Raw genomic sequence first — 57671 nt, forward strand, 5'->3', positions numbered from 1 at the left:
ACTCGTGCGGAAGCGAGCGCGCCAATTCATAGAGCAGGATAGGCAGGTAGCTGCTGATGATCTTTCCGGAAAAGACTTTCGGGAAGAAATATTCGTCGGCCATGTTGTTGATGATCTGTTTGATGTGCTCGTTCTGGTCGTTGCGGAACAGGATGAAATTGGCGGCGTTCGTGTCCAGCGGATTGTTCGTCAGCAGGATTTTGTAGAGGATGCTGTCGTTGTGGTTCATGTTCATCAGCCAGTTGATCGAGATGCTCTTGTTGTTGAAAAGGATGTTCAAAAGCAGATCGTCCTTGCCGAGCGCCTCGATGGAATGCTCGCTGCCGGTGTCCATCAGCAGGATGTCGCCTTCCTTCAACAAGTAAGGGACGCCGTTGATGATTTGGCTACATTCCCCCTTCACGATGTAGTTAAGCTCCAGGAATTGGTGCGAGTGCTCCGGATAGGCGGCGTAACGGTTGTGTTTGCTCATGTAGATATCCTTGTTTTCGAAAAACAGATGCTCCTTGATCTTTGGAGCCCGGGTCGCCTCCCCCTCCAGTTCCGGCAGATCGGGCACGAATTTATGTCGCTTTTTCTGTTCCTTTTCGATGACAGACTCCCGCGATAACAGCGCTATCAGATCCATTTGGACACCTCCTGTATATTTGGTACTCACAACTCATTCAGTGACATTGTAGCATAAATCCAGAAGTTGTTTAATAGTAATGTAAACAATTACAAGGTGGAGGTGTGAAACAAGTATATGAAGTACTATGTGATGATAGATATCGGCGCCTCCAGCGGGCGGATCATGCTGGCGGAAATAGATAATAAACAATTGGCGTTGCAGGAAGTGCACCGTTTCAAAAATGGCTTCAGCCGCATCGACGGATCCGACAGATGGGATATCGAAACCATTTTCGAAGAAATTCTGACTGGGTTATCCAAACTGAAGGCGCTCGGCGTGACGGAATGCCATCTCGGGATCGATACATGGGCGGTCGACTACTGCCTGATCGGAACGGACGGCCAATTGCTGCAGCTGCCGATCAGTTACCGGGACGAACGCACGAAAGATACGATGGAAAAAGTGGCAAAAGTGATCGGAAAAGAGACGATCTACGCCAAAACGGGCATCCAATTCCTGAACTTCAATACTTTGTATCAACTGTATGAAGAGGACAAGGACTTGTTGGCCAAGACGGACAAAATACTGATGATACCGGATTATCTGGCATACCGGTTGACCGGTGAGATGGTCGGCGAAGTGACGAACGTGTCCTCTTCGCAGATGCTGAATCTCGAAACCGGCGAGTTCGATAACGACTTGCTTGAACTTGTCGGCATCCCGAGAGCGAAGTTTCCGGAACTGGTTGTGCCAGGAACGAAAATCGGCGATGTGAAGGCTGATCTGACGGAAAGCTATGATTTGCCCAAAATCGAAGTGATCGCTGCGGCGACGCATGATACGGCATCCGCCATCGTCGGCGTGCCGGCGCTGGGCGGGAAATGGGCCTACCTCAGCAGCGGAACCTGGTCATTGATCGGTGTCGAAAACGACGCACCGATAAATGACCGTCCCGCCTACGAAGCGAACTTCACTAATGAGTGGGGCGCTTATGGGACCTATCGTTTCCTGAAGAACATCACCGGCATGTGGTTCGTGCAGGAAATCGCGCGCAACCTGGATTACCGCCACTCCTACGGCGAAATGGCGCAGATGGCTTATGCAGTCGAACCATTCCTGCAGTATGTCGATCTGAACGATCCGCGCTTCCTCAATCCGGCAAACATGATTGAGGAAATCCAAGCCTACTGCCGCGAACGGGGCGAAATCATTCCGGAAACAACCGGTGAATTGGTGATGTGCGTGTACAGCAATCTGGCCTTGGCCTATGCGCATGAACTGAAGAAAGTCGAAGCATTAACGAAGGAAACGATTGATGTGTTGCACATCGTCGGCGGCGGAGCGAACGTCAAACTCCTGAATCAGCTGACAGCCGATGTCACCGGGAAGTTGGTCGTTGCCGGACCTACCGAAGGCACCGCAATCGGAAACCTGCTCGTGCAGATGATCGCAGCTGGAGAATTTGCTGACCTGGCGGAAGCCAGAACATGGCTGAGAAGTCAGATCCACGTTGAAGAATACCCACCAAACCCGATCGCAGATCGGGAGCACTTAAAAAAATACGAAGAAAAGATTGGAGTATAGACAGATGACAAAACCTATTGAAGAAGCATACACTTTAGCAAAACAAAAATACGCCGCCATCGGTGTGGATACAGATGCAGTACTTGAAAAACTGAGCCAAATCAAGGTTTCATTGCAATGCTGGCAAGGGGACGATGTATTGGGATTCATGTTCCCTGATCAAGCCTTGACCGGCGGGATTTCCGTCAGCGGCAACTACCCAGGAAAAGCGACAACACCAACGCAACTGCGTGCTGATTTGGATAAAGCCTTGAGCCTGATCCCAGGCAACCACAAAGTGAATCTGCATGCCATCTATGTGGATACGGACGAAAAAATCGACTTGGATCAAATCGAACCGAAGCACTACGAAAAATGGGTGCAATGGGCAAAAGAAAAAGGTCTTGGACTGGACTTCAACCCTACTTGCTTCTCCCATCCGAAATCAACAGACGGCACCTTGTCCAGCAGCGACCCTGAAACACAAGCATTCTGGATCGAGCACGTGAAACGTAGCCGCAAAGTGGCCGCTTACTTCGGTGAAGAACTGAACCAAACTTGCGTGAACAACATTTGGATCCCGGATGGCTACAAAGATAACCCAATCGATAAAATGTCGCCGCGTGTCCGTCTGCGCGATGCGTTGGATCAATGTTTGGAAGAAAAATTCGATGATGCGCACATGCTGGACGCAGTCGAAGGCAAACTCTTCGGCATCGGCGCAGAAAGCTTCACGACCGGTTCCAATGATTTCTACCTGTCCTACGCTTTGACAAGAGATATCCTGTGGACAATCGACGCTGGACATTTCCATCCGACCGAGGATGTTTCCGATAAATTCACGGCCTTCCTGCCGTTTGGTAAAGGCTTGATGCTGCACGTGAGCCGTCCGATTCGTTGGGATTCCGATCACGTTGTCATCTTGGATGAAGCGACTACCCGCATCGGCGAAACATTGGTGCGCAACGAATTGTTGGACAAAACATTCATCGGCATGGACTTCTTCGATGCAACGATCAACCGTGTCGCAGCCATGGTCATCGGCGCGCGCAGCACATTGAAATCCTTGTTGTTGGGTATGTTGAGCCCAATCGAAACATTGAAGGATGCCGAAAGCACTGGCGACTTCACAACCCGTTTAGCTGTCACGGAAGAAATGAAATCTTATCCATTCGGCGCTGTCTGGGAATTCTATTGCCAACAACAAAATGTTCCGGCTGGTACGGAATGGCTGACTGAAGTAAAAAACTACGAACAAAAAATTCTGACGGAACGCAAATAAGGGGGAAACCATCAAAATGAAAAACATTTTAGAAGCACCATTCATCAAAGAAGTCATGCTGTTGACGGACGTCATGTACAAATTCGGCTGGCACGAAAGAAACAGCGGCAACTTGTCCTACTTGCTGAAAGAAGAGGAAATTACGGAATATCTGGATCTGAACGAAGTGAAACGCAACATTCCGATCGCTTTCGACGGAAAAGCCTTGGCCGGGAAATATTTCCTGGTCACCGGAACAGGTAAATTCTTCAAAAACGTCATCCATGACCCGGCTGATGTTTTGGGAATCCTGAAAGTAACTGCGGAAGGCAACAGCGTAGACCTATTATGGGGATACGAAAATGGAGCGGCTCCTACAAGCGAATTGCCGGCTCATTTGATGTCACACATTTCGCGCTTGTCGGTCGATCCTGAAAACCGTGTCGTTTACCACTGCCACGCAACCAACTTGTTGGCGATGTCATTCTCTTGCGAGTTGGATGAAAGAAGCTTCACGCGAATCCTTTGGAAAATGTGTACTGAGTCATTGGTCGTGTTCCCTGAAGGCGTGGGCATCCTGCCTTGGTTGATGCCTGGAACGAACGAAATTGGCGAAGCAACTGCTGAGAAAATGAAGGAGTACCTTCTGATCGTATGGCCGCACCACGGTTTGTACGCAGCCGGAAAAGACTTGGAAGAGTGCTTCGGTTTGGTCGAAACGGCTGAAAAATCAGCGACCGTCTACACACTAGTACAATCTCAAGGCGGCATCAGACAGGAAATCACTGATGAGCAATTAAGCAATCTGGGCAAACGTTTCTCTGTAACCCCAAGAGCGGGCTACTTGAACATCTAATCTTATCAAAAGGGGATAATGCAAAATGGCAACTTTTTATGTACCAGCAACAAACCTTATCGGAATAGGCTGCATCAAGGAATTAGGCAGCAATGTGAAGGAACTTGGCTACAAGAAAGCTTTGTTCGTAACGGATAACTTCTTGGCTAAAAGCGAAATGATCGACGTTGTCTTGGCAGAATTGGACAACGCGGCTATCGACTATGTGGTCTATGCGGATGTCGATCCGAACCCGACTTGCAAAAACGTCAACGAAGGCGTGGCTATGGCCCAGGCTGAAAACTGCGACTTCATCATTTCCTTCGGCGGCGGTTCTCCGCAGGATGCAGCGAGCGCAATCAGCATCATCCTGACGAACGGCGGCAAACCGCAGGATTACGAAGGTTTGCACAAATCCGCTAAAGCCGGCTTGCCGGTTGTGGCGATCAACACAACTGCCGGAACATCCGCTGAAATCACGATCAACTACGTCATCACTGATGAAGACCGCAAAGTGAAGATGGTTATGGTCGACAAAAACAGCTTGGCGAAAATTTCCGTGAACGATCCTGAATTGATGCTGACGATGCCAAAATCATTGACTGCAGCTACCGGGATGGATGCTTTGACGCATGCGATCGAATCGATGGTAACGCCTGGCGCTTACCCTGTGACCGAAGTCTTGGCTTCCGGAGCGATCGAATTGATCCGCGAATACTTGCCGAAAGCTGTAGAAAACGGAACTGACTTGGATGCGCGCGACAAAATGGTCAATGCCATCTTCTTGGGCGGAATGGCCTTCAACAATGCCGGCCTGGGCTATGTGCATTCGATGGCTCACCAATTGGGTGCCGTCTACCACTTGCCGCACGGCGTCTGCTGCGCGATGCTGTTGCCGATCGTGGAAGCTGAAAATGCTAAATTTGCACCTGAACGTTTCCGCAAAGTAGCGAAAGCATTAGGATTAGCAGTGACAGCTGACGTATCCGATCAAGCTTGCGCGGATTACACGGTCGAAGAAATCAAACGTTTGTCCAAAGTTGTCGGTATTCCAACATCATTGAATGAGCTGGGCATCAAGGAAGAGGAATTCGATTACGACTACTTGTCGAAAAATGCCATGATCGATGCCTGCGCTCCAGGGAATCCGTTCACTCCGACACTGGAAGAAACGATTGCAATGTACAAGCAATTGTTCCAATAATCCACACCTGAGCCAAAAAAACTTTTTCAAAAAATTCAGATAATCCGAATTTGTCCAAAATAAGGTTATCCAAAACAAAGAAGAGCCATCTCGATTTTTGAGGCGGCTCTTCTTTGCTGTGCCAAAAGACGGTTATAGAACTGGATGTCGGTTGTTGAGGATGCCAGGAATACCGAACAGTCGACAGAAAATCGAACTCTCGGCTGTTCGTACCACGAAGCGCTCGAAACAGCCGACAAAAGTCGGATCTCTCGACATTTCGCGAAGTGAAACGCTCGAAACAGCCGACAAAACCTGGCTCAACTCCGACCAACCTGGATTGGCCTACCTGATCGTATAGCATTAAACTATAACTGCGTATATTTATTAAGTGTTATCCTATATCCGATTTCCGTGGCATACTGGAGCAACCTTCTGATAGCAGCTGATTAGCAACTATCGGGACAGTGGTAAGACATCCTGTTCGCAGTGTTCCCTGATGACGAGGGAAGGAACTTGAAATAGCAGGAACCAAAAAAATGAGATGGAGGAAATCAAAATGAACAGTTCACTAATCGGTTTTCCAAGAGTAGGCAAAGGACGCGAGTTGAAATTCGCATCCGAAAAATATTTCAGGAAAGAAATTTCAGTAGAAGAGTTGGAGAAAGTCGCAAAGGGTCTTAAGATAATGCACTGGAATCTGCAGCAAGCAGCCGGCATCAGCCACATCCCTTCGAATGATTTTTCATATTACGACAACTTGTTGGATCTGACGGTCTTGTTGAATGCTCTGCCAAACGGCTACAAACAGCTGGGGCTGAACGAGCGCGACACCTATTTTGCGGCTGCGCGCGGTTATCAGGGCGAAGCGGGCGACGTCAAAGCGTTGGCGATGAAGAAATGGTTCAACACCAATTACCATTACTTGGTTCCGGAACTGTTCGACGATTCCGAAATCAAAGTGGCGGGCGACAAGCCTTTTGCCGAGTATGAAGAAGCCAAAGAAATCGGAGTGCTGACGAAACCGGTCCTCATCGGCGGCTTCACTTTCCTGAAACTGGCCAAATATAAAGGTTCAAAAACAATACATGATTTTGCTGAACAAGTGGCAGATGCCTACATCGCAATATTGGATCGGTTCAATGAACAAGGTGTGGCGTGGGTGCAGTTCGATGAACCGAGTCTCGTCACCGATTTGTCCGATGAAGATGTCGCGTTGTTTGCTTCCCTGTACAAAAAAGTGTTGGCGCATAAAGGCAACGTAAAAGTATTGCTGCAGACATACTTCGGGGATATCCGGGACAGCTACGAAGAAGTGATTGGGCTCGATTTCGATGGCATCGGCCTAGACTTCATCGAAGGCAAGCAAACGGTGGAACTTTTGGAAAGACATGGCTTTCCGGCTAATAAAACGTTGTTTGCCGGCGTCCTGAACGGAAAAAACATCTGGAAGAGCGACTACAAAAAGGTTGTCGAATTGGTCAAAGGGCTGGAAGAGTACAGCAACGACATCGTCATCAGCACTTCCTGTTCGTTGCTGCATGTTCCCTACACGCTGGAAAATGAAACAAGCTTGCCGGAGGAAGTTTCCCAGTATTTCGCTTTCGCGAAGGAAAGGCTGCAGGAAATCAAGGAACTGACGGAACTGATCGGCACTTCCGGATATGAAGGGCAGGAAGCCTATCTTGCAAATCAACAAGTCTTTTCAGCGGACCGGGTGTACGAAGACAAGCATGTTCAAGCATCCGTGGCGAGCTTGACGGAAAGGGATTTTGTCAGAAACGTTCCGAGAAAAGAACGGAGAGCGATCCAAAAGGAGAAGCTGCAACTGGGGCTGTTGCCGACGACGACAATCGGTTCCTTCCCGCAGACGAGGGAAGTGAAGCAAAACCGCAGCAAATACCGTAAAGGCGACATCGACAGAGCCGAATACGATGAAAACATCAAAGGCTTCATCAAAGAATGCATCGATCTGCAGGAGGAACTGGGGTTGGATGTGCTAGTCCACGGCGAATCCGAGCGCAACGACATGGTTGAGTTCTTCGGCGAAAACCTGGCGGGGTACGTATTTACCGAAAAAGCTTGGGTGCAGTCCTACGGAACAAGATGCGTCAAGCCGCCGATCATCTTCGGCGATATCCGACGCGAAAACCCGATCACCGTGTTCTATTCGGAATATGCGCAGAGTCTTTCCGACAAACCGGTCAAAGGGATGCTGACGGGTCCAGTGACGATCCTGAATTGGTCGTTTCCGCGTGAGGACATTTCGTTGAGGGAGATGGCTTTCCAGATCGGTCTGGCAATCCGCGAAGAGGTTCTGGATTTGGAGGAAGCGGGCATCAAGATTATCCAGATCGATGAAGCGGCTTTGAAAGAGAAGTTGCCGATCCGCAGGGAAGAATGGGCGAGCGAGTATCTTGATTGGGCAATCCCAGCATTCCGCCTTTGCCACAGCGGCGTGCGGCCGGAGACGCAGGTGCATACGCATATGTGCTACAGCGAATTCGAGGAGATTGTACAGGATATCGACAACATGGATGCGGACGTCATTTCATTCGAAGCTTCCCGTTCCAAACTGACCATCATCGATGCCTTGAAGGCGAACCAATTCGAAACGGAAGTTGGACCGGGCGTATACGATATCCACTCCCCGCGCGTGCCGAGTGTCGAAGAGATGGTGGCGGTATTGAAGAACGCGTTGACGAAGATAGACGAAGAAAATCTATGGATCAATCCGGACTGCGGACTGAAAACCAGAGGCATCAAAGAAACGAAAGAAAGCCTGGCCAATCTTGTGGCGGCGGCGAAGATCATCAAAGACGCAGTTTCGGTCTAAAAAAAGAGGTGAAGGCTGATGAAAATAGAATCCAAATTCCAAAAGAAAAAACCGGTGCTTTCCTTCGAAATCTTTCCGCCGAAGCGGGATAAAGCGATCCAGAACATCGATGAGACACTGGCGATCCTGAGCGAACTGAACCCTGATTTCATCAGCGTCACTTTTGGCGCCGGCGGAAGTCACACGAATAACCAAACTGTGGAATTGGCAAAACGGATCAAACATCAATACGGGATCGATCCGCTGGTGCATCTGACTTGCCTGAATCATTCGAAATTCGAAATCTGCGAATTGCTGGAGGAACTGAAGGATGCCGACATCGACAGCATCCTTGCCTTGCGCGGGGATGCAAACCCGGCAGTGGAAGCGAAAAAAGATTTCCGGTATGCCAGCGACCTGGTCAAATTCATCAGGCAATACGGTGATTTTTCCATCAGCGGCGCCTGTTACCCGGAATGTCACACGGAGTCCAAGAACAAAGTCGAGGACATTGCCCATCTGAAGGAAAAGGTGGACAGCGGGGTGCAGCATCTGATTTCCCAGCTCTTTTTCGACAATAATGCCTTCTATTCCTTCCAGGAACATATCCAGATCGCAGGCATGCATGTGCCGGTTGAGGCGGGCATCATGCCTGTCATCAACAAAGCCCAGATCGAAAGGATGGTGACGCTCTGCGGTGCCTCCTTGCCGGAAAAGTTTTCCAGAGTGATGCACAAATACGAAGACAACAAAGAGGCACTTTTCGATGCTGGTATGGCCTACGCGATCAATCAAATTGTCGATCTACTGGCGCACGATGTCGACGGCATCCACATCTATACGATGAACAATCCAATCGTCGCAAAAAGGATCTGCGACGGGATCAAGAATCTGATTTGAATGCGAATTCGTCGGGGCGTCGCTTATCGGAGCAGGGCGAAGCCAACCTTTGTCGGAGTTGGTGCTTTCCTCCGGTGAGCGTCGTTCTCAACGGAGTTGCGGTTCCCGGTAATAGCTCTCCTCCTGCGAGCGAATGCTGGCCGGAGCTGAGTGCGCGGCCGGAGACTGTCCTCCGTCGAACGAGGGCTCGTCGGAGGAGCGGATTTTACGCACGCGTCAGCTCCGGTGAAGCCACCCCTGATCGAAGCTGGTGCTTTCCTCCAGCGAGCGCCCCTCTCAACGGAGTAGCGGTTCCCGGTAATAGCTCTCCTCCCGCGGGCGAATGTTGGCCGGAGCTGAGTGGGCGGACGGAGGCTGTCCTCCGTCGAACGAGGGCTCGTCGGAGGAGCGGCTTTTGCGCACGCGTCAACTCCGGCGAAGCCTCCGTTCACCGGAGGAAAACCGCTCATTCCGCTTCTCTCATCAGATTTTTTCAGAAAAAAGAGCTCCAGCCAAAAAATGGCGGGAGCTCTTTTGTGTGTTATCAGTTACTTTGTGTATTTTTTTTGGTCTGGAAACGCGGTCTTTGTGCGGCTTTTTGGCCGCCTCTTGGACCTTGTTGGTTTTTGACGCGGGTTCCGTTACTGCGCGCGGCAACCGGTTTTTTCGGTTGCGGTGCAGCTGCCTTCGTGCCTTCTTTCAACATAAAAGGCTGATCTGTTACGACCGGAACTTTTCTCTGGATAAGTTTTTCGATGTCACGCAACAAGGATGCTTCTGTTTCATCACAGAAAGAGATGGCTTTTCCGCCGCGTCCTGCGCGTCCTGTACGGCCGATACGGTGAACATAGGTTTCCGGAACTTCAGGCAGATCAAACAGAATGACATGCGAAAGTTCAGGCACATCGATGCCACGGGCTGCGATATCTGTCGCTACAAGAACGCTGGTTTTTTTGGTCTTGAAGTTTTCCAAAGCTCGTTGACGCGCGGTCTGGGATTTGTTTCCGTGGATCGCTTCGGCTGAAAGGCCTGCTTGCAAAAGCTTTTTGACGATCTTGTTGGCGCCATGCTTCGTTCTTGAGAAGACAAGGGATCGCTCCATTGAATCTTCCTTCAACAGGTGGATAAGCAGGTCGGTTTTGTCGGTCTTGGCTACAGGGTAAACGCTCTGGTGGATGATTTCCACAGTCGAGGAAACCGGAGTGACTTCAACCTTCACCGGATTTGACAAAATAGTGCCCGCAAGTTTTTCGATCTCATTCGGCATAGTGGCCGAGAAGAACATGCTTTGGCGTTTCTTAGGCAATTCGCGGATTATGCGGCGTACATCATGCAGCATCCCCATGTCCAACATCATATCCGCTTCATCCAAGACAAAGAAATCTACCTGGTTCAGTTTGATGTATCCTTGTCCGATCAGGTCCAACAATCTACCTGGTGTCGCGACAAGGATATCCGTTCCGCGTTTCAGCGCAGCTGTCTGAGGATTCTGGGAAACACCACCAAAAATGACTTGGATCTTCAATGGAAGGTATTTAGCATAAATTTGGAAGCTTTCCCCGATTTGCAGGGCAAGTTCACGGGTAGGAGCAAGGATCAGCGCTTTGATGGCGCCTTTTCCAGCGGTTTCTTGGTCCGTTAAGTTCTGAAGAATCGGTAGAGCAAAGGCAGCGGTCTTACCGGTACCGGTTTGAGCACAACCCAACAAATCCTTGTTGTTCATCAGATGCGGAATAGCATCTTCTTGGATGGGCGTAGCTTTCGTGTAGCCAGCTTCTTTCAGTGCGCGCAACAGGTGTTGGTTCAATTCTAGTTCTTTAAATAACAAATGGTTCTCCTTCAGCATGTTCTACATGCATTTGATTTTAGTAAATATGTTTCGGGTCAGGCCAATTTGGGAAAGAGAATCGGACTCTCGGTTTGCCAAATTCCTCACCGCGAAACGTTATATAGGTTCTCTGAGCAACAGCGTGACTGGTCTACTATATCACAAATGGAGGCAAAAGTCATAGAATTCCGCTTTTGGGTGGAATAATAAGGGTGCAAACAAGGCAAGGAAGCGTTGAGGAATCCGAAATAACCCGCAAAAAAAACCGCGCCGAAATGGATTCGTTCTTCCATTTCGATGCGGCCTTGTTTTTGTGGAATTTGTACTTTGAATAGCGTACCGCCAGTTCATAAATGACTAGTCCTGGATTTCATCCAATCTCTTCAGATGCTTCTCGGCAATCTTCTTCACTTTGTCGACGCGGTTGGTGTATCTTTCGATATCGCTGAGGTAGTCAGTCGTCATCCAAGCCGTCACGATTTCAAGCGCCAATGCCGAACCAATGATTTTTCCGCCAAGGCAGAGTACATTCGTGTCGGAGTGGGAACGCGCCAGTTTCGCGCAGAAAGGGTCTTGGCAAACCGCCGCATAGACGCCGTAGATTTTGTTGGCGATCATAGCGCTGCCGTAACCGACGCCATCGACAAAAATACCGCGGTCGGCTTTTCCTTCCGCCACAGCCAGTGAGGCAGGGTAAACATAATCGGACAGGTCACAAGGTTCTTCGTTGTAAGGTCCGAAGTCGAGCACTTCATGACCTTCCTTTTCGAGTAAAGCTTTGACTTCTTCTTTCAATGCGAAGCCGGCATGGTCGCTGGAAACGGCAATTTTCATTTAAATCCCTCCATTATCTGTCATCATTCAACCAAAGTATAAGCCAAATGGCGGGAGTAGTACAGACTGAGTTTACAGATCAAGGCACCACCAAATTTTGAATAAATACATAATATGCATTTAGAGCATTTTTGTATATGTTTTTGATGTAGTTTTACAGATTTATTTTGATTATAGTAAGCGTATACTGAAAAACAAGGCGGGGAAACGCATGGAAATCATGGATATAAAATTTAATGGCATTGTGGAACCTATCGGATATCATTTTGAGCCATTGATTGTCAGTTGGGCGGTCGACAACGGGTTAGGGAAAATGCAAAAAGAGGCAAGCCTCCAGGTAGCTGCCGATCACGAATTCAAGGATATTGTGCTTGAGAAAAATGGTGATCTGGACAGTTCAGGGGAAACGTTGACGCTTCAGTTGAAGCCCAGAACACGCTATTATGTGCAGATTCGTGCAACTGCTGAAGATGGTGAATTGGCTGAATCGACAAGCTTTTTTGAGACAGGAAAAATGGATGAAGCCTGGGACGCTGAGTGGATCGGGCCGAAGGTGCAGGAAGAAATCCATCCGATTCTGTTCAAGGATTTCGAACTGAGCCATCAAGTGAAGGAAGCCCGCCTGTATATCAGTGGGGTTGGGCTTTACGAAGCAAGTTTGAACGGAGAGAAGATCGGAAATGATGTTCTGGCGCCGTTCGTCAACAACTACGAAGCTTTCATCCAAATCCAAACGTATGATGTCACCAATCAATTAAAACAAAGCAATCAGCTGGCGATCATGTTGGGAAACGGCTGGTACAAAGGGAGATTCGGCCTAAGCGGTGAAAATGCTTATTTCGGGGACAAATTTGCGGCAATCGCTGAACTGGTGGTGCGCTACGAAAACGGGACGGAAGAGCGGATCGTGACGGATCTCAGCTGGAAAGCGACGCTGAGCGATATCACGAACAGCGGCATCTACGATGGCGAAACAATCGACCGGACACTTGATAAAGCGGGTCGAAGCGACGAGGTGGCGATCAATGGCATTCCAAAAGAAAAATTGAAGGACCGCGTAAGCCCGGGGTTGAGCATTCATGAAGTAGTGCCTTTAAAGGAGGTCATCAAGACCCCGAATGGCGAGACGGTCCTTGATTTCGGGCAGAACTTCGCAGGTTGGCTGGCGTTTGATGCCGATTTTCCGGAAGGGACCGAGGTGCACTTTGAGTTCGGGGAAATACTGCAGCAAGGCAATTTTTATAATGAGAATTACGGCACCGCCACAGCAGGCTTCCGTTACATTTCCAATGGAGAACCCGAAACGGTTCACCCGTATTTCACTTACTTTGGTTTCCGATATGCGCGTGTGACGGGCTGGCCGGCAGACAAGCAAATAGCCGTGCGCGGGTTGGCCATCTATTCCGATATGACAAGAACAGGCATCATCGAAACGGGCAATGCTAAAGTGAATCAACTGTATTCAAACTCGCTTTGGGGGCTCAAATCAAACTTCCTCGATATGCCGACCGATTGTCCGCAAAGGGCTGAGCGTTTGGGCTGGACCGGGGACGCGCAAGTATTTGCTCCGACAGCAAGTTATCATATGGACACGCGCGCTTTTTACCGTAAATATCTGATTGATATGCGGACGGAACAGGAAAAACTGTCGGGAAGCATCCCCAATTATATGCCGGCGATGGCTACGCAAGGCGGCGCAGCCGTATGGGGAGATGCAGCGACGTTCATTCCTAAGGCTTTATGGACTGCTTACGGGAATAAGGAAGAGGTCGGGCAGTACTACCCGCTGATGAAAGACTGGGTGGATTGGACCGGTGCTAAAATCGAAAAGGCGCATGGCTCGAAAACGGAGCTCAATGCCGGTGGATTCCAGTTCGGGGATTGGCTGGCTTTGGATGGCGCGACGCCTTCATCATTCAAAGGAAGCACTGACGATACGTTTATTGCTTCGGCTTATTATTATGAAAGTCTGTGCATCGTCGCGGAAGTCGCAGCTTTGATTGGGAATGAGTCTGACGCGGCCTATTATCGCGGACTCAGCGAACAAGTCCGGGAGCGGATTTTGTTCGAGTACGTGACGCCGTCTGGACGCTTGTCCATCGACACCCAATCGGGGTACATCATTGCTTTGAAGTTCAAACTATTCTGTGAGCGCGAAGTGGTCATTGAGCAGCTGAAAACCCGTTTGAAAAAAGATCTGTACAAAATAAAATCCGGTTTTGTGGGGACGCCGATTTTTTGCCAAGTGTTGTCGGAGAATGGCATGGTCGATCTGGCTTATGAGTTCTTGCTCAATGAAGGCTTCCCGGGCTGGTTGTATGCGGTGAATCTTGGCGCGACGACAATCTGGGAGCGCTGGAACAGCGTAATGCCGGATGGCACCATGAATCCTGCAGGCATGAATTCCCTGAACCACTACAGTTACGGATCCGTCATCGAGTTTGTCTATAAATACGTAGTGGGCATCCAACCGTTGGAAGCTGGTTTCCGTACCGCAAGATTAGCGCCCAATCCAAATGTAAAATTGGGATACGCCCGCGGAAGCTATCAGTCAGCTGCCGGCAAATTCGTCAGCGAATGGAAGATACTTAAAAATGGCGAACTGAGCTGCTATTTCGAAGTGCCTTTTGGCGCGCAGGCTGAAATCGTGTTGCCGTACTCCGATCGGGAGCCGATCAAAGTGGCATCAGGCATTTACGAGTACACTTACCAACCGACAAAGGATCTGAGCGTGCTTTATGATTCGGATACACGCCTTTCGACCATCAAGAACGAGAACAAGGAGCTGTTCGAAGAAATTTTGGGCATCCATGAACGCATCAGAGGCTTCATGGCATTTGCCGATGAAGAACAGCAGAACCTCTCATTGAAGCAACTTTCAAAATTATTCTACACTGGCATAACTGCAGAGATGGTAGCCGAGGCCGAAGGTATAATGAAAAAATCAAATCGCATCTGACACAAAAAGCAAAGGCCCAAAAGCCTTTGCTTTTTTGGAGGGAGTTGATAAAATGGGCATGAAGAACAGAGGAGTGAAAAAAATGTCCGCAGCACAAGATGTTCTGGAAAACTTGCTGAAAGAAACACCGCTTGAAGTTGAAATGAAAACAATGACGGCGGAACAAATAACCGCTAAATTCCAAAATCAAGCGGCAACAGCCGGCTATCTGCTTGATTTCCATTTGTCTGATGAGGATTTTTTTGTGGACCATCAAATCTTCATGAACCGGCATGCCCGCTATTTTGCCATGCCCACCCATTCGCATGCATTTCTCGAGCTGAATTACCTTCTGCAAGGGCAATGCACCCAGTGGATCGGTCAGGAAAAAATCCAGATGAAGCAGGGCGATTTGCTGATGATCGATCCGGGAACCGGCCATTCCATCGACAAACTCGGCGAACAGGACATCCTAATCAATATCTTGATCAAGTCCGATGCCATCAACACGAAGGTGCTCCAAAGGATGGCCCAGCGGCACAGTTTGATCACTGATTTTTTATTGACCGTAGGCAAAAAAAATAGCCGTCACCGACCGTATCTACATTTCAGTACCGCCGATAATCAACGGATCAGCACGTGTTTGTCCTATTTGCTTGCCGATTATTTTGGAGGAGAATCGCCTAAATTTGAGAAAGTGGAACTTTGGTTATTGGTTATTCTGGCTGAACTGGAGGATATCATGTCAAGCGAAGCCGGGGAACTCCCTTTCAACAAGAAGGTGATCGATGCGCTGGCGATCATCGACAGTGAATACGCCAGCATCACACTGGAAGGCCTGGGGAAAAAGTTGAATTTCAACAAAAATTACCTCAGTAATCTGCTGAAGCAAGAGACGGGTCTGACCTTCAAAGAGTGGGTCACGAAACGAAGACTGCAAAAGGCCTATGATCTGCTGATCGGGACCGACAAGCCGATCGAAAAAATCGTTGCAGAGCTTGGCATCACCAGCCCGAGTTATTTCTTCAAGATATTCAAGAATGAGTACGGAGAGACACCAAATCAGTTAAGGAAAAAAATGCACCGAAACAAAAAGCTATGAAAATTCATAGCTTTTTTTGATTGCCTAAATTCGTCGGGAGATTTTTTAATAGGCAATCAGGTACACACCTGTGATTTGGACAGTAGCCGCTTTAGTTCTGCCATTGTTCGGAATGCTCCGATTCGGTAGGATGAAGGTGTAAACTAGGATTCTTCGAATGGAGCAGACAAATGAGCGAAATAAAAGGATTGGTATTTGATTTGGACGGTGTCATCACCGATACAGCGGAACGGCATTACTTGGCATGGAAAAGGATAGCGGATCGATTGGGGATCGCAATCGACCGTGAATGGAACGAGCGCCTCAAAGGCATCAGCAGAAAGGAATCCTTGGAACTGATATTGGCTGAAAAGCCAGGCCGTCTCCTTAATGCGGAAGAAAAAGAACAGCTTTTGAAAGAAAAAAATGCGCATTACCTGGAGTTGATCGCTGAGATTACGGCAGCGGACATCCTGCCCGGGATTCCGGAACTTCTGGGAGAGGCAAAAAGCGGAGGGTACCGCATGGCGATTGCCTCCGCCAGTAAAAATGCGCCCCTCATTCTGGAAAGACTGGGTCTCTCGGCTGCGTTCGATGCAGTCGTCGACCCGGAATCTTTGACCTACAACAAGCCACATCCGGAGATTTTCGAAAGGGCGACGCAGGCTTTGGGGCTGGAAACCCACGCATGCATCGGCTTCGAAGATTCGTTGGCGGGCATTGAAGGGATCAAACGTGCTGGTATGCCTGCCGTCGCCATCGGCATCCCAGCTTTTGGCGAGTGGCTCCCCGACATTGAAGTGACGGCTACAAAAGAATTAAACCTGAAAGAAATTGTGCGCGAAGTGACGATGAAGGAGCGTGTTGAAGGATGATCGATTTGAAGGGGAATCCTTTTTATCTGAAGGATGAACAAATAGCATGGGTGAACCGGACGTTGGCAAGCTTGACGTTGGATGAAAAAGTGGGGCAGCTGTTCTGCCCAATCGGCATGTTCACGGATGAAAAGGCGCTGTTTGACTTGGCTGTGAACAAAAAAATCGGCGGCTTGCTGTTCCGTCCTGGAAAAGGCGAAGAAGTGCAGGAAGCGCACCGCTATCTGCAACAACAGGCCAAGATTCCTTTGCTGATTGCAGCCAACTTGGAAGCGGGGGGTACAGGAAGCGCCGTTGACGGTACGCGCATCGGCAATCCGATGTTGTTGGCGGCTGGTCAGGATGCCGAATTTGGGCACCATCTCGGTGAAGTCTGCGCCAAGGAAGGTTCGGCGGTGGGCGTGAACTGGGCCTTCGCGCCGGTCGTGGACATCGATTACAATTTCCACAACCCGATCACGAATATACGCACGTACGGCAGCGATCCCGATACCGTCCTGAACTATGCGCAAGGATTCGTTGAAGGCGTGCAGAAAAACGGGGTGGCGGCTTCAATCAAGCACTTCCCCGGTGACGGCATCGACTTCCGCGATCAGCATCTGGTGACTACTGTCAACTCTTTGCCGCTTAAGGAATGGCGGAATACATACGGGAAAGTCTACTCGGGCCTGATTGAAGCAGGTGCTCTTTCGGTTATGATCGGCCATATCGCCTTGCCTGCTGTACAGAAATCAGAAGAAGATGCTTTTCTGCCGGCCACCTTGTCTCCAGCCATTATGCAGGAGTTGTTGCGCAAAGAACTCGGATTCAATGGCCTTATCACAAGCGATGCAACGCCGATGGTCGGATTTTGCGCGGCGATGGAGCGGCGTTTGGCCGTCCCGACGGCGATTGCTGCCGGGTGCGATATCTTCTTGTTCAACAAAGACTTGGAGGAGGACATCCGTTTCATGAAGGAAGGGATTGCGAACGGCATCCTGACATCAGAACGCATCGATGAAGCCGTCACCCGCATTCTGGCGATGAAGGCAGCCTTGCGCTTGCCAGAAAAACAAGCGGAAGCAAGGTTGGTTCCGGAAAAAGAGGAACTGGCTGTCCTGCAGGCGGAACAACACGTCCAGTGGGCTACAGAATCCGCCGACAAAGGCATCACCCTAGTTAAGGATACAGCCGGCAACCTGCCATTGCGCCCAGAAGCGACACCGCGTCTGTTGCTGCAACTGATCGGTCCATATGAAGAGTCGAACCGCCAGATCTTTTTAAAAGTGCTGCCACTTTTGGAAAAAGAAGGCTTCATTGTGACGCTTTATCAGCCGGAAGATTTCACGACCGGATTCGAGACCGTTTCCCAGTTCCGTTCAAAATATGATGCTGTCCTCTATCTGGCCAATGTCGAAAACCGCAGCAACGCCACAACGACAAGAATCAACTGGTACACCTTCTTCGGTCTGGGAAACAATATCCCGTGGTTTGTCGATGAAGTACCGACCATATTCGCTAGCCTGGCCAATCCCTACCATCTGATGGATGTGCCGATGGTGAAGACCTACATCAATGCCTACGACAATCACCAGGTGGTCATCGAAGCGCTCGTAGCCAAGCTTCTGGGCAAGAGCGATTTCAAGGGTGTGAGTCCGATCGATCCTTATTGCGGGCTGATGGATGCCCGCAGATAGATTTTTTAGCGCCCAACCAGATGAGTCCGGTTGGGTTTTTCTGTATAATGGTGGGTGAGATAATATTAGAGAGGAGCGACAAAATGTTTGAACTGGACCGTTTTTTAAGGGAAGAAACCAAAGTCGAAAAAGAGCAGCGGAAGTCCGGGTTCAATGTGACCGATCCGGATATCCTCGACGAACTGATTTTGAGTGGGAGTAAGTTCCGCTTGGATGGCGATTTCCTTCTGAGTGAGGAAATGTTCTTCAAAAAAGGCGACGTCAATATCCGTAAGCATAATCGCTATTCCGATATGCCCTTGCACCACCATCAGTTCTTGGAATTGAACTATATGTATTCCGGATCTTGCACCCAGGAAGTCAGCGGTGAAAAAATCGTCCTCAACGAAGGGGACATCATCATGCTGGATCGGGGCAGTTCGCACTCCTTCCAAGCGTTGGGAGAAAACGACATCCTCATCAATGTCCTGTTGAAAGTGGAGACGATCAATACAAAAATCCTTCAGCAACTCGTGCGTAAACGCGGTGTATTGACTGAGTTTCTGGTGTTGGCAAGCCAACGCACCCATGAAGAGAATCAGTTTTTGGTCTTCCGGACGGGAGAAAATACAAAAGTCCAAACCTTCATGCATTACATCCTGGAGGAATACTACGGCGGAGCTGAACCGAAGATAGAAGTGATCCACCTCTATCTTCCGTTGCTGTTCATGGAACTGGCGCGCACGTTCGAAGAAGAGACAAAAGGGCAGCAACGCCACCAGAATCAGGTTGTAACGGAAGCACTGGCGATCATCGAAAAGGATTATCGCACGCTTTCTTTGGAAATGCTGGCGCAACAATTGGGATTCAACAAAAATTATCTGGGGAATCTAATCAAAAAAGAGACGGGGGACACTTTCAAGCAATTGCTGCAGCGCCAACGCATGCTGCACGCGCATCATCTGCTGGTCTTTTCAAATTATTCGATGGAGGAAATATCCGAGGAAATCGGCTACCTGGACACGAGCTATTTCTTCCGGTCCTTCAAAAAAACGCACGGCAAGACGCCGGGGCAGGTCCGCGAGGAAGCGTTGCATCGGGACCTGTAGTTTGACCACTTTGTTCTGTTCATGCGACATTGTAAGCCTTTGCCGAAAGCGGTTTAATAAGAGTGTAAACAAAGCAGAACAAAGGAGAGAATAATTATGGCAACTGAAACAAGAATTTTGGACCAAGCAGATGAAAATAAGCTGCCGCTGAGCGAGAAGCTGACGTTCGGTTTTGGGAATCTGGCGGCCAATCTGATGCTTACGACGGCCAGTTCCTTCATCACTTATTACTATACCGATGTGGTCGGCCTGAGCGCAGTCATCGTCGGGAACATCCTCTTGTGGGCGCGAATTTTTGATGGCGCTTCTGATTTGGCGATGGGTGCGATCGTCGACAAGACGCGTTCGAAACACGGAAAAGCCAGGCCTTGGATTTTATGGATGGCGATCCCTTATGCGTTTGCAATGATACTCTTATTCACTTCTCCGGATTTCCTGGGATCGACTGGTAAAGCCATCTATGCTTTTGTTACTTATGTGATTGCTTTGGCCGGTGTCTACACGGCGACGATGGTTCCCTATAACGCAATGATCGGTACTACGACCTCGAACCCTGTCGATCGCGGCAACCTATCGACATCCCGGACCCTGGCTGGATTTGTGGGGGCGATGGGAGTGACTGCAGTAGTTCTTCCGGTCGTCAACTTCTTTGGTGGTGATAAGCAGGCTTGGACGTGGATGGCAGCTGTTTTCGGTGTGATCTCGACAGTGCTGTTGCTGATCCTGTTCAAAAATTCGAAGGAACGCGTCATCGAGTCTACTGTAGCTTTCGAAAAGGTGCCGTTGAAAACAAACATCCAGGCGTTGTTGCAGAATAAATACTGGATAATCATGATCTTGTATATGCTGTTCAGTTTCATCAGTTCCGGTTTGCAAGGCATCAACATTTTCTATGCCCAATGGATTTTGGGGGATCCTGCGAAGGTGGCGGTGATCGGAATTCTGTCCTTCATGCCAATTGCGGTAGGGGCAGTATTCATGCCGATACTGCTGAGCAAATTCAGCAAAAAGACGATTACTTTGGCCGGAGGCATCGTGATGATGGTTGGCTTACTGATTATCGCGGCGTTCCCGGAAAACTTTACGATGATCATGGTTGGTTTGATTATCCGCGGACTCGGCATCGCGCCGGGAGCTGTTGCAGGCTTCGCCATGCTGGGTGACGTTGCCGATTACGGCGAATGGAAAACGGGCATCCGCAGTGAAGGCTTGATTTTCTCGGCAGGAACGTTTGCCGAAAAAGTCGGCTCCGGAGTGGGCGGTCTGATTCTGGGTGTCGTTCTGGGACTTGGCGGTTATGTGTCACAAGGGGCAATGCAATCCGCGGAAGCTTTATTCGCAATCAAGGCGATCTTCGCATACATACCGATCGCGTTCACAGCAATCTGCATTTTGTTGATCCTGTTCTATGACTTGGACAAAAAACTTCCTGAAATTGCGGAAGACTTGAAAGCGAAACGAGTGAACGGATAATGTTACAGGCTGCCGTATCATAGGCAGCCTATTTTTTAAGACAGGAGCACACACAATGAATATATATAATCTGAAAACCAATCACATCCTGAATCCCATCGGCTTTTTGATGGACACAGTGACATTATCGTGGATAATTGACGCACCGTTTGAGGAAGAACTGCAGGGGACCCGTGTCCTCATCGCGCTGGATGAGAACTTTGGAGGAGTCATCCATGACAGTGGGACACAAACCGATTTGGATCCGCTATGCTATCAACCGAAAATCAATCTTCTGCCGCGCACACGCTACTTCTGGAAAGTGACCGTGAAGAACGCTGTCGGAGCTGAACATTCTTCTGCAGTCCAGTACTTCGAGACAGCGAAGGAAGAGGAACAATGGACCGGGAAATGGATCGAACCTGCCCGTCAGTTGGAACGGATGCCGCTTGTGCGGAAACTGTTCCGCCTGCCTGCAAAACCGATCCGCAAGGCGCGCATTTATGCGACAGGATTGGGCATTTATGAACTGTACCTGAACGGAGAAAAAATCGGCGACGAATATTTGGCTCCCGGCTTCCATTCCTATGATTTTTGGCAGCAATACCAGACGTACGATGTGACTGCTGCCCTCCAAGCGGACGGCAACGCCATCGGCTTCATGCTAGGTGACGGATGGTACAAAGGCCGCTTCGGTTTCGACGGCGGATACGAAGATCTTTACGGGGACCAGTTCCGTTTGATTGCGGAATGCATCGTCACCTACGAGGACGGAACGGAAGAAATCATTGCCAGCGATGATACCTGGGAAGTCGCGGAGGGACCGCTCGTTTCCAGCAGCATCTACGACGGGGAAGTCTATGATGCGAATCTGAAAATCGAAGGATGGAACAAATGCATTGAAGCAGAATCAGACGCCCGTTGGGAAGCGATGCAACTGAGCGACGCAAACACGGAAAAACTTCAGGCACGCCTGAGTGTCCCTGTCAAAATCGTGGATGCCTTCGTTCCGGAACTGATCCTGACGCCGGCAGGGGAACAGGTCCTGGACTTCAAACAGAACATGACCGGTTGGATCACTTTCACCGCGGATGTGCCAAAAGGGACTGTCATTACCTATGAGGTCGGCGAAGTGCTGCAGGAAGATAACTTCTACCGCGATAATCTGCGCACAGCGGAAGCGAAATTCACCTATATCAGCAACGGAAAGACGGCAGAAGTGCGTCCGTATTTCACTTTCTACGGCTTCCGTTACGCCAAAATAACCGGTATTGATCTTTTGAAACAGGATTTCGGCTTCAAAGGATACGTGCTGCAGAGCGAACTGGAAGAGACGAGCGGCATGATCACAGCCAATCCGGATGTGAACCAATTGCTGAAGAATGCGCTTTGGGGGCAAAAAGGCAATTTCCTGGATGTGCCGACGGATTGCCCGCAACGGGATGAGCGCATGGGCTGGACAGGCGATGCGCAGATTTTTGCCCGCACAGCCAGCTATAATATGTACACTCCGGCTTTCTACAAAAAATTCATGCACGATCTGCGTCTAGAGCAAAAAGCGCTCAATGGATCCGTTCCATTTGTGGTTCCGCAGATCAAACCGAAAGATGATGCCGGTTTTGTGACCGGTGCCGGAGCCGCGGCCTGGTCGGATGCGGCGACGGTCATTCCATGGGTACTCTATGAGCAGTACGGGGATCGTTCCTTGCTGAAGGAACAATATCAAACCATGAAGGATTGGGTGGACTATATCGTTCGCGAAGATATGAAATCCGGAGGCAAACGCCTTTGGACGACCGGCTTCCAGTTCGGCGACTGGTTGGCGTTGGACGGGGACAATCCGCACTCGCCGATGGGGGGCACTGATACGTCGCTGGTTGCATCCGTGTACTACTATCATTCGGCTTCCTTGCTGGCACGGGCCGCTGAGGTTTTGGGAAATGCGCATGATGCGTTGGCGTACACCAAATTGGCCTTGGAAGTGAAACAAGCCATCCAAAACGAATACTTGACCACGACGGGACGCTTGGCGGTAACGACCCAGACTGCCTACATCCTGTTCCACTATTTTGATCTCTGCCCTGAGACGTTCAAAGAGCGGATGACGAAAGACTTCTATGATAAAGTCATTTCCAGCGGCGTCCACCTGCAGACCGGGTTCGTCGGGACGCCGTATTTTGCGGAAGCCTTGAGCAAGAACGGGATGAACGAATTGGCGTATGGGTTGTTGCTGAATGAGGACTATCCGAGCTGGTTGTTCGCGGTGAAAATGGGTGCGACTACCATCTGGGAACGCTGGAATTCGATACTGCCGGACGGGAAAATCTCCGGAACGGACATGAATTCTTTGAACCACTATGCTTATGGATCGATTGTTGAGTGGTTGTACCGTTGTGTCCTGGGCATCCAGGCGGACAGTGAGCGGCCAGGATACAAACATTTCTTCCTGACGCCGCAACCAAGTGCGCAGTTGGGCAAAGCGGAAGGCTATTACCACTCCGTTTCCGGCCGTATCGAAAGCGCGTGGGAACTATTGGCGGACGGACAATTGGATTTAGTTTTCCGCGTGCCTTTCGGAACGACCGCAACCATCACCCTGCCGGAACTATCGCTTGCAGAAGCGCAGAAAACGAAGTGGCTCGAAGCTGCGAACGTTGCTGAGGATGGTGTAACAGTAACTGTCATAGCAGGTGAATACCGCGTCACGTACATGCCGACCCGGAACTATCGCCCTGAAGTCACAACCGAGTTGTCTTTCCGCGAGTTGCTGGAGTACACACCGGCCCGAAAAGTGATCTTCGAACAGTTGCCGATGATGCGCAACAACGATATCGCCTTGCAGTATCTGGATGTGCCGTTGGAGACATTTAAGGAGTTGCCGATCCTTTCCAATTTTGTCAGCGAACAAGCGTTGGAACGGATGAATGCGTCTTTTGCCTGAATGCTCGGATAGTTTGGAAGCACAAAATTTTTACTGATTATAGATGATTTGCAGGGTGTTTAATTGAAAAGAAGAGGCCATCTGATTAAACCGAGGTGGCCTCTTTTGTCGCGTACATAAGCGTGAGTAAATCTGACATGAACATTCAATCGAAGACAAAGGTGATTAACATGTGTGAGGTTTCCTTACTCAAAAGGATAGGAGAAGTTTGAATTTCTGGAAAAACTGCTCTAATATTCATTTATAGCAAATTTAATGTTAGAAGTTTTCACAAAAAGTTATTCAAGTGTGGAACTTTATCAATAAAGGAGGAAAACAAATGAAGGCAGTCATACTTCAAAACTGGCGTCCGGATTCTTCGAACTATAATTTCCAAAATCTTTTGAATGCGTGGGAAGGGATAACCGATATACCGGAGATAACCAGCTATCGGGTCGAAATCGTCCATGATTCTTCCTTCGAGTCGTATGACCAGGCCATCGGCGATGCCGAAATCGTCATCGGCTTTTTCATCACCGAAGAGAATTTCAATGAGGAATTATTCGTCCGCCATCCAAATATCCGCTACTTGGCTACGTTGTCCCACGGCTATGCCGAGATGGATAAGGCTTTGACGCAGAAGTATGGTGTGACCGTGACGAATACCATCTATGGTGCGGAAGCGATAGCCGAATTCACGTTAGGGCTATTGTTCGATATCTGCAAAAATGTTCAAACGAACAGCGACATCGTTAAAAATTCAGATTGGACGGATCCGCAGCCCGGCAGTTGGTTCATTCCCGCCACAAGGCAACTGGAAATCAGCGGCAAAACGATCGGCATTATCGGATTGGGGAACATCGGCTTCCAGTTGGCCCGCAAGTCCGATGCTTTGGGGATGCATGTCCTCGGCTACAGCCGCACTTATAAAGAAGGTCTGGCGTATCAGTTCATTGAGCAAGTTTCCCTGGAACAGTTGTTGGAGGAGTCGGACATCATATCGATCAACACGCCTTTGACAGGCCAAACCTATCATTTGATCGATTCTGCGGCTATCGATCAGATGAAGCATGGTGTGATCCTTTTGAACACGGCCCGCGGAGAGATCATCGACGAGTTGGCGTTGACCGAAGCGTTGAAATCAGGAAAAATCTATGCGGCCGGCTTGGATGTCCTCTCGGAAGAACCGCCCACAAAAAATATCGAACTGTTCCAGTTGGATAACGTCAAGATCACCCAACATATCGCATGGGGTTCGCAGGAAACCAACTTGCGTGCCATCGAGATTGCCTTGGAAAATCTGGTCAACTACCTTGAGGATCAACCGACGAGCGTCATCAGCTGAATCGGTAAAATTTTGGAAAAAGTTCTTTCCGGCAGGATTTGGAAAGAACTTTTTTTGCAATTCAAAGCTATCTTGTGATTTGATTCTGGTTAAAGAATTGGATACTATTAAGTTGGGGACGCACTGACTAAATGCTAGCGCCGACCAAAAGAGGAGGCTAAAAAATATATGGATATATTTGATGCGCATTTTCATATTATCGATCCTAGATTCCCATTATTTGCAAATGAAGGCTTTTTGCCGGATCCTTATCGTTTTTCTGATTATGAAGCCAGCCTGACTTCGTTAGACATCAACTGCGTAGGCGGCGCCATTGTTTCCGGATCTTTCCAAGGCTATGATCAAAGCTATCTGATTGAGACACTGAAGAATATCCCAGACAGCTTTGTAGGCGTTGCACAAGTCCCAGCAGTCATTTCTGACATGGAACTGGATTATCTAAATGAACAAAGAGTGCGTGCTGTTCGCTTTAATCTCTTTAGAGGAATGGCGGGTCAAAACTTCGATGAAATGTTGGTGCTTTCGAAGCGGGTTTTCGAGAACTTTGGCTGGCATACAGAAATTTATATGGATGCCAGAAATATTGAAGACCTTTACCCATTCCTAAGCAGAATTCCCAAGCTCGTAATCGATCATCTAGGAATGAACCAGGTTGAAAGCGATAAAATTCGATTACTGGTCGAGACCGGGACAATTTTTAAGGCAACCGGCTTTGGCAGAATCAATATGGACCCTATTCCTGTCATGAAAGAAATGCTTGCAATCAATCCGGGAAGTGTCATCTTTGGGACCGACCTTCCAGGAACGCGGGCAAGAAGGCCTATTTTGCGTTCGGATATTGAGTTGATTGAATCCAATTTTACAGAAAAAGAGAGCCAGCTGATTTTTAAGGAAACTGCTGAAAAACTTTACCTTCATCACTGAATGTCAAAACATAACAAAAGGCCTTGTGCTGATATAATGGAACTGTAGAGAAATTCGTTGCTGACGCGCTGGAATGCTTTTTCTGAACGGATGGGGGATGCGATATGCAAGTCGATTGGGCCACAATGAGCGGCAACTATGCGAATTTTGCCGGGATACTTGCCGGGTTTGTGTTCAGCGGCATTTTCTTGCTTCTTGAGGACGAGAAAAGGGACGCATCCGAGGTCATCAGCATCCTTTTTGTCGGATTTTTTGGGCTGGTGCTCACAGCCTTTTTGTTTTCGAACATCAGCGGGATGGAAGCGGAGGCGCTTGATCAAGACCGAATACGGATGGTGAGCTTTCATATGGTGATAGCCAGCATCATCTTCTCGATCGCGATCATGCAAATGTTCCTGAGCCTTGTTTTCATATTCATCCTTTATCAACTGCCGGAGCAGGTCATCAGTCTGGGGAAAACGATCTATTACGGCTCTTCCCTTATCGCAACGATGTTTGTGATCAGAACGATCCCGGCTCTGTATACTGACGAGACTATCTTGTCAACGCTACCCCGAAATTTGTATCTTGCGGTAGCTATTACAGCGGTATTTTCGTTTATCCTCAGCAGACTTTTCAGGAGGAAACTGGATGCCCTGTTCGAACGCTACTTCATCATGATCATTACCGCCACTTTTCTGTTCATGCTGCTGCTCGTTGTCCTTTATAATACGCAAATCCATCTGAGGGACATTCCTATTATCGTTGATCAGGTTATCATGGGGATGTTCACCGTCAATATGATGATCAACAACTTCAGCATCGACCATGAATACCGGATGATGCAGTTGCACAACAAAAAATGAGCGTTTTATGTCCGTTTTGTGAATTTTATTTTGATTTTCCGATTGTTTCAAGTACAATATAAGGAAAGGAACGGGGTGAATGCATGAAGTCTAGTCAAGGGATCGTTTACAAGAGAAGGCAGCACATCCTGAAGGCCCTTCAGGAAAAGAAAGTTGTATTAGTGGAAGATTTGGCGAAAGAACTGGCTGTCTCGGAAATCACCGTCAGACGTGATCTGCAGAGTTTCGACGACCAGCATCTGATTGAGCGTTTTTATGGAGGCGCCCGTTTGTTGGAGGGATCTTTTCAAAAAGAAGAGTACCCGGCTGTCAAGCCGCATCGTTCGAAAAAGCAAGAAATCGCGAAGTTGGCTGCTACTCTGGTCAACGATCATGATATGATCTTCATCAATTCGGGATCTACAGCATTCCTCTTGCTCAACTATTTATCGGACCGGAATGTCACCATCATAACGAACAACGGCCGGGCCATTTTCAGGAATCCGTCCTCGAAAGCGGAAATTGTGCTTTCGGGCGGGGAAATATACGAAAAGAAAAAATCGCTCGTTGGGGATTTCGCCTTGTACACTTTCTCCAAAGTGACGGCGAATATCTGCTTTCTGGGTGTCGGCGGCATCAGTGAAAAAGGGATCACGACCTATGCCTTGCCAGAAACAGCTGTCAATCGGCTGATTCTGGAACGGACGAACGGGCCGCGCATCGTAGTGGCGGAAGGCAGCAAAGTGGGACGGGAACAAAATTTTTCCACCGCCAGCATCAGCCTCATCACGCATCTGGTCACTGACCGCTCTGCGGATCAGGAAGAAATCCAGAAGATTGAAGCCAAGGGTGTCAAGGTACTTTACGTTACCGACGTCAATGACGAAGATGAGATCATAATAGAAGATTAAATAAATAATAACAGAATACAGATCAAAGCGACAAAGCGCGACGGGTGACCCGTCAGTGTTTTGCCGCTTTTTTGTTGGAATCAGGCTGACCGATGTTCTTAAAGCAATCATAAAGAAGAATATTGGCTTGCGAATCGTTCATAACCAGTGAAACGATCATAAAAATAAGCTAAAGATTGTTTGTTTTGGACCTATTGCGACTGAAAGCGTTTTATTGTATGATTAATTCATCGAAAGAAATGTTCATTATATGAACGTTTTAAGATCGGTGTGCAAATAATAAGAAAAAGTGATCATAACGATTACGCAGAAGGAGAATGACGAATGGCTAATGTTAATGAGATTACAAAAGAATCTTGGGTATTGAGCACCTTTCCTGAATGGGGCACTTGGCTGAATGAAGAAATCGAAGACACAATGGTTGCTGAAAATACATTCGCAATGTGGTGGCTAGGCTGTACAGGCATTTGGTTGAAATCACATGAATCGACTAACATCCTTTGTGATTTGTGGTGTGGTACAGGCAAACAATCACACGGTAGCGGCAAGATGAAGGACGGCCACCAAATGCAGCGCATGAGCGGCGTTCAAAATATGCAACCTAACCTTAGAGCACAGCCTTTTGTCATTGATCCTTTCGCAGTGAAGAACGTGGATGCATTGGTCGTTACGCATATCCATTCCGATCACTTGGACATCAACACAGCAGCGGCTGTTCTGAAAAACTCGAGCGACGCGGTTAAATTCGTAGGCCCGCAAGCGGTTGTGGATACTTGGATCGGCTGGGGAGTTCCTGAAGAGAAATGCGTAGTCGTGAAACCGGGAGACAGCGTAAAAATCAAAGACATCGAGATTGTCGCGCTGGAAGCATTCGACCGCACAGCTTTGGTTACGGCTTCTGAAGGAGAAGTTTTAAGAGGGAAGATGCCACAGGACATGGATTTGATTGCAGTGAACTACTTGTTCAAAACTTCAGGCGGGAACTTGTATCACGCAGGCGATTCTCATTACTGCAACTATTTCGCAAAACACGGAAACGATCACCAAGTGGATGTTTGCTTAGGGGCATTCGGCGAAAACCCACGCGGAATCACCGATAAGGTCACTTCAGTGGATATGCTGAGAATGGCGGAATCTTTGAATGCGAAAGTAGTCATCCCGGTCCACTACGACATCTGGTCGAACTTCCAGGCGGATCCTAAAGAACTGATCGAACTGTGGAAATTCAAAAAAGATCGTCTTCAATACGGATTCAAGCCATACATCTGGCAAGTCGGCGGCAAATTCGTCTATCCGAATGACAAAGACAAAATGGAGTTCAATTTCAACCGCGGATTTGACGATGTGTTCAGCGTCGAAAATGATTTGCCTTTCACTTCATTCCTATAAGAACAAGCACCTAAGAGGAGAGATCATATGTTAGATGAAGTCATCAAAAATCAAAGGTATTCTTTCCACGAGGGATTCGATAGTTGGCAAGACAGCATCCGTGCTGCTTGTCAACCACTTATCGAAGAAGGCGCCATCGAGAGCGCTTATCCCGAGTACATCATCGAAAACGTAAACGAATTCGGACCTTACATCGTCATCGCGCCGGATATCTGCATCCCGCATGCACAAGAAGGCAAGGGCGTAAATGAAACCGCTATCTGCTTCATGCGGACGAAAGTGCCAGTGAACTTCGGGCCGGCAGCCGAGTACGAAGCGCGCATCTTCTTCGTACTGGCATCGACAGACAACGAGAAACATCTGGCCAACCTATCCACACTTGTGACATTGCTGTCCGACGAAAGTGTCGTGGACGCCTTTATACAAGCCAACTCAGTCGCTGATTTAGAAAAAATTATGGAAATCGAGGGTGAATATCTTGGAACTACTAATTAGTGTATGGACATTCTTTCAAGTTAATATCTTAACGCAACCTGCTTTTTTCCTCGGTATTATCGTATTCGTCGGCTATCTATTGCTGGGCAGACCCATATATGACGCTCTTGCCGGATTCATCAAGGCTACTGTCGGATATCTGGTACTGAATGTAGCGGCTGGCGGTTTGGTCGGAAATTTCCGTCCGATCCTGGCAGGGTTGAAAGAAAGATTCAACCTTTCGGCAGTCGTAATCGATCCATATTTTGGACAAACAGCTGCACAACAAGCAATCGAAGGTGCAGGACGTTCCTTCAGCCTTATGGTTATCGTTTTGCTTATCGCTTTCATGGTGAATATTGTTTTAGTCATTTTCCGTAAATATACTAAAGTCCGGACCGTGTTCATCACCGGCCACATCATGGTGCAACAGTCTTCCACTGCTTTATGGCTTGTCTTGTTCGCTTTTCCTGAATTGCAGGATGCGGGCGTCATCATCATGTTGGGCCTTTTGTTGGGAACGTATTGGTCAGTCTTCTCTAATCTGACAGTTGAAGCAACGCAAGACTTGACTGAAGGCGGCGGATTTGCCATCGGCCATCAACAAATGTTCGGTGTCTGGTTGACCGATAAATTTGCAGGTAAATTCAGCAAAAATAGCAAAAAATTGGAAGACGTCACGCTGCCAGGGTTCCTTTCCATCTTCAAAGAAAGCGTCGTTTCTACAAGTATTCTGATGTTCCTGTTCTTCGGAATCATCATGGGTATCCTCGGGAAAGATCTGATGATGACCATTGACCTAGCCTATACAGGTGAGCGTAACTACATATTCTACATCCTTGAAAAATCGTTGTACTTCGCAGTCTATCTGCAAATTTTACAACTGGGTGTCCGCATGTTCGTATCAGAATTAACAGAATCCTTCCAAGGGATCTCCAACAAACTGTTACCTGGTTCTATGCCGGCAATCGACTGTGCAGCAACTTATGGATTCGGTCCAGGAAATGCCGTAACATTCGGATTCTTGTTCGGAGCTTTGGGTCAATTCTTGGCGATCATCGGCTTGGTTGTATTCAAGAGCCCTGTGTTGGTCATCACCGGATTCGTTCCAGTATTCTTTGATAATGCAACCTTCGCTGTATATGCAAACCATAAAGGCGGCATGAAAGCAGCGATGATCATCCCATTCATTTCAGGTGTCATTCAAGTAATCGGCGGCGGCTTGGCTGCCTACATCTTCCAGCTTTCCCAATTCGGCGGCTGGCATGGTAACTTCGACTGGGATACTCTGTGGTTAGGATATGGAGTCATCATGAAATACGGCGGTTATGCCGGTGTCGCTGCACTTGTAATCGGGATGCTGTTGATACCACAGATTCAATACCGCAAAAACAAAAAACACTACTTCATGATCGCGGAAGATTATGAACAATACAAAGAAGAAATCGAAGCTGAAAACCAAACTGAATTCAGCACTGAAGTAGCCTAAACGAAAAACCAAGATCAGGATAGATAACTAGGAGGAATTAATTATGAAAGTACTAGCTGCATGTGGAAGTGGAATGGGTTCAAGCCAAATCATCAAAATGAAAATTACGAATGTCTTCAAAAAATTGGACATTCCTTTGGAAATCCACCATTGCGCGGTTTCTGAAGCAAAAACACTGGCTCCGAGCTATGATGTGGTCGTTTGCTCGAATTCTCTCTTGGATGTATTCAAAAATGTGGACCAAAGCAAAACGAAAATCATCGGGTTGAAGAATCTCTTGTCCGAAAAAGAGATCGAAGAAAAAGTCCGCGAAATCGTCTTGGGCGAATAGGCGGTGCTCCCATGACATACACTGAATTGAAAAAAAGGGTGCTGGAAGCTAACCTGCAGTTACCCGAATACGGGTTGGTGAAATTCACCTGGGGCAATGTTTCCGAAATAGACCGTGAAAAGCAAATCATCGCAATCAAGCCATCCGGGGTCGAGTATGCGGATATGACTGTTGAAGACATCGTTATCGTCGATATGGACGGGAAGGTAGTGGAAGGCAGCCTGAAACCATCTTCGGATTTGGATACGCATCTTGAACTCTACAGGAACTTCAAGAATATCGGCGGTGTGGTCCATACGCATTCACCATGGGCAACCACTTTGGCGCAAGGGGGAGCAGAGATTCCGGCCTACGGGACGACGCAAGGGGATTACTTCTACGGGACGATCCCTTGCACCCGCCGGATGACGAGCGAAGAAATCGCGGGATCCTATGAACTGGAAACCGGAAAAGTAATCGTCGAGACATTTGAAGCTATCGATGAAGACCAAGTTCCGGGCGTGTTGGTCCACAGCCATGGCCCTTTTGCTTGGGGAAAGGATGCCTTCGAAGCGGTCCACAATATGGTCGTCATGGAAGAAGTTGCAATGATGTCCTGGCGCAACCGCGTTATGAATCCAGGGATCGAAAGCATGCAGCAAGAACTGTTGGACAAACATTTTCTTCGAAAACACGGTCCGGGAGCCTATTATGGACAGGTCAAGGAGGAGAAAGATGACTTACACGTTAGGAATCTATGAAAAATCGATGCCGGGCAATCTGAGTTGGAAAGAAAAACTGTCGATTGCGAAAAATACCGGCTATGATTTTTTGGAAATGAGTGTCGATGAAACAGACGAGAAGCTGGCACGCATCGAATGGAGCAAGCAAGAGCGGAAAGAACTGCTGGACGCCATGTACGAAGTCGGGCTGCCGATCCGCTCCATGTGCCTCAGCGGACATCGCAAATATCCACTAGGTTCGCATGATCCGCTCATCCGTGAAAAAAGCTTGGAGATCATGGAAAAAGCCATCGATCTGGCGGATGATCTGGGAATCCGCATCATCCAATTGGCAGGCTACGATGTCTATTATGAAGACGGTGATCAGCAGACTAAGGAATACTTTATCGAAAATCTGCAGAAAGCCGTAGATATGGCAAGCAAAAAAGGCATTCTGTTGGGGTTCGAGACGATGGAAACGCCGTTCATGAACACCGTTGAGAAGGCGATGGAATATGTACATATCATCCAATCGCCGTATCTGCAAGTCTATCCGGATACAGGGAACTTGAAGAACGCTTCCTTGTCCTGCACGAACTCCGTTTATGAAGATATCCAAACGGGCAGGGGACATATGGTTGCAGCGCATCTGAAGGAAACGATTCCGGGGCATTTCCGTGAAATCCCCTTCGGTACGGGACACGTATCTTTCGAAGAAACGATCAAAACGATGTGGAAAGAAGGCGTCCGCCGTTTTGTTGCCGAATTCTGGTATACCGGTCAGGAAAATTGGCTGGAAGACATCCAGTTCGCCCACACTTTCTTAAGAGGGAAATTTCAAAAAGTTGGCCATTAATTGAGTTTGGTTGAAGGTCAAAAGACCTTCAACCATTTTTTAGGAAGAGAGGATAAATGGAAATATGCAAAATACATTTGATCAAATCGACGAGCTGGCGGTAAATACCGTCCGCACATTAAGCATTGAGGCTGTACAGAAAGCCAATTCAGGGCACCCCGGGTTACCGATGGGAGCGGCGCCAATGGCTTATGCTTTATGGACAAAGCATCTGAAAGTCAACCCTAAGAACAGTTTGTGGGCAGACCGTGATCGTTTCGTATTATCGGCTGGACACGGGTCCTCATTGTTGTACAGCTTGTTGCATTTATCCGGCTTCAATGTAAGTCTGGACGACGTGAAAAACTTCCGTCAATTCGGCAGCAAAACACCTGGACACCCGGAAGTGCATGATACGGACGGCGTGGAAGCGACAACCGGTCCTTTGGGACAAGGGATTGCGAATGCGGTCGGTTTCGCGATGGCGGAAGCGCATTTAGCTGCTACCTACAACAAAGAAAACTTCCCGGTTGTGGATCACTATACCTACTTCCTGAATGGCGACGGCGATTTGATGGAAGGTATCTCCCATGAAGCAGCCAGCTTGGCAGGGCACCTGAAATTGGGCAAACTGATTGGTTTGTATGACTCCAACGACATTTCCCTTGACGGCCCGACATCCAAATCCTTTACGGAAGATGTAGCTGCCCGTTTCGAAGCGTACGGCTGGCAACATATCTTGGTGAAGGATGGCAATGATCTGGAAGCCATCTCGAAAGCCATTGAAGAAGCGAAAGCAGAAACTGAAAAACCGACTTTGATCGAAATCAAAACCATCATCGGCTTTGGTGCTCCTGACGCTGGAACGCACAAAGTGCATGGCGCTCCATTAGGAGCGGAAGGCGTTGCTTTTGCTAAAGCGGCATACGGATGTGTGGATGAAGCTTTCTGCGTACCGGCTGAAGTCACAGCGCGATTCAATGAAAAAATGGTTACTGAAGGCCAACAGTCTGAAGCAGCATGGACAGCCATGTTCAACGACTACAAAGCGGCTTATCCGGAATTGGCGCAACAATTTGAAGCTGCCATCGCCGGTAAATTGCCTGAAGGCTGGCAAGACAAGTTACCTACTTATGAAGTGGGCAGCGCAGCCAAAGCAAGCCGTGTGACCAGCGCAGAATCCATCCAAGCATTGGGTGAAGCTGTACCATACTTCTGGGGCGGTTCTGCGGACCTATCGTCATCAAACAACACAATGATCAAAGCAGCATCCGACTTTGAGCCGGGCAACTATGCCGGCCGCAATATCTGGTACGGCGTGCGCGAATTCGCGATGGCCGCTATCATGAACGGCATCGTATTGCATGGCGGAACCAGAACGTATGTAGGGACATTCTTCGTCTTCACAGATTATCTGCGTCCAGCGATGCGTTTGGCTGCCATTTCGCACTTGCCTGGCACTTACGTGATGACGCATGACTCGATCGCAGTCGGCGAAGACGGCCCGACACACGAGCCGGTTGAACACTTGTCCAGCTACCGCGGAATGCCAAACTTGACGGTTCTGCGTCCGGCTGACGGCAACGAAGTCAGCGCAGCATGGGAAATCGCCGTGTCTTCAACAGACAAACCAACGATGTTGGTGCTGACGCGCCAAAACTTGCCTGTCCTTGAAGGAACGCCAACGTTGGCACGCGAAGGCGTGAAGAAAGGTGCTTACGTACTTTCTCCACAACAAGGCGAAACGCCTGCCGGCATCCTGATTGCAACCGGTTCGGAAGTGAGCCTGGCTATGGAAGCGCAGCAACAATTGCGTGAAGCCGGAGTGGACGTCTCTGTCGTCTCCATGCCGAGTTTCGATCTGTTCGAAGCGCAGGATGCAGCCTACAAAGAAACAGTCTTGCCTGGCGCAGTCCGCAACCGCATGTCCATCGAAATGGGCGCGACCTTCGGTTGGGAACGTTATGTCGGCCTGGATGGCCTAGCTTACGGCATCGATACTTACGGCGCAAGCGGTAACGGCCACGTGGTGATGGATGAGTTCGGCTTTACGACCGAAAAAGTGGTTGCGGCCTATCAAGCGAAGTTCGGAAAGTAAGCCGAGTAAAGCGATACGTATGCGAGGCTAATGATGAAGGGAGCACATTAATGATGAAAATAACCAAGAAGAAATTGGATGATATGTACCGAAGCTATTGCGCCAGCTACATCACGATCGGTGGCGAAACGTGCGCGCTAATCGCTAGCGAAGAGGAAGGCTACCCTTGCTATATGTATTCGGGCAAGAACTTCGAAAAAAAAGAAACCGTTTGGGAAAAGGGTGGTGGCTGCATGTCCATCATCCCTATTCCGAATAAAAGCAATGAATTTCTGGCCATCGTCGATTTTTATCTGAAGGTCAGCCCAAGCAAATCGAAAGTTGTCTGGGGCAAGTATGATGCCGAGACCGGCTGGGAAATCAAGGATGTGCTTTACCTGCCTTATCTGCACCGTTTCGACATCTATGATGTGGATGGCGTGAATTACTTTGTCGGCGCCACGATAGCGGATGACAAAAATTTCAAGGATGATTGGTCGAGATCAGGCAGCATCTATTATGGTGAACTGCCGGAGGACCCTACCGAAGGCGTCGAGCTTAAGGTTTTAGGGAATGGCTATTTCCGCAACCACGGTTACTACAAGGATTATGAAGGCGACAAACCGGTCGGCTATTTCACCAGCGACCAAGGCATCATAAAAGTGACGCCTTTTGCTGATAAAGCATGGGAAATCGAGCAGATTTTAGACACCCCAATAGGCGAAGTTGCTCTTTTCGACATCGACTCGGATGGCACGAAAGAAATGATCACAATCGAACCTTTCCATGGCGACAGCATCAAAATCTACAAAAAGACGGCATCCGGATACGAAGCGGTCTATGAATATCCGCATAAAATCGATTTCGCCCATACATTGGTGGGCACCACGCTCAGGGGTGTACCGAGCTTTGTCGGCGGCATCCGCCGCGAAAACTGCGACCTGTTCTACATTCAATATGTGGACGGCGAATTCAAGACGGAAATCGTCGACAAAGGCTGCGGCCCATCCAATATCATGGTTGTGAACGAGGCGGATCGGGACATCATCGTAGCCGCCAACCATACAGGCAACGAAGCGGCTATCTACATAGTGGAAGATTGATGCGACGAAAAATTTCCGTTTGGAGGGCGACTGACTGTGGTGTTCTCCTCCGGTGAACGGAGGCTTCGCCGAAGTTCGGCACATTCTTGGTTGTGATCTCCGGCGAGTTCGGCTTCGCAGGAGGTGCGGTCGGTTCCGAACAGTGTCCTCCGTCCGGCAGCCACCTCGCCGGAGCTGAGGACCAGTAACCAGTATTTCCCCCGACTAACGGACACCGCAAATCTCTTTCACTAATAAAATACAATCACAAAAAGAATGTCCGGCCCCTTTTTCAAGGCCGGACATTCTTTTTTGTGCACTTATTGATGAAGCGCCTCATAAAACTCATCGGAAACAGCTTCCAGCCATTCCGGCTTTCCTGCAGTGATGGCGATGTGCTCGAACCAGCTGTCCTTGGCGGCACCGTGCCAATGTTTCACGCCGTCATGCGTAACGATGACATCCCCAGGCTTCAATGATTGGGCGGGTTTTCCGTCTTCCTGATACCAACCCTCTCCGCCGGTGACCAACAGGATTTGGTAGCCGTCGTGATGGATATGCCAGTTGTTGCGGCAACCCGGTTCAAAGGTCACATTGCCGACGCCGACAGCCACTTCGGGATCGGCAACCAGTGCATTAAAATAGCTTTGACCGACAAAGTACTGCGCGTAAGCTGTGTTTTCATCCCCGATCGGGAAAATGACGCCTTTTTTTACTTCTTCGTTTTTTGACATAAATTATTCCTCCTCTAAATCAGTCTTTGTATATTTCTTTTGAGATATTGAATGCGGACCATGCTTTTGGCCAGCCGACATAGAAGGCGAGCTGGGTGATGATTTCTACTATCTCCTCTTTTGTAATGCCGTTGTCCTTCGCTTTGTTCAAGTGGAACGGAAGCTGCTCGAAGTTTCCGCCCGTGATCAATGCGGTGACGGTGACGATGGAACGATCTCGCGGCGCGAATTCCTTTTCCCGCGACCAGACTTGCCCGAACAGGACATCGTCATTCAATTCAGCAAATTTCGGTGCAAAATCGCCTAATAAATCTCTTCCTGCTGTAACTTTTGCCATAAAATCATCTCCTTAGGAATGTTAGACTCAGCATACTACCTAGAGTGCACTTTAAGTCAAGGGCGAGTCCAACATTTTTGGTCCGTTCTCAAAATAGCGTGCTATAGTAACTGTTGAAAATGGAGGTGGACGTGCGGCCTATTTAATTGGAGAGGTCTCAGAAATGGTAGGCATCTCTACGTCTGCGCTTCATTACTAGGAGAATCACCTAAAAGGGGAAAAATAAGCCTTTATCCTCAAATCGAATCAACACCATTTGACAGGAAGCCGAGTTGCTCATTAGTTATCTAAAATTAGGATATAATGTATTTATTGAGGAGGGGATATATGTTTACATTGGGAAGAAAGATGGATTTTAGTTATAAAACAAATCAGATGATAGTGCTATCGTCAGTATTAGCTGCTGCTACAGGCTGGATGTTAACCAGCAATGTTTTATCGGGGGTTTATATAGGCTTTGGCGTTTTTTTAACGTGGGCACTCGTCAGAGAACTGGATCCAAACCATGAGTATTCAGCATTTCTAGCTGCTGCCTTTTCACTTTTAAATTTACTTTATTATGAAAGTGTCCATCTATTAGTGGTTGTTTGGATACTTTTACTTATGAGGATCGTAAATGGAATTACAGGAAAAGAGCTGACTACGTTTGATATATTTTCAGTGCTAGGACTTACTATCTACCTATCATTCAATAACGGAAACAGTATCTATTTAATGATAGTTGTTTTAGCTATGGTCTTTAGCATAAAAACGGGAGAAAAAACGAGAGAAGCATGGGTAGCTATTGCAATCAGTATAGGAATTGTTGCAGTAGATCGGGTGTTTACAAACTATTTATCATTCAACAGTATAGATTATTCAAATGCTATAACCCTATTTGTAAATGCTGTATTAGGTTTATCGCTTATATTATTTTGGTTTTTACCAAAAGATGAAACCAAAGATGATAGAGGGAATAGCGTGAACAGATTTAAACGAGTAGCAAGTCAAATTTTGTATAGTGCAACGGTTTTTTTGCTGTTTGTCTTTGGGGGTGTAAGTCTAAATAATTTAGTTATCTACTTGTCAGCTGTATTAGGTGCAACCATTTACTTTATTGGAGGTAAGATCCTAACGAGAACGCGTTCCAATTAAAAGGATAAAAAATTCGGGCTGCATTTTAAAGCTTTGATTCGATTGCTTATTATATATTAGTGTATAATGAGAGTAGCACATTTTATTGATAGAACTAGCTAAATTTTTTTGCTTTTTTGGGGTAGGGTACGATGTATAAAAATTTGAAAGAGGTGGAATATGGATAAGAAAAGGATTGTAATTTATACGCTATTATTTATAGCAACGTTAGCAATAGCGACGCAAGGATTCACGAATATAGGTTTAGATGGACTACTTGTCCCATTAATTTTTACCTTTGTTTATTTTACGATAATCTTTATTATCGCAACAGTAATTAAAAACAATTCAATTGTCGATATTGGTTGGGGGATGGGGTTTGTTGTGGGGAGCTGGCTTACACTGCTTGTGACTGAAAATCCCACAGTTTTATCGTATGCTATTGTTGGATTTATTAGTGTGTGGGGCCTTAGGTTATCACTCCGTTTATTAAAAAGAAATTATGGGAAACCCGAAGATTTCAGATACGCACAGTGGCGTAAAGAATGGGGTGATAAAGTAGTCGTCACCGCCTTTTTTAGAGTGTTTGTGGTTCAAGGTATCATTAACTTTATCGTTGGATCTGCGAGCTATGTGGTAATCAAATACAACGAATTTAGTTTTGATTCAGCTCACCGCTATTTTGTTTATGCTGCATTATTCATTGCGCTGGTAGGACTGTTCTTTGAAGTGGTGGGTGATGAACAACTAAGACAACACATCAATAAAAAAACACATTCACTTCTGCAATCAGGATTATGGTCCGTCACACGTCATCCAAACTATTTTGGTGAAATCTTAATTTGGATTGGATTATATGCTAGTGGCATTACGTTGTTCTTTACTGATTCCATCAACCCTTATTATTATTTATTATTAGTGATCTCACCTATTTTGATGAGTACCGTATTAATCAAAGTATCAACTCCATTACTGGAGAAAAATATGGAGAAATACGATGGATGGGAAGAGTACACCAAAAGAGTTCCAATGCTTTTTCCTTTCACTAAAAAATAGTGCTATAGTATGCGTAATAAATGGAGGTGGGATTGCATGTCCTATTCAATCGGAGAATTTTCGAAAATGATCGGTTTGCCTGTGTCGACGCTGCGCTATTATGAAAATGAAGGTCTGCTGAAACCGGATCGCGATGAGAATAACCTGCGTGTCTACACCGATCAGGACTTGAAATGGGTAACTTTTCTCCTGCATCTCAAAGGCACCGGCATGTCGATGGCGGAACTGAAGCAATACACCATTTGGCGTGCTGAAGGGGATGCGACGATGCTGGAACGGATGCAACTCTTGGAGAAGCGGCGAGGTTTGTTGGAAAAAGATATCCAAGTATTGATGCACAATCTTGAAGTGATCGAAAACAAAATCGATTTCTATGAAGAGCGCCTTGAAGGGGAAACCGTTAACTTCAGCCCCCAACCGGAAGCCGAGAAGGAAAAAAGCACCAAATAAGCATGAAATAAGCCCGCCGCTTGGTGGGCTTATTTTTTTCCGCTTGACTTAACGTCAAGGTTAAGGTGTACGCTCTTGTTGTATAAGAGAGGGGTCAAGAAATATGGAACATCTAAATCAACAGCTATTCGCCGGGGAGCGGGCCCTGTTCAAAGCAGCAGACCTGCAGATCAGCCATTCAGTTTTTGCGGACGGGGAGTCCCCTTTGAAGGAAAGCAGCAACATCGTACTCGACAACACGATTTTCCGCTGGAAATATCCATTGTGGTATGCGCGGAATATCCAGGCAAATGACATCACTTTAGTGGAAACTGCGCGTTCCGGCATTTGGTATACCAATGGCATCATCATCACCGACAGCATGATCCAAGCGCCCAAGACATTCAGAAGAGCAACAGATATTACACTGGAACGTGTGGAACTGCCAAATGCCCAAGAGACGTTGTGGAACTGCAACGATATCACGCTGAAACACGTAAACGCAGCAGGCGACTATTTTGCGATGAACAGCGAAAACATCCAGATCGAGCACTTTACGTTGTCAGGCAACTACGCCTTTGACGGTGCCAAGAATATCGAGATTTCACATGCCAAATTGCTTTCAAAAGATGCTTTCTGGAACTGCGAGAATGTGGTCGTAAGGGATTCGACGATCATCGGTGAATATCTGGGCTGGAATTCGAAAAACATCACCTTCATCGACTGCATCATCGAGAGCAACCAAGGCATGTGCTACATGAAAAACGTGAAGATGGAGAATTGCACGCTCATCAACACCGATCTGGCGTTCGAATATTCGACGGTCGACATTCAAGCGAACAGCCGTATCGACAGCATCAAAAATCCGATCAGCGGTACGATAACCGCTACTGGAATCGGGGAGCTGATCGTTGACGATACGGAAATCGCCGCCGAGAATACCAAATACCAGCTTGCGGAGGACCGGGAATATGCCATTCGATTTTGATCAGGTCATCGATAGACGGAATACCAACTCATACAAGTGGGAAGTCAAAGCGGGTGAATTGCCGATGTGGGTGGCGGACATGGACTTCGGGACGGCGCCGGCTGTTGTCGACGCCATCGAAAAACGCCTGAAGCAAGGCGCTTTCGGCTATAACACCGTCCCGGACAGTTTCCGGGAAAGCATCATCAGGTGGTGGCAGAGGCGGCATCAGTTCACCATGGAAAAAGAATGGATCCTCTATTGCACAGGCGTCGTCCCGGCCATCTCTTCGCTTGTTAGGAAAATGACGGAAATAGGCGATGACATCGTTGTGCTTTCGCCGGTCTACAACATTTTCTACAATTCCATCCTGAACAATGGGAGGAAAGTCTTGGCAAGCGAACTGCACTATGGAGATGGAAGCTATGCCATCGATTTCGCGGATCTTGAAGAAAAACTATCCCGCAGTACGACTGCGCTGTTCATTTTCTGCAATCCGCACAATCCGATCGGCAAAGTCTGGGACCGGCCGACGCTGGAACGGATCGCCGAACTGTGCATCAAGCATGATGTGCTGGTTGTGAGCGACGAAATCCATTGCGATCTGACGCATATCGACCATGCGTACATCCCTTTCGCCTCCGTTTCCGAGGAAATTGCTGATCGGACAATCACCTGCGTTGCTCCGACGAAAGCGTTCAATCTTGCCGGGCTGCAGACAGCGGCGATCGTCATCCCGAATCCTGAAATCCGAAAACTGGTGGACAGAGGGATCAACACGGATGAAGTGGCGGAGCCCAATACATTCGCGATCCAAGCGGCTGAAGCGGCTTTCGACGAAGGGGAAGAATGGCTGGAGGAATTGCAGGACTATCTGGAAGAGAACCGAATATTTCTGATCAGTTCATTGAAACAACTTGTGCCCGAAGTATATGTGGTCGAGGCTGAGGCAACTTATCTGGCTTGGATCGATTGCGCAACGATAACGGAGGACACGAAGAAACTTTGCGCATTCATCCGGGAGAAAACCGGATTGTACCTTTCCGAAGGGGATATCTTTGGCGGGAATGGCTCGCGTTTTGTCCGCTGGAATTATGCCTGCCCGAAGGCGCTTCTGGAGGATGGGATTCAGCGCTTCGTCGAAGGCGTGGAATTGTACAAAAAAGAATATTCAGGGTAATGGGAAACGCTGCAGAGTCGCGCTATGGATGCGATTCTGCAGCTTTTTTCTGACAGATGTTCCCGCTTGTCGGATTGGGGTACTTGTGTCATCATGGAAGTGTGAACGCCTTCACTGGCGAAATAATCAGTAAATGGAGCACGGTAATTATGGAATTAAGGGTCATGCATTATTTTTTGACGGTTGTTTATGAGGAGAACATCACCAGCGCTGCCGAGAAACTGCACATCACGCAGCCGACGTTGTCCCGGCAGATGATGCAACTGGAGGAGGAATTGGGCGTCCAGTTATTCCGACGCGGAAAAAGGAAAATCGCTTTGACGAGCGAGGGCCTGCTCCTGAAGCGCAGGGCGGAAGAAATCCTGGATTTGACGAATCGGACCGAGAAAGAACTGAAGCAGCAGAAGCCGCTCATGAACGGTGAAATTGCGATTGGTGGTGGCGAAACGCAATTCATGCGGCTGCTAGCCGAGCATATCAAGCGATTCAGTCTGGATTATCCGCAGGTCACCTACAAGTTTTATAGTGCGGATGCCGACGAAATCAAGGACCGTGCCAATAAAGGACTGCTGGACATCTGTCTGTTGACGGAACCGGTGGACGTCGAAAAGTTCGACTTCCTTAGGATTCCGCAAAAAGAAAAATGGGGCGTTCTCATGAGAAAAGACAGTCCGCTGGCGCAAAACGCGGAAATCAATCCGGATGATCTTTTGCCTTATCCGATTTTGGTCGCGGGCAGATCGATTGTCCGCAATGAATTGGTGAACTGGTTCGGGGACGTATTCGATCGAATGAACATCATCGGCAGCTATAATCTGATCTATAACGCAGCCCTCATGGTGGAGGCGGACCTGGGATATGCGCTTTGTCTGGAAAAGCTTATTCCGGACAGCGAGGACGGTCCGCTTTGCTTCAGATTGTTGGATCCCGTATTGGAAACGGGTGTCGTGATCGTTTGGAAAAAATACCAGACTTTCCCGCCGGTCGTTGCGAAGTTCATCGAGGAGTTAAAGAATGCCTTCAAGGCATGATTAAGGATACGAAACAACTATTGGCATTGGCGCTCAAACAGGGTTAAGATAACACTATAAGATAGTCTGCAGCGGTTCGGATTGACCGGGCCAGAAGGAGGAAAAGCAAATGGCAACACCCAAACAAGCCGTTCCACCACCTACCGTGTTTTTTGGAGAAGAAGCTTTTCAACCGATCGACCACACGGAAGTCCGCTGGCTGGGCAGCGGCGGGATGTTCGTGAACACCCGCGGCACTTGCATCATGATGGATCCGATGCTGAAGGACTTCGATATGCCGCTTTTGATCGACATGCCGATTGCGCCTGAAAAGGTTCCGCATCTGGATGCGGTCTTGATCACGCATTGCGACAATGACCATTACAGCGTGCCGTCGCTGCACGCGATGGAGCATGTTTCCAAGGCATTCCACGGACCGCATTATGTGGCTGAATTGATGCAAGCGGAAGGTTTTCCGGCAGAAGGGCATGATATCGGGGACACGTTCGAAATCGGTCCGGCCAAAATAATGCTGACGCCGGCGGACCATGCCTGGCAGAATGAAAAAGCGAAATACAACTACCGGGTATTCCGGTTGGAGGATTACTGCGGCTTTTGGATTGAAACGCCTGATGGCATCATCTGGGCACCGGGCGATTCCCGCCTGATGAAGGAGCACCTGGAGATGCCGCAGCCGGATGCGATCCTCTTCGATTTTTCCGACAACGAATGGCATATCGGCTTGGAAGGGGCCATCCAAATGGCGAACACCTACCCTGATGCGCATCTGATCCTTTGCCATTGGGGCACGGTGGATGCGCCGGAAATGAACGTATTCAACGCCGATCCGCAATCTTTGTACCGCAGTGTAGTGAACCCGGAACGGATCCACGCCAACGCACCGGGACAGCCATTCACTTTGAGAAAAGGGTAAGCAAAGGAGGAACTTAGTTATGGAGTATGTGAAATTCGGCAACACAGGGATGGACGTATCCAGGATCTGCTTGGGCTGCATGAGCTTCGGGGATCCGGATACGTGGCTGCATAAATGGGCGCTAAAGGAAGAGGAAAGCAGACCGATTATCAAGCGCGCTTTGGAGTTGGGTATCAATTTCTTTGATACCGCCAATGTCTATTCCTTGGGAAGAAGCGAAGAAATTCTTGGACGCGCCATCAAGGACTTTGCGAAGCGTGACGAGGTGGTCATCGCGACGAAGGTCCACGGCAAGATGCACGAGGGCCCGAACGGTTCTGGGCTGTCCCGCAAGTCCATCCTTAGCGAAATCGACAATAGTCTGAAACGCTTGGATATGGATTATGTGGACCTCTACATCATCCACCGTTGGGACTACAATACACCGATCGAGGAAACGATGGAAGCCCTGCACGATGTTGTCAAATCCGGTAAGGCCCGATACATCGGAGCTTCCGCAATGTATGCGTGGCAGTTCCAAAAAGCCCTGCATGTAGCGGAAAAGAACTGCTGGACGCGCTTCGTGTCGATGCAGGACCATCTGAACCTGCTTTACCGCGAAGAGGAACGGGAAATGCTGCCGCTTTGCCGGGAAGAAAAAATTGCCATCACCCCGTACAGCCCGATGGCATCCGGCCGCCTGACGCGCGACTGGTCGGAGACGTCCAAACGGATGGAGACGGACAATGTAGCGCGTTCGAAGTACGATGCCACTGCCGATAAGGACAGGATCATCGTCGAACGGTTGGCTCAGATAGCCGCCGACAGAGGTGTTTCCCGCGTCGAAATCGCCTTGGCTTGGCTCCTGCAGAAGGAACCGGTCGTAGCGCCCATCATCGGAGCCACCAAACTGGAGCATTTGGATAAACCGATGGAAGCCGTATCGCTCAAGCTGACCGATGATGAAGTCGCTTTTTTGGAAGAACCGTATGTCCCGCATTTGATTGTCGGGCATAATTGATGCATTTTGGCAGGCGGAAAAATCATCCTTGAGACTGATTCATATACTTTAAATAAGCAGTATACTTTGTTCACGATAACCAGACGAGGCATAGCGTTATGTGTGTCTTAGGAAAGGTTGTCCAAATCAATCAGCAAAGGAAAATGCATAATGAAAGTAAAAAAGAAAATCAGTCTGACACCTTTTAGCAAAGTTAAGTCACTTATCCTTTCCCTGTTCGATTCCAAAGTCGACGGCAAGAAAAAATGGCTGGTGTTGGGGATCATTCTTTACATCATCAGTCCGATCGACCTCATCCCGGATTTTATCCCGATGGCCGGTTATGCGGATGACGTGCTCTTGCCGATCCTGTTTTTGGTCGCTGAAAAATTATTGAGCGACGGAGCGATTGAAGGAAATGAACGCCCAATCAAAGAAGCCAAAAAAATATAATCTCCAGCAAAACCATTCAGCCAATTGGATTTCAACTTCAATGCTTTGAACGATACAGTCCCAATCTTAGCTTTTGCGGCTAAAGACTGGGACTTTTTTCTTGCTCAGAATGCTGTGCCTTGATCCGTTTGGATGGACGTGGATTTTGGATTCCTTTAGAATGAGCATATGGATTCAATATAAGCTATCTTGAAGGTGAGGAAAATAAATGAATGAAACAATCGAGCGCATCCTAGCGCATCGCACGGTAAGGGATTTTGAAGACAGGGCTTTGAGCCCGGAACAGATAGAAACGATCGTCCGTAGCGCCCAAGCGGCTTCCACCTCGAGTTTTGTGCAGGCCTATTCCATCATCGGAGTCACGGATCCCGACAAAAAACGCGAATTGGCGAAAATCGCGCGCAACCAGCATTTCGTTGCCGAGAATGGCCATTTCTTTGTGTTTTGCGCGGATCTGCATCGCCACGATATGATCGGAAAGATGGAAGGGAAGGACGTTGCAGCCTCGCTCGAGAGCACCGAGAAATTCATGGTCAGCGTGGTTGATGCATCCCTGGCTGCACAGAATGCATCCCTGGCTGCTGAAGCGATGGGCCTCGGGATCTGTTATGTCGGCGGTTTGCGGAATGACCTCGAAAAAGTCAGCGAACTCCTGAAGATTCCTGCTAAAGTGCTGCCGCTCTTTGGACTGGCGGTTGGTTATCCGGTCAGCATCAACGATCAGAAGCCACGTCTGCCTTTCGAACATATTTATCATGAGAACGAGTATCAACAGAATAATGCAGTCTATGAAGAACAACTTGAACAGTACAACGAAGAGATCCAAGAGTACTATCAAGCGCGGACCGAAGGCGAACGTTGCGACACGTGGACCGGGCAGATGGCAGAGATGTTCTCCCATCCGCAACGCATGTACATGCATGACTTCGTCGAAAAGCAAGGGATGAACAAGAACTGATTCAGGAAATCTTTCCTCTTGCATCGAACGGATATTCGTGTTATAGTTACCTTTCAACGTCCAAGAACATATGCAACTGATATGTATGGAACCATGGCTTTTCTCTATTCTGCAGCGGATGCTGCAGGCAAACGGAACCAAAAATAAGCGAAGTTAAATTTATATGTAGCGCCACACTGTGGTGCCCGCAACATGAATTTCCAAGATTTAGATTTGATAGTGAAAAAGCCGCGATTCCTGTACAGGAATACCTTTTTCTTTCTTATGATAATAAGTAGAGACGGAAAGGTACTCGATTGAGTGCCTTTTTGATTTCTCTGAGTACAGAAAAAAAGGATATATGAGGGGGTTGAAAGATAGTAGCGTACGCATATGGTTACGCTAAAGAAGGAGCAAGAAATATATGAAGAACATCGTCTATACGAATTCGCAGAACGTGACTATTGAAATATCATGGGAAGCGTATTACAAAGAGATCGACATGCGCAAACAAGAGCGTTTGAAGAAAAAACAAGCGCAAACAAGCGGCAAATAAGGTCCAAGCGGCTTCCCATGAACGGATAGCCGCAAATCAAAAAGCTCGGAATCCCTGACTCACAATTGATGAGGCAGCGGCTTCCGGGCTTTTTTTTGGCATGGGTCCGTTTCATGAAAGATTTGACTTTCTATATCCAAATGTTGCGTTCGATTCAGACAATAACTTCCAGATATTCCTATCGGTTTCATGGTATCATCATTGGAAGATGCCTTACTAGAGGCGCAGTGAAAAATATCAGATTAGAAGAAGGAATATAACAATGGATGAAAAGAAATCAGCGGTTTATCAAGAAATACTGTTTTACGGAATTGCGGCAATCCTGATGGGTATTCTGGTGGGGGCCTTGGATGCTTTGTTTGGCGAAGTCCTCATTCTGATCACTCAGTTCCGCGGGCGGCACATCGCAGGATTGTTGCCGTTCCTCGCAATTGCTGGCTTGGTGATCGTCTATGTCTACCAAAAATTCGGCAAAAACAGCAACAAGGGAATGGGGTTAATCTTTTCCGCGGGGAACAAGCAGGATGAAGAAATACCGAAACGGCTGATTCCACTAGTCATTGGTGGCACTTGGCTGACCCATCTATTCGGCGGTAGCGCTGGCCGAGAGGGTGTAGCCGTGCAGATCGGTGCGACCGTCGGCTATAACTTCGGGAAAAAATTCCTTTTCCAAGATTCAAAAAAAATCCTATTGGTTGCTGGGATGGCGGCCGGGTTTGCGGGCTTGTTCCAGACACCGATTGCGGCGACCTTTTTCGCTTTGGAGGTGCTGATGGTCGGCATGATCGAATACCGCGCGCTTTTCCCAGCAGCGTTAAGCGCCTTTGTGGCTTCCTATACCTCGCATTTGCTCGGGTTGGAAAAATTTTCGGTGGACTTGAATGTAGCGGTCCCGGTGGATTTCTTGTTCGCTGGCAAGGTTATCCTCTTGGGCATCGTCTTCGGCGCTGTCGGCGGGTTGTTCGCCAAATTGCTGAAGGGCACGAAAGGCTGGCTTGCGCAAAAGATAGCTGATCCTTATAGAAGGATTTTTGTGGTGGGCATTCTGCTGACCATTGTGTTGTTTGCGTTGCATATGGGGCGCTACTCGGGATTGGGCACCAATCTGATCAGCGCCAGTTTTCAGGAGGGCACAATCTATGGTTACGACTGGGTATTGAAGTTGATGCTGACGATCGTTACTCTGGCAGCAGGTTTTCAGGGCGGGGAAGTCACGCCGTTGTTCTCTATAGGTGCAAGTTTGGGCTATTGGCTGGCACCATGGTTCGGTTTGCCGCCGGAATTTGTAGCCGCGTTGGGCTACGCAAGCGTCTTCGCCTCCGCGACGAACACCTTCATAGCGCCCGTATTCATAGGCGTCGAAGTCTTCGGATATGATACATTGCCGTATTTTTTTGCGAGTGTGTCCGTCGCCTACGTATTCAACAGCGGGTATTCCATCTATGCGCAGGAAAAAGCCAAGAGCGATTATTTGCAATAGTCATTCTGAGAAAACAGGATAACTTATACTTTCGATGCAGGCTGTCTCTAAATGGGGCAGTTTTTTTGCTGTGTGTTGGTAACGCGTAAGTTTGGCGAAGAGGGAATCCGGGTATCCGGCCGAGCCGCCCGTTTCAATCAAATAGAGTTGTTTGTTTCGCACACGCAATTTCAGTTTCTGAAAAATTCGGATGAACCGCTAAAATTAGCTTTTCGCATCCGACGAAATTATAATGGTCTATGAAGAGACGTACTTCAGAACGATCCGGATCAGAAGTAAAAAAATCCAAAACAGAATGGAGAATAAGCATGGGTATCGGAGCATTTTCCCTCAGTTTGACGGTCAAGGACATACATGCATCAAAGGCATTTTACGAGAAATTGGGCTTCAGCACATTCGGCGGGGACATCGATCAGAATTGGCTGATCATGAAGAACGAGGATTGCATCATCGGGCTGTTCCAAGGCATGTTCGAGAAAAACATGTTGACGTTCAATCCCGGTTGGAACAGCGACGCGGAAGAAGTGAATCCGTTCAAGGACGTCCGCCAGCTGCAGGAGGAATTGCGGGAAAAGGGCATCACTTTTGTTTCGGAAGCCGCACCGGATACTAAAGGGCCAGGCAGTTTTGTCATTGTGGATCCCGACGGCAATCCGATCCTCGTCGACCAACACAGATAACTATTTTTTTGCCGGAAAGACGCTGCCAATTGCAAGCTGCAAAAGCCATCCGCAGCAACTGTTTTTCGAAAAATAGGAGGTCATCGGATTATGGGAAGAGTCATTCATTTTGAGATTCATGTGGACGATATGGAACGGGCTAAGCTTTTCTACGGAGCGGTTTTCGGATGGACATTCGAAGATTGGACCGCGTTTGCGGGCATGCCGTATTTCGGGGCGATCACAGGGGATGCGAGCGAACCCGGCGTCAACGGCGCTTTGATGCAGCGCCAAAGTGCTCCGCCCGTGGCAAATCAAGGGTTGAACGCTTTTGTGTGCACAATGGGGACAGAAGATTACGATGCGACCGAAGCGCTGATCCTGGAGCATGGCGGCAAAGTCGCGATGCCGAAGAATGCGCTGGCCGGGATGGCTTGGCAAGGCTATTATTTCGATACGGAAGGGAATCTGTTCGGAATCCATCAACCGGACCTGAACGCAAAATAACCATTACCCATTACAATAAAATAAGGAGCCGGGCATAGATCCAATTAGGATTTATGCCCGACTCCTTTTCAATTCCTTATCTTGCAGTGATGTTCATTTTTTTCAGGATTGCCGACAACGGCAAGGAAATGGCGATCCCGACCGCGTTCTGGACGAGGTTTCCGAGGATCGAGGCGAACGGTGTGATGGCATTTCCGTAAAGGATCCATTCGCAAAAATAATAACCGACCAGCATGATGGGAACCGAAAGCAGCGTGGCCAAAAGATTCATGGCAAAGCTGTTCCCTTGGCGGCCCTTCGACCATGCCAATTTTCCGACCAGATAGCCTTGCAAGCCGCGGGTAATTAGCGTGAAGGGAGCCCAGAGCACCCAGCCGGCCATCAAATCGAAGATGGCCATGCCGACTGCTCCGGCGATGGCGCCTTTTTTCGGACCGAATAAGATGGATGCGAGGAAGAGCATCGCAGTGCCGAGGTGGATCAATCCGCCGTTTGCCGTGATAGGCAATTTGATGTTCAGGAAGACCGTAGCGACGAATACGAGGGCAATCAGGATTGCCGTCAAAACCAAATCATAAGTGCGTGTGTTTGAATAACCTTGTGCTTTTTGCATAGTGGATCCTCCTAATTGTTTTCTTTATAGCTTGCGATGAATAGCTGGGCCAAATCGCCTTTTCCCGCAAATCCGAGATCGCGCAGACCGTTGTCGATGATGGTCAAAACATAAACTAATTTGTCGAAGAAGGCATTTTCGCCCATATGGCCGACGCGCAGGATTACATCTGCATATTGTGCCAATGAAGTAGCGACAAGCAGATCGTAGGTTTCGCTGATTTGCTCCTGCAGGCGCAAGGCGCCGATCGCTTCCGGTATCCGGATGGCGGTGACGGTATTGGAACGGTTGGAGTTAAGGAACAGCTCCAATCCATACACTTGGACGGCTTCGCGCACTGCGGAAGCAATCCTGTCATGGCGTGCAAAAACGGTCTCGATGCCTTCCTCCAGGATATTGTCCAAAGCGGCATCGAGCGCCGCAACATCGCCCGCAGAAGTCGTGTAAGGCAAGTATTCCTTTTCTGCGTACCCTTTGAAGACCTGCAGATTTGCATAGAAGGAAGCGATAGGCGTTTTGCGGTCGTCCATCGCTTTTTGGGCGTCTTCACTGACGGAAACGATGGCCAGTCCAACCGGGGCCGAAATGGCTTTTTGCGTTCCACCGCAACAGATATCGATTTTGTTTTCATCCACATTGATCGGCTCGCCGACCATTCCTGCGACGGAATCGACCACCGTCAGAATGTCATATTCCTTCAGTAAAGGACATAACTCAGCCACGTTGTTCAGTACCGATGTCGGCGTGTCGCAATGGACCAGGGTGGCATATTTGAAATCGGAATCCTTCTCCAGATAGGCGCGGACCGCTTCTGTAGGGATGCCGCTGCGGTGATCGAAACTCAGGACGACCGGTACGCCGCCATAGATGCTGACGAAATCCTTGAAGCCTTCGCCATAGATGCCGTTGTCCAGCACGAGCACACGATCGCCGGGTTCTGTCAGACTTGCACAAGCGGCCTCGAGAGCCAAGATCCCTTCGCCGGCAAGCAGCAGGACCTCATTCGTGGTGCCCATGACTCGCCCCATTTTTTGGCTGACCTCGCGGTAATAGCGCACGAACGTTTTGTCAAAGTCGCTGTTATTGGTTCTTTTTGCGCGGGCCAAACGCACATTTTCGCGTACCTCTGTCGGACCCGGGGCGTAATTCGGTTTGTATCTCATCAGGAAGTCCTCCTTATCGTTTCGTATATTGCTGATAAGTTTAGCAAATGAAAAGAGCTATGAAACCGTCCAATCCGACATAAAATGAGCGGTCCAATTTGGTCCGGAATGGCTTCTTGCATGCGTTTTACAAATGTGAGCGCACCCAATTTCGGGATGCGTAAGTTTTCCCGCAAATATCTTGCTTTTTTTCGGGGATTGGCGGACTCCCTGAAGCCTATACTGTGGGAAAGGACAGGCAGACAGGCCTGTCGATCAGCTTACAGCAAACGCTGCGAAACCAAGTACAGTGAGGAGTACTCCGATGCAAGGCATTAGCGAGATTCAAAAAGACCTATCATCCTATACATTGAAGAACCTTGCCATATTCGCAATGTTTTTCGATCATATCTTTGCGGTATTTGTGCCGCAAGACAGCCTTGAAGGCGTGGCGCTGCGGATAGCGGGGCGGATTGCCGCACCGATCATGTGCTATATGATTGCGGAAGGCTACCATTACACATCCAATCTGAAAAAATATATCGTGCGGTTGATGTTGTTTGCCGCAGTCTCGCATTTTCCGTATGTCTGGTATTTTGGGCTCCCATGGTGGCAAGCCACAAGCGTCATCTGGGGCTTGGCGCTCGGATTGGTGGCATTGGCAGCGGCAAAACGGGAGGACTGGTCCCTTCCGCTTAAAGCAACAATCGTTTTGCTGTGCTGTCTGTTGGCGGTCCCAGCTGATTGGAATTATGTAGCGGTCTTATGGATCCTGTTCTTTGGATTGTTCAGAGGACAAATCGAAAAGCAGCTGCTGAGTTTTGCAGTCATCGGGATTCTGTTCCACATCATCCCTTCCATCAGCGAAAGCGGTTGGACGCAATCCTACCAAGTCGGCATTTTTCTGGCCGTCCCGCTGCTGCTGTTCTACAAAGGCCGTCAAGGAAAGAAATCCAATGTGATGAAATGGGGCTTCTATGCTTTCTATCCGTTCCATCTGTTGCTGTTGGAACTAGTAAAAATGATCGTATCCGCGTAATGGAGGACTGCATATAAATGAGAATCATTAAAAATTGGCGCCGCGCTGTCATCGGCATCCTGACGGCTTTGGTGCTGTCTGCTTGCTCCGGCTCGGATGAACAGACGGAAACCGAGGAGTCGGAGAGCGCTCCGGCGAGTTCGGCTGTCGAAGCGGTGACTTCAGAAGAAGATATATCAGTTGAAGATGACACAACGGTGGTCCATCCGGAAGAGCCGGAGCCGTTGGTGTATGAAGGGGACCTGGAACTTCCCGTCAACGGAGCGACCGGATATGCTTCGGTTCTGATGGATCTGAAGGCGACTGCCGCTGCCGGGTCCGAGTCGATCGCGACTTTGGAAGCGGGATCCGTTTTTGAAGTGGTGGAGGAAGTGGGCGATTGGTGGTATGTCCAGACCGAAACCGAGTCAGGCTGGGTGCAACATCTTTATTGTTTCATCAACCTTCCGGACGTGATCCCTTCCATCATCTATAACAACACCAACACGTACGCGTCCAAGTTCGTTTCTTCCGGAAAAGTGATCCCTGGCATAACCGGTCAGGCGCTTTATGACGGGAAAGCATACAATATGCGTCTGGGCAAAGTATCCGATATCGTACCGGTGCTCTACAGCATGTCAAAGAAAATCAATTCAGCGCAACAAGCCGCCTTGGCGGAAGGGAATTCCTTGGTAATCTATGAGGGCTATCGTCCATTTTCTGCCCAGAAGATGACGGTGGATGCCTTGACGAATTTGGCTGCGACCGATCCGGAAGTGATGGCGGGTATCAACACCTATCCTTGGGACACCAACTGGTTCATCGCGACAAACGTTTCGAATCATCAGATGGGCTATGCCATCGATGTCACACTGGCGAAAATAACGGAACAGCAGGAAATCATCGTCGGCGACTATGCCGCGACCGCCATTACGGGCTACACGGAATACACGATGCCGACAACCATCCATGAATTGAGCATGGCTTCGGCTACGTTCACCGGACCGGTCAAATCCAGTTCCCCGACCGCGTGGCTTCAATCCACCTTGGCGGATACGATGAATGAGGCAGCTATCCTCCTGCAGCGCTACTGCACGGACGCCGGATTGACACCGCTGGCTTCGGAATGGTGGCATTTCAATGATCTCGATGCGCGTTTTGCCACTGAGGGGAACAGCAGCAAAGGCGAATATCTTTTGGATGCAACGATGAGCGAAGCCCCGGAAGCGGCCGAATGATGAATAGGCAATGACCGAAATGAACACAAAAAGAAACACAATCGAATTTTTTCGATTGTGTCTCTTTACTTACTATTATGTGCTGAATCTTGATGGTCCCTACTGGGATTGAACCAGCGACCCCTACCATGTCAAGGTAGTGCTCTCCCGCTGAGCTAAGGAACCAATAAACAGATGAATCACCTGCTCGTATATTTGATTATAACATATTTGCGTGATAAGTGAAGAGGGAAATTTAAAAAAAGAGAAACGAATAAGGCATGCATTCCATAGGACAACAGGGTATACTGGAAAAGGATAATTGAAAAGGAAAATTTGGAGGCTAATTATGGATAACAATGATATATTGATCCGTCTGCGCTATGCGCTGGACATCAAGGATGCGGATATGGTCGAAGTATTCCGCTTGGGCGGACTCGAATTGACGAAGGAAGCAGTGCAAAAAATGCTCAAAAATCCAAAAAAGGATGAAGCGACGGATACTGCCGGAGCTGCAGCCCCATCGGAAGACGATCAACTGGCTTGCGACAATGCGACCTTGGAATCGTTCTTGAACGGACTCATCACTTCCCAACGCGGCAAAGCACAAGCGAAGCCCGGCGAAACGGAATCAAAACCGGAATTTACGCTGAACAACGGGAACGTCAACAATCTGCTGCTGAAGAAAGTCAAAATCGCGCTGACTTTGACAAACGAAGACATGCTTGAAATCCTGGAATCGGTTGGCGTTACCGTATCGAAAAGCGAATTGAGCGCGGTCCTCCGCAAAGAAGGGCACCGCAATTACAAACCTTGCGGCGACCGTTATGCACGGAATTTCCTGAAAGGCTTGGCGCTGCGCTACCGCGGATAGGCTGTATTTTAGCCCGCCAAACCGCTTTTGGCGATTTATTTCAGATGCATCGCGTCCGCAATAAATAAAAATAAAAAACATGATTCGCCTTTGCGGGGAATCATGTTTTTTGTCATTTCGAATACAACAGGAAAGCTTTCGGCACCGGCGCGCTGAAGCGGACGAGTTCGCCGGTTGCAGGATGGAGGAATGCTAGTGTGGTAGCGTGCAGCCCCAAACGTTTCATGGGATTGGTGTGGGCACCGTACTTCTTGTCTCCGGCAACCGGATGGCCCAAGGATTCCATGTGGACGCGGATCTGATTCTTCCGGCCGGTCTCCAATTGCACCTCCAAGAGCGAATATTCTTTGTTTGCTCGGATCTTGCGGTAATGGGTCACGGCATGTTGGCCGCCGTTGTCTTTCGGACTGGAATGGACCTTCATGGCCTTGCTCTCGGTCAGCCATGAGGAGATGGTGCCGGACTCATTCTTGATCTCGCCCTCGACAAGAGCGGTATAGATGCGTTCTTTGACGAGTTCCTTCCAACCATTTTGCAGCTTCTCTTTCAGCTCTTCGGATTTTGCGAAAAGCATGACGCCGGATGTGTCCCGGTCCAGGCGATGCACGACAAATATCCGGTTCGCTTTGTTGTCTTCTTTGACGTAGTGGCTCAATTGGCGGTAAGCGGTCGGTTCTTTTGGATCGTCGGTTGCCATCGACAACAGGCCGGCATCCTTATTGATCACGATGATCGATTCGTCCTCAAACAGGATCTTGAGGCCGGACAGGGACGTTTTTTTGATGGCTTCCTTATTTGCCAAAATGCCGACAGTCTGTCCGGGTTCCAATGGGTGGTTGTGTTTGGTGATGGCCTTGCCGTCGACAGTCACTTGTCCGCGGGTAAGGATCGATTTGACCGAATTGCGGCTTTGCTTGCTGAGGATCTGCAGCAAAAAGGGCAACAATTCGCTTGGTTCGGTCACTGGGTATTGCGTAACCCCTTTGGTGGATGGGTTTTTTTGGGGTTCTATCGCCTTGTCCTGGCGATTGCGTTTATTATTGATGGGTCTTTGCTGGTTTGTTTTTTTCATATCGTTCGCTCCTGACTCTGTTCGCCGCCTGATTGCCGCGGTCGTCTCTTTTGAAGTATAACAGAAAACAGGGCATCCATCCCGCATAATCAGGACAAAAACGCAGCAAGTGGCATATAATTGAAACAGAAGAATCAAAAGGAAGCGGGGAGCATGCATGGACCATATCAGCATCATCGGCGCAAAGGAAGGGAATCTGAAGAACATCACCGTGGATTTGCCCCGGAATAAATGGATTGTCCTTACAGGGGTATCCGGTTCCGGGAAAACGACGCTGGCGATGGATGTGCTCTATCAGGAATGCCAGCGCCAATATCTGGAAGCAATCGGCTACCAAGGAATCCGCAAACCGAACATTGATGCGATCCGCAATGTATCTCCCGCTATCCAAATTCAGCAACAGGACTACAATAAAAATCCGCGTTCGACGGTGGGGACGGTCACGGACATCTATACCGATCTGCGAATGCTGTTCGAGAAGCTAAGTTCCAGACACTGCCCGGCTTGCGGTAAGAAAATCAGTTCGGCCGATTGTCGTGAGGAAACCGAAAAGAGCGCCGATGACTTCAGGGTGTTCCAGTATTGCCCGCACTGCGATCAGCGGATAGAGAAGCTGACCCGCACCCATTTTTCCTACAATACCCGAGAAGGTGCTTGCGCAACTTGCCTGGGTTTGGGGGAAACGTTGACGATCGATGAGAAGCGGGTGCTCCATGAAGAACTTTCACTTGAAGAGGGTGCAGTCGTTTTTTGGGAAAAACGTTACCGGGATTATCAGCTGGAGTCGTTCTATGCTGCATGTGACCATTACGGCATGCGGCTAAAGATAAATACACCAGTGAAAGACTTTATACCGGCGCAGCACGTACTGCTGCTGCAGGGGGCCGAGAGTGAAGAAATGCATCGGCTGTTCCCAGATGTGCCGGTGCCCCGAACGGTTGCGGAAGGCCGCTTTGAAGGGGTGTTGCCGAACCTTTGGCGCAGAATGGCGGAAAAAAAAGGGGCTTCGAAACTCCGGGAGAACTATTTTGAATCTGTCATCTGCCCGGAATGCCATGGGGAACGGCTGAACGAGCTGAGCAGGAGCGTGACGGTTAACGGGACGCGCTTGCCTGAACTGTCCGGGTCATCATTGAAAGAGCTTATGGATTGGATCAGCGGACTTGATGCAAACCTGATGCATTCGGAACAACTGTTGGCGGGGGTCTATGTGACGGATCTGAAGACCAAACTGAAACGGATCCTGAAGCTGGGATTGGGCTACCTGTCGCTCGACAGGCAGACGATGACGCTTTCGGGAGGGGAAGCGCAACGGCTGCGCTTGGCGGCGGTCCTCGATTCGGATCTGACGGGTGTCATCTACATCCTGGATGAACCGACAATCAGTCTGCATCCAAAAGATACAGAAGGGCTCCTGACTGTGCTGCGGTCGCTGAGGGATAAAGGGAATACGGTGCTCGTCATCGAACATGACACAGCCGTCATGGAAGCCGCGGACTACCTCATCGATATCGGTCCGGGAGCGGGGAAATACGGGGGCGAAGTCATCGGGTCAGGAACGCTGCAGCAAATCAAGGGACAAGCGACATCCGTCACCGGTGCTTATCTGAACAGCAAGCCGGAACCGCGCGAAATTTTCCGTAAAGGATCGGGTGCCTTCATCGAGGTGAGGCAAGCGGACAAGCATAACCTCCGGAATCTGACAGTCCGTTTCCCCGTCGGCAGCCTCATTTGTGTCACCGGTGTATCGGGTTCCGGGAAATCGACGCTCGTTTTCGATGTGCTGGCGAAAGGGGACACGGAAAAATCGCAGAATTTGAATCAGGTGAGCGGGACTGGCTCATTCGACCGGATCGTCATCGTGGAACAGGCACCCCTCACCCGAATGAAACGTTCGAATGTCGCGACCTACTCTGATGCCTATACGGAAATCCGGAAAATCTTCGGCCGGCAGCAGACGGCCGTTGAAAAAGGGATGACAGCCAATTATTTTTCCTTCAATGTGAAAGGGGGACGCTGCGATTACTGCGAAGGCTTGGGCGTCGTCACAAACAACCTGTTGTTTTTTGAAGATCAGGAAGTTCCTTGCCCTGTCTGTTCGGGCAGACGCTTCAAGGATGATGTTCTGTTCGTGACCTATCGTGGACATTCGATCACCGCTGTGCTGGGAATGTCGGTGGAGGA

The 57671-nt window shown here is 48.7% G+C and carries 51 protein-coding genes and 1 tRNA gene (2 of these 52 cut by a window edge); 43 read left to right on the forward strand and 9 right to left on the reverse strand.

Annotated features, from left to right (window positions below; translation table 11 throughout):
- Nucleotides 1-628: the 5' portion of a helix-turn-helix domain-containing protein gene (locus C7R56_RS00510; RefSeq protein WP_107994690.1), read on the reverse strand. Its footprint begins 344 nt before the window's first position; only the first 628 of its 972 coding nucleotides appear in the window; it begins with the start codon at nt 626-628; its stop codon lies off the left edge, out of view.
- Between the two features lie 117 nt (nt 629-745).
- Here C7R56_RS00510 and rhaB point away from each other — a divergent pair, with 117 nt between their 5' ends.
- From rhaB to metF, 6 genes are all read left to right on the forward strand, one after another.
- On the forward strand, nt 746-2194 hold the full coding sequence (rhaB, locus tag C7R56_RS00515) for a rhamnulokinase (RefSeq protein WP_107994691.1): 1449 nt from the start codon (nt 746-748) through the stop codon (nt 2192-2194).
- A gap of 4 nt (nt 2195-2198) precedes the next feature.
- A complete protein-coding gene (locus C7R56_RS00520) occupies nt 2199-3455 on the forward strand; it encodes an L-rhamnose isomerase (protein ID WP_107994692.1) in 1257 nt (418 codons plus the stop codon).
- Between the two features lie 10 nt (nt 3456-3465).
- On the forward strand, nt 3466-4290 hold the full coding sequence (gene rhaD, locus C7R56_RS00525) for a rhamnulose-1-phosphate aldolase (RefSeq protein ID WP_234402555.1): 825 nt from the start codon (nt 3466-3468) through the stop codon (nt 4288-4290).
- A gap of 25 nt (nt 4291-4315) precedes the next feature.
- Nucleotides 4316-5473: an iron-containing alcohol dehydrogenase gene (locus tag C7R56_RS00530; RefSeq protein ID WP_107994694.1), complete on the forward strand. Its 1158-nt coding sequence runs from the start codon at nt 4316-4318 to the stop codon at nt 5471-5473.
- 538 nt (nt 5474-6011) lie between these two features.
- Nucleotides 6012-8288 carry a 5-methyltetrahydropteroyltriglutamate--homocysteine S-methyltransferase gene (gene metE, locus C7R56_RS00535; protein WP_107994695.1) on the forward strand — a complete coding sequence of 759 codons (2277 nt, stop codon included), beginning with the start codon at nt 6012-6014 and terminating at the stop codon, nt 8286-8288.
- 18 nt (nt 8289-8306) lie between these two features.
- Nucleotides 8307-9167 carry a methylenetetrahydrofolate reductase [NAD(P)H] gene (metF, locus tag C7R56_RS00540; RefSeq protein WP_107994696.1) on the forward strand — a complete coding sequence of 287 codons (861 nt, stop codon included), beginning with the start codon at nt 8307-8309 and terminating at the stop codon, nt 9165-9167.
- 523 nt (nt 9168-9690) lie between these two features.
- On the opposite strand, the gene C7R56_RS00545 is transcribed toward metF, so the two are convergent.
- Together C7R56_RS00545 and C7R56_RS00550 are read right to left on the reverse strand one after the other, a co-directional pair.
- Nucleotides 9691-10974, reverse strand: a complete 1284-nt coding sequence (locus C7R56_RS00545; protein WP_107994697.1) for a DEAD/DEAH box helicase — start codon at nt 10972-10974, stop codon at nt 9691-9693.
- Nucleotides 10975-11331: 357 nt separating this feature from the next.
- Nucleotides 11332-11808 (reverse strand): RpiB/LacA/LacB family sugar-phosphate isomerase, encoded by a 477-nt coding sequence (locus C7R56_RS00550; protein WP_107994698.1) that lies wholly within the window; start codon nt 11806-11808, stop codon nt 11332-11334.
- A gap of 211 nt (nt 11809-12019) precedes the next feature.
- Between C7R56_RS00550 and C7R56_RS00555 the strand changes: the two genes are divergently transcribed.
- The 19 genes from C7R56_RS00555 to C7R56_RS00645 all read left to right on the forward strand — a co-directional run bounded on the left by C7R56_RS00555 (nt 12020) and on the right by C7R56_RS00645 (nt 36241).
- Nucleotides 12020-14767, forward strand: a complete 2748-nt coding sequence (locus tag C7R56_RS00555; protein WP_107994699.1) for an alpha-L-rhamnosidase — start codon at nt 12020-12022, stop codon at nt 14765-14767.
- 52 nt (nt 14768-14819) lie between these two features.
- Nucleotides 14820-15848, forward strand: a complete 1029-nt coding sequence (locus tag C7R56_RS00560) for an AraC family transcriptional regulator (RefSeq protein ID WP_107994700.1) — start codon at nt 14820-14822, stop codon at nt 15846-15848.
- A gap of 170 nt (nt 15849-16018) precedes the next feature.
- Nucleotides 16019-16702 carry a beta-phosphoglucomutase gene (pgmB, locus tag C7R56_RS00565; protein ID WP_107994701.1) on the forward strand — a complete coding sequence of 228 codons (684 nt, stop codon included), beginning with the start codon at nt 16019-16021 and terminating at the stop codon, nt 16700-16702.
- On the forward strand, nt 16699-18378 hold the full coding sequence (locus C7R56_RS00570; RefSeq protein WP_107994702.1) for a glycoside hydrolase family 3 protein: 1680 nt from the start codon (nt 16699-16701) through the stop codon (nt 18376-18378). Before pgmB ends, C7R56_RS00570 begins: the two co-directional genes overlap by 4 nt.
- Before the next feature lie 83 nt (nt 18379-18461).
- The gene (locus tag C7R56_RS00575) at nt 18462-19466 is read left to right on the forward strand and encodes an AraC family transcriptional regulator (RefSeq protein ID WP_159072109.1); all 1005 of its coding nucleotides are present in this window, start codon (nt 18462-18464) and stop codon (nt 19464-19466) included.
- A 96-nt stretch (nt 19467-19562) separates the two neighbouring features.
- Nucleotides 19563-20939, forward strand: coding sequence for an MFS transporter (locus tag C7R56_RS00580; RefSeq protein ID WP_107994704.1), 1377 nt, complete (start codon nt 19563-19565; stop codon nt 20937-20939).
- A gap of 55 nt (nt 20940-20994) precedes the next feature.
- Complete coding sequence (locus C7R56_RS00585) at nt 20995-23859, forward strand: alpha-L-rhamnosidase (RefSeq protein ID WP_107994705.1); 2865 nt, start codon at nt 20995-20997, stop codon at nt 23857-23859.
- Between the two features lie 319 nt (nt 23860-24178).
- Nucleotides 24179-25183, forward strand: a complete 1005-nt coding sequence (locus C7R56_RS00590) for a 2-hydroxyacid dehydrogenase (RefSeq protein WP_107994706.1) — start codon at nt 24179-24181, stop codon at nt 25181-25183.
- A 168-nt stretch (nt 25184-25351) separates the two neighbouring features.
- Complete coding sequence (locus C7R56_RS00595; protein WP_106450001.1) at nt 25352-26107, forward strand: amidohydrolase family protein; 756 nt, start codon at nt 25352-25354, stop codon at nt 26105-26107.
- A gap of 104 nt (nt 26108-26211) precedes the next feature.
- Nucleotides 26212-26952, forward strand: coding sequence for a hypothetical protein (locus tag C7R56_RS00600; protein WP_107994707.1), 741 nt, complete (start codon nt 26212-26214; stop codon nt 26950-26952).
- A gap of 83 nt (nt 26953-27035) precedes the next feature.
- On the forward strand, nt 27036-27842 hold the full coding sequence (locus tag C7R56_RS00605) for a DeoR/GlpR family DNA-binding transcription regulator (RefSeq protein ID WP_107994708.1): 807 nt from the start codon (nt 27036-27038) through the stop codon (nt 27840-27842).
- A 324-nt stretch (nt 27843-28166) separates the two neighbouring features.
- Nucleotides 28167-29231: an L-ascorbate 6-phosphate lactonase gene (gene ulaG / locus C7R56_RS00610; RefSeq protein WP_107994709.1), complete on the forward strand. Its 1065-nt coding sequence runs from the start codon at nt 28167-28169 to the stop codon at nt 29229-29231.
- Nucleotides 29232-29258: 27 nt separating this feature from the next.
- Complete coding sequence (locus C7R56_RS00615; RefSeq protein ID WP_086987101.1) at nt 29259-29726, forward strand: PTS sugar transporter subunit IIA; 468 nt, start codon at nt 29259-29261, stop codon at nt 29724-29726.
- Complete coding sequence (locus C7R56_RS00620; RefSeq protein WP_268811282.1) at nt 29707-31194, forward strand: PTS ascorbate transporter subunit IIC; 1488 nt, start codon at nt 29707-29709, stop codon at nt 31192-31194. Before C7R56_RS00615 ends, C7R56_RS00620 begins: the two co-directional genes overlap by 20 nt.
- Before the next feature lie 43 nt (nt 31195-31237).
- Nucleotides 31238-31525 carry a PTS sugar transporter subunit IIB gene (locus tag C7R56_RS00625; protein ID WP_140185495.1) on the forward strand — a complete coding sequence of 96 codons (288 nt, stop codon included), beginning with the start codon at nt 31238-31240 and terminating at the stop codon, nt 31523-31525.
- A gap of 11 nt (nt 31526-31536) precedes the next feature.
- On the forward strand, nt 31537-32265 hold the full coding sequence (locus tag C7R56_RS00630; RefSeq protein WP_107994710.1) for an L-ribulose-5-phosphate 4-epimerase: 729 nt from the start codon (nt 31537-31539) through the stop codon (nt 32263-32265).
- Nucleotides 32240-33082: an L-ribulose-5-phosphate 3-epimerase gene (locus C7R56_RS00635; protein ID WP_107994711.1), complete on the forward strand. Its 843-nt coding sequence runs from the start codon at nt 32240-32242 to the stop codon at nt 33080-33082. Before C7R56_RS00630 ends, C7R56_RS00635 begins: the two co-directional genes overlap by 26 nt.
- A 64-nt stretch (nt 33083-33146) precedes the next feature.
- Nucleotides 33147-35159 (forward strand): transketolase, encoded by a 2013-nt coding sequence (gene tkt / locus C7R56_RS00640; RefSeq protein WP_107994712.1) that lies wholly within the window; start codon nt 33147-33149, stop codon nt 35157-35159.
- 50 nt (nt 35160-35209) lie between these two features.
- Entirely contained in the window at nt 35210-36241 is a 1032-nt protein-coding gene (locus tag C7R56_RS00645; protein WP_199902951.1) for a hypothetical protein, read from the forward strand.
- A 299-nt stretch (nt 36242-36540) separates the two neighbouring features.
- Here C7R56_RS00645 and C7R56_RS00650 read toward each other — a convergent pair whose 3' ends face one another.
- Together C7R56_RS00650 and C7R56_RS00655 are read right to left on the reverse strand one after the other, a co-directional pair.
- The gene (locus C7R56_RS00650; protein WP_107994713.1) at nt 36541-36954 is read right to left on the reverse strand and encodes a cupin domain-containing protein; all 414 of its coding nucleotides are present in this window, start codon (nt 36952-36954) and stop codon (nt 36541-36543) included.
- A gap of 19 nt (nt 36955-36973) precedes the next feature.
- Nucleotides 36974-37291: a carboxymuconolactone decarboxylase family protein gene (locus C7R56_RS00655; protein WP_107994714.1), complete on the reverse strand. Its 318-nt coding sequence runs from the start codon at nt 37289-37291 to the stop codon at nt 36974-36976.
- A 327-nt stretch (nt 37292-37618) separates the two neighbouring features.
- On the opposite strand from C7R56_RS00655, the gene C7R56_RS00660 reads away from it, so the two are divergent.
- The 14 genes from C7R56_RS00660 (at nt 37619) to C7R56_RS00720 (ending at nt 49551) form a co-directional block, all read left to right on the forward strand.
- A complete protein-coding gene (locus C7R56_RS00660) occupies nt 37619-38425 on the forward strand; it encodes a hypothetical protein (protein ID WP_107994715.1) in 807 nt (268 codons plus the stop codon).
- Between the two features lie 159 nt (nt 38426-38584).
- The gene (locus tag C7R56_RS00665; protein WP_107994716.1) at nt 38585-39460 is read left to right on the forward strand and encodes a DUF1295 domain-containing protein; all 876 of its coding nucleotides are present in this window, start codon (nt 38585-38587) and stop codon (nt 39458-39460) included.
- Between the two features lie 36 nt (nt 39461-39496).
- Nucleotides 39497-39910 (forward strand): MerR family transcriptional regulator, encoded by a 414-nt coding sequence (locus C7R56_RS00670; RefSeq protein ID WP_107994717.1) that lies wholly within the window; start codon nt 39497-39499, stop codon nt 39908-39910.
- A gap of 103 nt (nt 39911-40013) precedes the next feature.
- The gene (locus tag C7R56_RS00675) at nt 40014-40877 is read left to right on the forward strand and encodes a DUF3737 family protein (RefSeq protein WP_107994718.1); all 864 of its coding nucleotides are present in this window, start codon (nt 40014-40016) and stop codon (nt 40875-40877) included.
- Nucleotides 40861-42036: a MalY/PatB family protein gene (locus tag C7R56_RS00680; RefSeq protein ID WP_107994719.1), complete on the forward strand. Its 1176-nt coding sequence runs from the start codon at nt 40861-40863 to the stop codon at nt 42034-42036. Before C7R56_RS00675 ends, C7R56_RS00680 begins: the two co-directional genes overlap by 17 nt.
- Nucleotides 42037-42185: 149 nt before the next feature.
- Nucleotides 42186-43067 (forward strand): LysR family transcriptional regulator, encoded by an 882-nt coding sequence (locus C7R56_RS00685; protein ID WP_107994720.1) that lies wholly within the window; start codon nt 42186-42188, stop codon nt 43065-43067.
- 109 nt (nt 43068-43176) lie between these two features.
- Nucleotides 43177-43980 carry an MBL fold metallo-hydrolase gene (locus tag C7R56_RS00690; RefSeq protein WP_107994721.1) on the forward strand — a complete coding sequence of 268 codons (804 nt, stop codon included), beginning with the start codon at nt 43177-43179 and terminating at the stop codon, nt 43978-43980.
- 19 nt (nt 43981-43999) lie between these two features.
- Nucleotides 44000-44980, forward strand: coding sequence for an aldo/keto reductase (locus C7R56_RS00695; RefSeq protein ID WP_107994722.1), 981 nt, complete (start codon nt 44000-44002; stop codon nt 44978-44980).
- Nucleotides 44981-45130: 150 nt separating this feature from the next.
- Nucleotides 45131-45412, forward strand: coding sequence for a YkvA family protein (locus C7R56_RS00700; RefSeq protein ID WP_107994723.1), 282 nt, complete (start codon nt 45131-45133; stop codon nt 45410-45412).
- A gap of 208 nt (nt 45413-45620) precedes the next feature.
- Complete coding sequence (gene nfsA / locus C7R56_RS00705) at nt 45621-46370, forward strand: oxygen-insensitive NADPH nitroreductase (protein WP_107994724.1); 750 nt, start codon at nt 45621-45623, stop codon at nt 46368-46370.
- A 403-nt stretch (nt 46371-46773) separates the two neighbouring features.
- Entirely contained in the window at nt 46774-46905 is a 132-nt protein-coding gene (locus C7R56_RS09100; RefSeq protein WP_255356057.1) for a hypothetical protein, read from the forward strand.
- A gap of 262 nt (nt 46906-47167) precedes the next feature.
- Nucleotides 47168-48385, forward strand: coding sequence for a chloride channel protein (locus tag C7R56_RS00710; protein ID WP_107994725.1), 1218 nt, complete (start codon nt 47168-47170; stop codon nt 48383-48385).
- Between the two features lie 308 nt (nt 48386-48693).
- A complete protein-coding gene (locus C7R56_RS00715; RefSeq protein WP_107994726.1) occupies nt 48694-49065 on the forward strand; it encodes a VOC family protein in 372 nt (123 codons plus the stop codon).
- Between the two features lie 90 nt (nt 49066-49155).
- Nucleotides 49156-49551 (forward strand): VOC family protein, encoded by a 396-nt coding sequence (locus tag C7R56_RS00720; protein WP_107994727.1) that lies wholly within the window; start codon nt 49156-49158, stop codon nt 49549-49551.
- A 76-nt stretch (nt 49552-49627) separates the two neighbouring features.
- Here the strand turns inward: C7R56_RS00720 and C7R56_RS00725 are convergent, their stop codons facing one another.
- Complete coding sequence (locus C7R56_RS00725) at nt 49628-50164, reverse strand: ECF transporter S component (RefSeq protein WP_107994728.1); 537 nt, start codon at nt 50162-50164, stop codon at nt 49628-49630.
- Nucleotides 50165-50175: 11 nt separating this feature from the next.
- Nucleotides 50176-51327 (reverse strand): pyridoxal-phosphate-dependent aminotransferase family protein, encoded by a 1152-nt coding sequence (locus tag C7R56_RS00730; RefSeq protein ID WP_107994729.1) that lies wholly within the window; start codon nt 51325-51327, stop codon nt 50176-50178.
- Between the two features lie 304 nt (nt 51328-51631).
- Here C7R56_RS00730 and C7R56_RS00735 point away from each other — a divergent pair, with 304 nt between their 5' ends.
- Nucleotides 51632-52345, forward strand: coding sequence for a TraX family protein (locus C7R56_RS00735; RefSeq protein WP_107994730.1), 714 nt, complete (start codon nt 51632-51634; stop codon nt 52343-52345).
- A 17-nt stretch (nt 52346-52362) separates the two neighbouring features.
- A complete protein-coding gene (locus C7R56_RS00740; protein WP_107994731.1) occupies nt 52363-53562 on the forward strand; it encodes an SH3 domain-containing protein in 1200 nt (399 codons plus the stop codon).
- Nucleotides 53563-53655: 93 nt separating this feature from the next.
- Here the strand turns inward: C7R56_RS00740 and C7R56_RS00745 are convergent.
- Nucleotides 53656-53727, reverse strand: a tRNA-Val gene (locus C7R56_RS00745).
- Nucleotides 53728-53890: 163 nt separating this feature from the next.
- Here C7R56_RS00745 and C7R56_RS00750 point away from each other — a divergent pair.
- The gene (locus tag C7R56_RS00750) at nt 53891-54415 is read left to right on the forward strand and encodes a YehS family protein (protein WP_107994732.1); all 525 of its coding nucleotides are present in this window, start codon (nt 53891-53893) and stop codon (nt 54413-54415) included.
- A 112-nt stretch (nt 54416-54527) separates the two neighbouring features.
- On the opposite strand, the gene C7R56_RS00755 is transcribed toward C7R56_RS00750, so the two are convergent.
- On the reverse strand, nt 54528-55487 hold the full coding sequence (locus C7R56_RS00755) for an RluA family pseudouridine synthase (protein ID WP_107994733.1): 960 nt from the start codon (nt 55485-55487) through the stop codon (nt 54528-54530).
- Between the two features lie 157 nt (nt 55488-55644).
- Here C7R56_RS00755 and C7R56_RS00760 point away from each other — a divergent pair, with 157 nt between their 5' ends.
- Nucleotides 55645-57671, forward strand: partial view of an ATP-binding cassette domain-containing protein gene (locus C7R56_RS00760; protein WP_107994734.1) — the 5' portion only. It continues 427 nt past the right edge of the window; only the first 2027 of its 2454 coding nucleotides appear in the window; its start codon is at nt 55645-55647; the stop codon falls past the right edge of the window.

It is taken from the genome of Trichococcus paludicola (genome assembly GCF_003052295.1).
Classification (GTDB): domain Bacteria; phylum Bacillota; class Bacilli; order Lactobacillales; family Aerococcaceae; genus Trichococcus; species Trichococcus paludicola.

Excerpts from the sequence above, each read along its gene's own strand:
- C7R56_RS00675 (WP_107994718.1), top strand. The coding sequence starts at position 40,014 with ATGGAACATCTAAATCAACAGCTATTCGCCGGGGAGCGGGCCCTGTTC.
- C7R56_RS00555 (WP_107994699.1), top strand. The coding sequence starts at position 12,020 with ATGGAAATCATGGATATAAAATTTAATGGCATTGTGGAACCTATCGGA.
- C7R56_RS00650 (WP_107994713.1), bottom strand. The coding sequence starts at position 36,954 with ATGTCAAAAAACGAAGAAGTAAAAAAAGGCGTCATTTTCCCGATCGGG.
- C7R56_RS00550 (WP_107994698.1), bottom strand. The coding sequence starts at position 11,808 with ATGAAAATTGCCGTTTCCAGCGACCATGCCGGCTTCGCATTGAAAGAA.
- C7R56_RS00730 (WP_107994729.1), bottom strand. The coding sequence starts at position 51,327 with ATGAGATACAAACCGAATTACGCCCCGGGTCCGACAGAGGTACGCGAA.
- C7R56_RS00750 (WP_107994732.1), top strand. The coding sequence starts at position 53,891 with ATGGATAACAATGATATATTGATCCGTCTGCGCTATGCGCTGGACATC.
- C7R56_RS00595 (WP_106450001.1), top strand. The coding sequence starts at position 25,352 with ATGGATATATTTGATGCGCATTTTCATATTATCGATCCTAGATTCCCA.
- C7R56_RS00530 (WP_107994694.1), top strand. The coding sequence starts at position 4,316 with ATGGCAACTTTTTATGTACCAGCAACAAACCTTATCGGAATAGGCTGC.
- C7R56_RS00715 (WP_107994726.1), top strand. The coding sequence starts at position 48,694 with ATGGGTATCGGAGCATTTTCCCTCAGTTTGACGGTCAAGGACATACAT.
- C7R56_RS00755 (WP_107994733.1), bottom strand. The coding sequence starts at position 55,487 with ATGAAAAAAACAAACCAGCAAAGACCCATCAATAATAAACGCAATCGC.
- C7R56_RS00570 (WP_107994702.1), top strand. The coding sequence starts at position 16,699 with ATGATCGATTTGAAGGGGAATCCTTTTTATCTGAAGGATGAACAAATA.
- metF (WP_107994696.1), top strand. The coding sequence starts at position 8,307 with ATGAAAATAGAATCCAAATTCCAAAAGAAAAAACCGGTGCTTTCCTTC.
- C7R56_RS00680 (WP_107994719.1), top strand. The coding sequence starts at position 40,861 with ATGCCATTCGATTTTGATCAGGTCATCGATAGACGGAATACCAACTCA.
- C7R56_RS00600 (WP_107994707.1), top strand. The coding sequence starts at position 26,212 with ATGCAAGTCGATTGGGCCACAATGAGCGGCAACTATGCGAATTTTGCC.
- C7R56_RS00660 (WP_107994715.1), top strand. The coding sequence starts at position 37,619 with ATGTTTACATTGGGAAGAAAGATGGATTTTAGTTATAAAACAAATCAG.
- C7R56_RS00735 (WP_107994730.1), top strand. The coding sequence starts at position 51,632 with ATGCAAGGCATTAGCGAGATTCAAAAAGACCTATCATCCTATACATTG.
- C7R56_RS00670 (WP_107994717.1), top strand. The coding sequence starts at position 39,497 with ATGTCCTATTCAATCGGAGAATTTTCGAAAATGATCGGTTTGCCTGTG.
- C7R56_RS00710 (WP_107994725.1), top strand. The coding sequence starts at position 47,168 with ATGGATGAAAAGAAATCAGCGGTTTATCAAGAAATACTGTTTTACGGA.
- C7R56_RS00720 (WP_107994727.1), top strand. The coding sequence starts at position 49,156 with ATGGGAAGAGTCATTCATTTTGAGATTCATGTGGACGATATGGAACGG.
- C7R56_RS00665 (WP_107994716.1), top strand. The coding sequence starts at position 38,585 with ATGGATAAGAAAAGGATTGTAATTTATACGCTATTATTTATAGCAACG.
- C7R56_RS00590 (WP_107994706.1), top strand. The coding sequence starts at position 24,179 with ATGAAGGCAGTCATACTTCAAAACTGGCGTCCGGATTCTTCGAACTAT.
- metE (WP_107994695.1), top strand. The coding sequence starts at position 6,012 with ATGAACAGTTCACTAATCGGTTTTCCAAGAGTAGGCAAAGGACGCGAG.
- C7R56_RS00740 (WP_107994731.1), top strand. The coding sequence starts at position 52,363 with ATGAGAATCATTAAAAATTGGCGCCGCGCTGTCATCGGCATCCTGACG.
- ulaG (WP_107994709.1), top strand. The coding sequence starts at position 28,167 with ATGGCTAATGTTAATGAGATTACAAAAGAATCTTGGGTATTGAGCACC.
- C7R56_RS00585 (WP_107994705.1), top strand. The coding sequence starts at position 20,995 with ATGAATATATATAATCTGAAAACCAATCACATCCTGAATCCCATCGGC.
- C7R56_RS00685 (WP_107994720.1), top strand. The coding sequence starts at position 42,186 with ATGGAATTAAGGGTCATGCATTATTTTTTGACGGTTGTTTATGAGGAG.
- rhaB (WP_107994691.1), top strand. The coding sequence starts at position 746 with ATGAAGTACTATGTGATGATAGATATCGGCGCCTCCAGCGGGCGGATC.
- C7R56_RS00560 (WP_107994700.1), top strand. The coding sequence starts at position 14,820 with ATGGGCATGAAGAACAGAGGAGTGAAAAAAATGTCCGCAGCACAAGAT.
- C7R56_RS00575 (WP_159072109.1), top strand. The coding sequence starts at position 18,462 with ATGTTTGAACTGGACCGTTTTTTAAGGGAAGAAACCAAAGTCGAAAAA.
- C7R56_RS00695 (WP_107994722.1), top strand. The coding sequence starts at position 44,000 with ATGGAGTATGTGAAATTCGGCAACACAGGGATGGACGTATCCAGGATC.
- C7R56_RS00630 (WP_107994710.1), top strand. The coding sequence starts at position 31,537 with ATGACATACACTGAATTGAAAAAAAGGGTGCTGGAAGCTAACCTGCAG.
- C7R56_RS00615 (WP_086987101.1), top strand. The coding sequence starts at position 29,259 with ATGTTAGATGAAGTCATCAAAAATCAAAGGTATTCTTTCCACGAGGGA.
- C7R56_RS09100 (WP_255356057.1), top strand. The coding sequence starts at position 46,774 with ATGAAGAACATCGTCTATACGAATTCGCAGAACGTGACTATTGAAATA.
- C7R56_RS00690 (WP_107994721.1), top strand. The coding sequence starts at position 43,177 with ATGGCAACACCCAAACAAGCCGTTCCACCACCTACCGTGTTTTTTGGA.
- pgmB (WP_107994701.1), top strand. The coding sequence starts at position 16,019 with ATGAGCGAAATAAAAGGATTGGTATTTGATTTGGACGGTGTCATCACC.
- C7R56_RS00520 (WP_107994692.1), top strand. The coding sequence starts at position 2,199 with ATGACAAAACCTATTGAAGAAGCATACACTTTAGCAAAACAAAAATAC.
- C7R56_RS00625 (WP_140185495.1), top strand. The coding sequence starts at position 31,238 with ATGAAAGTACTAGCTGCATGTGGAAGTGGAATGGGTTCAAGCCAAATC.
- C7R56_RS00725 (WP_107994728.1), bottom strand. The coding sequence starts at position 50,164 with ATGCAAAAAGCACAAGGTTATTCAAACACACGCACTTATGATTTGGTT.
- C7R56_RS00655 (WP_107994714.1), bottom strand. The coding sequence starts at position 37,291 with ATGGCAAAAGTTACAGCAGGAAGAGATTTATTAGGCGATTTTGCACCG.
- C7R56_RS00580 (WP_107994704.1), top strand. The coding sequence starts at position 19,563 with ATGGCAACTGAAACAAGAATTTTGGACCAAGCAGATGAAAATAAGCTG.
- tkt (WP_107994712.1), top strand. The coding sequence starts at position 33,147 with ATGCAAAATACATTTGATCAAATCGACGAGCTGGCGGTAAATACCGTC.
- C7R56_RS00605 (WP_107994708.1), top strand. The coding sequence starts at position 27,036 with ATGAAGTCTAGTCAAGGGATCGTTTACAAGAGAAGGCAGCACATCCTG.
- nfsA (WP_107994724.1), top strand. The coding sequence starts at position 45,621 with ATGAATGAAACAATCGAGCGCATCCTAGCGCATCGCACGGTAAGGGAT.
- C7R56_RS00700 (WP_107994723.1), top strand. The coding sequence starts at position 45,131 with ATGAAAGTAAAAAAGAAAATCAGTCTGACACCTTTTAGCAAAGTTAAG.
- C7R56_RS00645 (WP_199902951.1), top strand. The coding sequence starts at position 35,210 with ATGATGAAAATAACCAAGAAGAAATTGGATGATATGTACCGAAGCTAT.
- C7R56_RS00635 (WP_107994711.1), top strand. The coding sequence starts at position 32,240 with ATGACTTACACGTTAGGAATCTATGAAAAATCGATGCCGGGCAATCTG.